The 57671-nt window shown below is 31.2% G+C and carries 50 protein-coding genes, 1 other RNA gene and 2 pseudogenes (1 of these 53 cut by a window edge); 30 read left to right on the top strand and 23 right to left on the bottom strand.

Annotation, left to right across the window (positions count from 1 at the left end):
• Positions 1–20: 20 nt before the first annotated feature.
• The 3 genes from AC0L3M_RS03025 to AC0L3M_RS03015 form a co-directional block, all read right to left on the bottom strand.
• On the bottom strand, positions 21–659 hold the full coding sequence (locus AC0L3M_RS03025; RefSeq protein ID WP_145001523.1) for a porin family protein: 639 nt from the start codon (positions 657–659) through the stop codon (positions 21–23).
• 199 nt (positions 660–858) lie between these two features.
• Positions 859–1275, bottom strand: coding sequence for a type II 3-dehydroquinate dehydratase (gene aroQ, locus AC0L3M_RS03020; protein WP_028283145.1), 417 nt, complete (start codon positions 1273–1275; stop codon positions 859–861).
• Positions 1276–1362: 87 nt separating this feature from the next.
• Positions 1363–2001, bottom strand: coding sequence for an outer membrane beta-barrel protein (locus AC0L3M_RS03015; RefSeq protein WP_191099886.1), 639 nt, complete (start codon positions 1999–2001; stop codon positions 1363–1365).
• Positions 2002–2369: 368 nt separating this feature from the next.
• On the opposite strand from AC0L3M_RS03015, the gene xerA reads away from it, so the two are divergent.
• The 4 genes and pseudogenes from xerA to AC0L3M_RS02995 all read left to right on the top strand — a co-directional run bounded on the left by xerA (position 2370) and on the right by AC0L3M_RS02995 (position 5843).
• A complete protein-coding gene (gene xerA / locus AC0L3M_RS03010) occupies positions 2370–3266 on the top strand; it encodes a site-specific tyrosine recombinase/integron integrase (RefSeq protein WP_473431787.1) in 897 nt (298 codons plus the stop codon).
• A gap of 216 nt (positions 3267–3482) precedes the next feature.
• Positions 3483–3731, top strand: a pseudogene (locus AC0L3M_RS03005) (PAS domain-containing protein); the annotation flags it as partial.
• Between the two features lie 144 nt (positions 3732–3875).
• Positions 3876–4511, top strand: coding sequence for a sensor histidine kinase (locus AC0L3M_RS03000; protein ID WP_473431786.1), 636 nt, complete (start codon positions 3876–3878; stop codon positions 4509–4511).
• Positions 4512–4676: 165 nt separating this feature from the next.
• A complete protein-coding gene (locus tag AC0L3M_RS02995; protein ID WP_473431785.1) occupies positions 4677–5843 on the top strand; it encodes a sensor histidine kinase in 1167 nt (388 codons plus the stop codon).
• A 2-nt stretch (positions 5844–5845) separates the two neighbouring features.
• On the opposite strand, the gene rny is transcribed toward AC0L3M_RS02995, so the two are convergent.
• The 4 genes from rny to AC0L3M_RS02975 all read right to left on the bottom strand — a co-directional run bounded on the left by rny (position 5846) and on the right by AC0L3M_RS02975 (position 8254).
• Positions 5846–7417: a ribonuclease Y gene (rny, locus tag AC0L3M_RS02990; protein WP_145001517.1), complete on the bottom strand. Its 1572-nt coding sequence runs from the start codon at positions 7415–7417 to the stop codon at positions 5846–5848.
• Between the two features lie 51 nt (positions 7418–7468).
• A non-coding RNA gene (gene ssrS / locus AC0L3M_RS02985) (6S RNA) lies at positions 7469–7595 on the bottom strand.
• A gap of 59 nt (positions 7596–7654) precedes the next feature.
• Complete coding sequence (locus tag AC0L3M_RS02980; protein ID WP_145001516.1) at positions 7655–7948, bottom strand: cell division protein ZapA; 294 nt, start codon at positions 7946–7948, stop codon at positions 7655–7657.
• 15 nt (positions 7949–7963) lie between these two features.
• Positions 7964–8254 (bottom strand): hypothetical protein, encoded by a 291-nt coding sequence (locus AC0L3M_RS02975; protein WP_145001515.1) that lies wholly within the window; start codon positions 8252–8254, stop codon positions 7964–7966.
• 175 nt (positions 8255–8429) lie between these two features.
• Here AC0L3M_RS02975 and AC0L3M_RS02970 point away from each other — a divergent pair, with 175 nt between their 5' ends.
• The 5 genes from AC0L3M_RS02970 (at position 8430) to AC0L3M_RS02950 (ending at position 15676) form a co-directional block, all read left to right on the top strand.
• Positions 8430–10142, top strand: a complete 1713-nt coding sequence (locus AC0L3M_RS02970) for a M23 family metallopeptidase (protein ID WP_473431784.1) — start codon at positions 8430–8432, stop codon at positions 10140–10142.
• The gene (locus tag AC0L3M_RS02965; protein WP_473431783.1) at positions 10129–12594 is read left to right on the top strand and encodes a TonB-dependent receptor; all 2466 of its coding nucleotides are present in this window, start codon (positions 10129–10131) and stop codon (positions 12592–12594) included. Before AC0L3M_RS02970 ends, AC0L3M_RS02965 begins: the two co-directional genes overlap by 14 nt.
• Before the next feature lie 49 nt (positions 12595–12643).
• On the top strand, positions 12644–13495 hold the full coding sequence (locus AC0L3M_RS02960; RefSeq protein WP_473431782.1) for a hypothetical protein: 852 nt from the start codon (positions 12644–12646) through the stop codon (positions 13493–13495).
• 202 nt (positions 13496–13697) lie between these two features.
• Positions 13698–15191, top strand: coding sequence for a hypothetical protein (locus tag AC0L3M_RS02955; RefSeq protein WP_473431781.1), 1494 nt, complete (start codon positions 13698–13700; stop codon positions 15189–15191).
• Positions 15192–15289: 98 nt separating this feature from the next.
• The gene (locus AC0L3M_RS02950; RefSeq protein ID WP_473431780.1) at positions 15290–15676 is read left to right on the top strand and encodes a DUF2306 domain-containing protein; all 387 of its coding nucleotides are present in this window, start codon (positions 15290–15292) and stop codon (positions 15674–15676) included.
• A gap of 51 nt (positions 15677–15727) precedes the next feature.
• On the opposite strand, the gene AC0L3M_RS02945 is transcribed toward AC0L3M_RS02950, so the two are convergent.
• The gene (locus tag AC0L3M_RS02945) at positions 15728–16519 is read right to left on the bottom strand and encodes an alpha/beta fold hydrolase (RefSeq protein ID WP_473431779.1); all 792 of its coding nucleotides are present in this window, start codon (positions 16517–16519) and stop codon (positions 15728–15730) included.
• A 38-nt stretch (positions 16520–16557) separates the two neighbouring features.
• Complete coding sequence (locus AC0L3M_RS02940; RefSeq protein ID WP_473431778.1) at positions 16558–17697, bottom strand: cysteine desulfurase family protein; 1140 nt, start codon at positions 17695–17697, stop codon at positions 16558–16560.
• 112 nt (positions 17698–17809) lie between these two features.
• Between AC0L3M_RS02940 and AC0L3M_RS02935 the strand changes: the two genes are divergently transcribed.
• Both AC0L3M_RS02935 and AC0L3M_RS02930 read left to right on the top strand, forming a co-directional pair.
• Positions 17810–18166 (top strand): hypothetical protein, encoded by a 357-nt coding sequence (locus AC0L3M_RS02935; RefSeq protein ID WP_473431777.1) that lies wholly within the window; start codon positions 17810–17812, stop codon positions 18164–18166.
• A complete protein-coding gene (locus AC0L3M_RS02930) occupies positions 18142–18765 on the top strand; it encodes a hypothetical protein (RefSeq protein WP_473431776.1) in 624 nt (207 codons plus the stop codon). Before AC0L3M_RS02935 ends, AC0L3M_RS02930 begins: the two co-directional genes overlap by 25 nt.
• Here AC0L3M_RS02930 and AC0L3M_RS02925 read toward each other — a convergent pair.
• A complete protein-coding gene (locus AC0L3M_RS02925) occupies positions 18762–19322 on the bottom strand; it encodes a Smr/MutS family protein (RefSeq protein WP_473431775.1) in 561 nt (186 codons plus the stop codon). The genes AC0L3M_RS02930 and AC0L3M_RS02925 overlap by 4 nt on opposite strands.
• Positions 19322–19531 carry a hypothetical protein gene (locus tag AC0L3M_RS02920; protein ID WP_292948986.1) on the bottom strand — a complete coding sequence of 70 codons (210 nt, stop codon included), beginning with the start codon at positions 19529–19531 and terminating at the stop codon, positions 19322–19324. The genes AC0L3M_RS02925 and AC0L3M_RS02920 overlap by 1 nt, the downstream gene beginning before the upstream one ends.
• 208 nt (positions 19532–19739) lie before the next feature.
• On the opposite strand from AC0L3M_RS02920, the gene AC0L3M_RS02915 reads away from it, so the two are divergent.
• Positions 19740–21536 (top strand): T9SS type A sorting domain-containing protein, encoded by a 1797-nt coding sequence (locus AC0L3M_RS02915; RefSeq protein ID WP_473431774.1) that lies wholly within the window; start codon positions 19740–19742, stop codon positions 21534–21536.
• 69 nt (positions 21537–21605) lie between these two features.
• Here AC0L3M_RS02915 and rocD read toward each other — a convergent pair whose 3' ends face one another.
• A complete protein-coding gene (gene rocD, locus AC0L3M_RS02910) occupies positions 21606–22886 on the bottom strand; it encodes an ornithine--oxo-acid transaminase (protein WP_145001503.1) in 1281 nt (426 codons plus the stop codon).
• Between the two features lie 185 nt (positions 22887–23071).
• On the opposite strand from rocD, the gene rlmD reads away from it, so the two are divergent.
• The 3 genes from rlmD to AC0L3M_RS02895 are packed head-to-tail and all read left to right on the top strand — an operon-like array spanning position 23072 to position 25736.
• Positions 23072–24484, top strand: coding sequence for a 23S rRNA (uracil(1939)-C(5))-methyltransferase RlmD (rlmD, locus tag AC0L3M_RS02905; protein WP_292948994.1), 1413 nt, complete (start codon positions 23072–23074; stop codon positions 24482–24484).
• Between the two features lie 12 nt (positions 24485–24496).
• Complete coding sequence (locus AC0L3M_RS02900) at positions 24497–25015, top strand: DUF6452 family protein (RefSeq protein WP_473431773.1); 519 nt, start codon at positions 24497–24499, stop codon at positions 25013–25015.
• On the top strand, positions 24981–25736 hold the full coding sequence (locus AC0L3M_RS02895; RefSeq protein WP_473431772.1) for a DUF6048 family protein: 756 nt from the start codon (positions 24981–24983) through the stop codon (positions 25734–25736). Before AC0L3M_RS02900 ends, AC0L3M_RS02895 begins: the two co-directional genes overlap by 35 nt.
• Here AC0L3M_RS02895 and AC0L3M_RS02890 read toward each other — a convergent pair whose 3' ends face one another.
• Positions 25737–27371 carry a sulfatase-like hydrolase/transferase gene (locus tag AC0L3M_RS02890; RefSeq protein WP_473431771.1) on the bottom strand — a complete coding sequence of 545 codons (1635 nt, stop codon included), beginning with the start codon at positions 27369–27371 and terminating at the stop codon, positions 25737–25739. It lies immediately after the preceding gene.
• A complete protein-coding gene (locus AC0L3M_RS02885) occupies positions 27371–28534 on the bottom strand; it encodes a THUMP domain-containing class I SAM-dependent RNA methyltransferase (RefSeq protein WP_292949006.1) in 1164 nt (387 codons plus the stop codon). Before AC0L3M_RS02885 ends, AC0L3M_RS02890 begins: the two co-directional genes overlap by 1 nt.
• A 169-nt stretch (positions 28535–28703) precedes the next feature.
• Here AC0L3M_RS02885 and AC0L3M_RS02880 point away from each other — a divergent pair, with 169 nt between their 5' ends.
• From AC0L3M_RS02880 to AC0L3M_RS02870, 3 genes and pseudogenes are all read left to right on the top strand, one after another.
• Positions 28704–29435 carry a class I SAM-dependent methyltransferase gene (locus AC0L3M_RS02880; RefSeq protein ID WP_473431770.1) on the top strand — a complete coding sequence of 244 codons (732 nt, stop codon included), beginning with the start codon at positions 28704–28706 and terminating at the stop codon, positions 29433–29435.
• Between the two features lie 8 nt (positions 29436–29443).
• A pseudogene (locus AC0L3M_RS02875) lies at positions 29444–30114 on the top strand (ZIP family metal transporter).
• Positions 30115–30189: 75 nt separating this feature from the next.
• Positions 30190–30618 (top strand): DUF4268 domain-containing protein, encoded by a 429-nt coding sequence (locus tag AC0L3M_RS02870; RefSeq protein ID WP_473431769.1) that lies wholly within the window; start codon positions 30190–30192, stop codon positions 30616–30618.
• Here AC0L3M_RS02870 and AC0L3M_RS02865 read toward each other — a convergent pair.
• On the bottom strand, positions 30615–30893 hold the full coding sequence (locus AC0L3M_RS02865) for a DUF983 domain-containing protein (protein WP_473431768.1): 279 nt from the start codon (positions 30891–30893) through the stop codon (positions 30615–30617). The genes AC0L3M_RS02870 and AC0L3M_RS02865 overlap by 4 nt on opposite strands.
• Positions 30894–31089: 196 nt before the next feature.
• Between AC0L3M_RS02865 and AC0L3M_RS02860 the strand changes: the two genes are divergently transcribed.
• Positions 31090–31959, top strand: a complete 870-nt coding sequence (locus AC0L3M_RS02860) for an AraC family transcriptional regulator (RefSeq protein ID WP_473431767.1) — start codon at positions 31090–31092, stop codon at positions 31957–31959.
• Positions 31960–31989: 30 nt separating this feature from the next.
• Here AC0L3M_RS02860 and trhA read toward each other — a convergent pair whose 3' ends face one another.
• Together trhA and AC0L3M_RS02850 are read right to left on the bottom strand one after the other, a co-directional pair.
• A complete protein-coding gene (trhA, locus tag AC0L3M_RS02855) occupies positions 31990–32616 on the bottom strand; it encodes a PAQR family membrane homeostasis protein TrhA (RefSeq protein ID WP_292949025.1) in 627 nt (208 codons plus the stop codon).
• A gap of 10 nt (positions 32617–32626) precedes the next feature.
• The gene (locus AC0L3M_RS02850; RefSeq protein ID WP_341588217.1) at positions 32627–33298 is read right to left on the bottom strand and encodes a DUF4294 domain-containing protein; all 672 of its coding nucleotides are present in this window, start codon (positions 33296–33298) and stop codon (positions 32627–32629) included.
• Between the two features lie 120 nt (positions 33299–33418).
• Here AC0L3M_RS02850 and AC0L3M_RS02845 point away from each other — a divergent pair, with 120 nt between their 5' ends.
• From AC0L3M_RS02845 to AC0L3M_RS02820, 6 genes are all read left to right on the top strand, one after another.
• Positions 33419–34507, top strand: a complete 1089-nt coding sequence (locus AC0L3M_RS02845; protein WP_145001490.1) for a M42 family metallopeptidase — start codon at positions 33419–33421, stop codon at positions 34505–34507.
• A gap of 79 nt (positions 34508–34586) precedes the next feature.
• Positions 34587–35138, top strand: coding sequence for an NUDIX hydrolase (locus tag AC0L3M_RS02840; RefSeq protein WP_473431766.1), 552 nt, complete (start codon positions 34587–34589; stop codon positions 35136–35138).
• Positions 35139–35147: 9 nt separating this feature from the next.
• The gene (locus AC0L3M_RS02835) at positions 35148–35822 is read left to right on the top strand and encodes a PrsW family intramembrane metalloprotease (RefSeq protein ID WP_473431765.1); all 675 of its coding nucleotides are present in this window, start codon (positions 35148–35150) and stop codon (positions 35820–35822) included.
• Positions 35823–35903: 81 nt separating this feature from the next.
• Positions 35904–36389 (top strand): acyl-CoA carboxylase biotin carboxyl carrier protein subunit, encoded by a 486-nt coding sequence (locus AC0L3M_RS02830; RefSeq protein ID WP_473431764.1) that lies wholly within the window; start codon positions 35904–35906, stop codon positions 36387–36389.
• A 1-nt stretch (position 36390) separates the two neighbouring features.
• Positions 36391–37833, top strand: a complete 1443-nt coding sequence (accC, locus tag AC0L3M_RS02825; RefSeq protein ID WP_473431763.1) for an acetyl-CoA carboxylase biotin carboxylase subunit — start codon at positions 36391–36393, stop codon at positions 37831–37833.
• Between the two features lie 51 nt (positions 37834–37884).
• On the top strand, positions 37885–39426 hold the full coding sequence (locus AC0L3M_RS02820; RefSeq protein WP_473431762.1) for an acyl-CoA carboxylase subunit beta: 1542 nt from the start codon (positions 37885–37887) through the stop codon (positions 39424–39426).
• A 93-nt stretch (positions 39427–39519) separates the two neighbouring features.
• Here AC0L3M_RS02820 and AC0L3M_RS02815 read toward each other — a convergent pair whose 3' ends face one another.
• The 3 genes from AC0L3M_RS02815 to AC0L3M_RS02805 all read right to left on the bottom strand — a co-directional run bounded on the left by AC0L3M_RS02815 (position 39520) and on the right by AC0L3M_RS02805 (position 47040).
• A complete protein-coding gene (locus AC0L3M_RS02815) occupies positions 39520–42093 on the bottom strand; it encodes a T9SS type A sorting domain-containing protein (RefSeq protein WP_473431761.1) in 2574 nt (857 codons plus the stop codon).
• Positions 42094–42251: 158 nt separating this feature from the next.
• Positions 42252–45305 (bottom strand): T9SS type A sorting domain-containing protein, encoded by a 3054-nt coding sequence (locus AC0L3M_RS02810; RefSeq protein WP_473431760.1) that lies wholly within the window; start codon positions 45303–45305, stop codon positions 42252–42254.
• A 124-nt stretch (positions 45306–45429) separates the two neighbouring features.
• Complete coding sequence (locus tag AC0L3M_RS02805; protein ID WP_473431759.1) at positions 45430–47040, bottom strand: helix-turn-helix transcriptional regulator; 1611 nt, start codon at positions 47038–47040, stop codon at positions 45430–45432.
• A 346-nt stretch (positions 47041–47386) separates the two neighbouring features.
• Between AC0L3M_RS02805 and AC0L3M_RS02800 the strand changes: the two genes are divergently transcribed.
• From AC0L3M_RS02800 to AC0L3M_RS02790, 3 genes are all read left to right on the top strand, one after another.
• Entirely contained in the window at positions 47387–48217 is an 831-nt protein-coding gene (locus tag AC0L3M_RS02800; RefSeq protein WP_473431758.1) for a serine hydrolase, read from the top strand.
• Between the two features lie 99 nt (positions 48218–48316).
• Positions 48317–48571 carry a hypothetical protein gene (locus AC0L3M_RS02795; RefSeq protein WP_473431757.1) on the top strand — a complete coding sequence of 85 codons (255 nt, stop codon included), beginning with the start codon at positions 48317–48319 and terminating at the stop codon, positions 48569–48571.
• Positions 48572–48750: 179 nt separating this feature from the next.
• Positions 48751–51159: an Npt1/Npt2 family nucleotide transporter gene (locus tag AC0L3M_RS02790; protein ID WP_473431756.1), complete on the top strand. Its 2409-nt coding sequence runs from the start codon at positions 48751–48753 to the stop codon at positions 51157–51159.
• Here AC0L3M_RS02790 and AC0L3M_RS02785 read toward each other — a convergent pair.
• Together AC0L3M_RS02785 and AC0L3M_RS02780 are read right to left on the bottom strand one after the other, a co-directional pair.
• Positions 51149–52408 carry a serine hydrolase gene (locus AC0L3M_RS02785; RefSeq protein WP_473431755.1) on the bottom strand — a complete coding sequence of 420 codons (1260 nt, stop codon included), beginning with the start codon at positions 52406–52408 and terminating at the stop codon, positions 51149–51151. The genes AC0L3M_RS02790 and AC0L3M_RS02785 overlap by 11 nt on opposite strands.
• A complete protein-coding gene (locus tag AC0L3M_RS02780; protein WP_473431754.1) occupies positions 52409–55315 on the bottom strand; it encodes a PEP/pyruvate-binding domain-containing protein in 2907 nt (968 codons plus the stop codon).
• Between the two features lie 179 nt (positions 55316–55494).
• Here AC0L3M_RS02780 and AC0L3M_RS02775 point away from each other — a divergent pair, with 179 nt between their 5' ends.
• Positions 55495–56706 (top strand): multidrug effflux MFS transporter, encoded by a 1212-nt coding sequence (locus AC0L3M_RS02775; RefSeq protein ID WP_473431753.1) that lies wholly within the window; start codon positions 55495–55497, stop codon positions 56704–56706.
• Between the two features lie 6 nt (positions 56707–56712).
• On the opposite strand, the gene AC0L3M_RS02770 is transcribed toward AC0L3M_RS02775, so the two are convergent.
• Positions 56713–57345, bottom strand: coding sequence for a MarC family NAAT transporter (locus AC0L3M_RS02770; protein WP_292949072.1), 633 nt, complete (start codon positions 57343–57345; stop codon positions 56713–56715).
• Between the two features lie 276 nt (positions 57346–57621).
• On the opposite strand from AC0L3M_RS02770, the gene AC0L3M_RS02765 reads away from it, so the two are divergent.
• A protein-coding gene (locus AC0L3M_RS02765; RefSeq protein WP_473431752.1) for a PhoX family protein crosses the window boundary here: on the top strand, positions 57622–57671 show its start. It continues 1447 nt past the right edge of the window; the window shows 50 of its 1497 coding nt (coding positions 1–50); its start codon is at positions 57622–57624; its stop codon lies off the right edge, out of view.

Below are 57671 nucleotides of genomic sequence, written 5' to 3'. Positions count from 1 at the left end.
TTTATATAGGTTGTATAAGATTAAAACATAAATCCAATACCAAATTGCCAAACGTTATTTTTTGCATCGACACCTTCAAATGGTGTACCATCTTCAAAAATATCTGTTACACCTAAGTTATAACGTCCACTTAAGAAAAAGCCATTATCAAACTTATAAGCTGCACCTAAGGCGATACTTGTATCAAAATCTTTTACGTATGAGTCATCAGAATCAATTTCGATATCTCCACCATCACTGTTTGGTTGGTAATCAAACTCTTCGTGGATTTTAAATCCAAATTGTGGTCCAGCCTCTACACTAAGTCCTTTAACAATATATGCTTTTAACAATAATGGTACTTGAATGTAATCTAATTGATACTCGATATTTTCATCAGTATCCACTATATTATCTTGGTCAATCTCTCTAACATCAAATCCTTGACCAGAATACAATACCTCTGGCTGGAATGATAATCTTTCAGTTAATGGGATTTCTGCAACTAAACCAGCATTAAAGCTAGTTCTAGAATCTAAATCACCTAAATCATCTCCACTAATTGTTGATGAGTTTAATCCACCTTTTATACCTAATTGGACTTCTCTTGAATCTGATTGTGCATTTACCAATGCTAATCCAGAAACAAATAGTGCTGTACTTAAAATTAATTTTTTCATTGTATATTTTTTAAGGTTAATACATCAAAATTACGAACTGCATCTAAGTACAGATGTTCTGTTAACAACGTTTAACAGCAATATGGCTGTATTTAACAGTATTTAATAGAAACCTTATTTTATACTAAAAAATTAAATTTATTTTAAGAGTTATGCTTTTAAAAGTTAAGTAAAACCTAAATTATTAACGCGCTTTATATTACAAAAAACTTTGAATGGCTAATTCATAGCTTTGCAATCCAAAACCAAGAATAATCCCTTTTGCATTTGGAGACACGTAGGATTGGTGTCTAAACTCTTCCCTACCAAAGGTGTTAGAAATATGCACTTCGACCACAGGAGTCTCAATAGCTTTTACAGCATCACCAATACCAATAGAGGTATGTGTGTAAGCTGCAGCATTTAAAATTATACCATCATAACTAAAACCAACCTCTTGCAATTTATCAATTAATTCGCCTTCAATATTAGATTGAAAATGCTGTATGGTCGCAGATGGATATTTAGATTGAATTTGATCCAAAAATTCGGTAAAAGATAAGCTACCATATATGTTTGGTTCACGTTTACCTAATAGATTAAGATTAGGTCCATTTATTATAATTAGTTTTTTCATAAAGTAAAAATACAAAAGTTATGGCATAAAAAAACCGAAGCGATTAAGCTTCGGTTTAATATTTTGGTAATTATAATTTCTTATAATTTAGAACTTCCAAGTTAAACCAAACTGAGCTGTTTGGAAAAAGTTGTTAAATACGTTTAAGTTACCGTTAAAAGAAGTTACTGATTCTGCTCCATCAACATCTGCTTTATCAGATCTGTACGATAAAACATCAGTTAAAGCAAAGTTAATTGCAATGTTTTCATTTACAAAATAGTTTAAACCTAAACCTAAGTTAGCACCAATTCCATTAGTTTTGAAATCATCAACATCAACACCAGGAACTTCTACTTCTGTTTTAGCAGAATCAAAACCTACACCAAACTCACCATAAGTTTTAAAACGCTTCCCTAACTCTAAGAAATAGTAACGTGCAAATACACCAGCTCCAATAGTAGTCGTTTTAGTTTCAGTATCTGCAATTCCGTCAGTTTCTTTGTCTGTGTCTAACATTAATTGAACACCAACTGCTAAATCATCAGATAAAAAGTAACCAACTTTTGGGTTGAATTCAAATGCAGAAGTTTCTATTTCTGTATTCTTATCATTTTCAGAATTAAAACCTAAGTTTCCTTCTACAATTACATCACCTTCTGTAAATCCGAAAGTTTGTTCTTCTTGTGCGTTAACACTTGTAAATCCTAATACTGCGATTGCAGCTGTAAATAATAATTTTTTCATAATTAAATTTAAATTTTAAATTATTTGAGCCGACAAAATTAGGAGCAATAAAGAGTTTAAACAAGTAAAATAACACAAAAGAAACACGGTTATTAACAACTATTTATAAATCAAATCATTAAAAATAAAATTTAACGTTTTATTTTGATAAAACTCGCCTTAGGCCTTGCTAACAAAAAGATTAGCCTAATAAAAAAAGCTAATTATTGTTAAATAAATACGCCATATTACAGCATTAAAATCACTTTATTAACAATTTTATAAACAATATTATTAGTCGCTAATTATTAATATTTAATACTCAGTCATTTACAATAAAATAATATTTTTATAGCGCATGATTAATAAATTAATACCTTTAAACCATTATGAAATGGCACCAAGCATTAGAGGATTATACCATGTATTTAAAAATAGAAAGAGGACTTTCTGTTAATTCTGTTAATAGTTATTTATTAGACGTAAAAAAACTTATTAAATATTTAGAAGCTAACACAATTAGCCACTCACCTATTACTATAGATAACGCTATAATAAAAGCCTTTATTTATGATGCTGCCAAAAATTTAAATCCAAGGTCACAGTCTAGATTAATATCTGGTTTAAAAGGCTTTTTTAATTATTTAATTTTTGAAGATTACAGAAAAGATAATCCGTTAGATACCATAGACTCACCCAGAATTGGACGTAAATTGCCTGATACGTTAAGTGAGAATGATATTAATAATTTAATTAGCGCAATTGACTTAACACATCCACAAGGTCAACGCAATAAGGCTATATTAGAGGTTTTATACAGTTGTGGTTTACGTGTTAGTGAACTTACTAATTTAAAAATTTCTGATTTATTTTTTGATGAAGGGTTTTTAAAAATTACTGGTAAAGGTGACAAGCAACGTTTTGTGCCAATATTGGAGGACACTCAAAAATATATTTTGATTTATAAAAACCAAATTAGAAATCATTTAACCATAAATCCTGACCATCAAGATATTTTGTTTTTAAATAGAAGAGGAAAACAATTAACTAGAGCTATGATTTTTACGATAATAAAAGATTTAGCAAAAAAGATTAAGTTGGATAAAACTATTTCTCCGCATACATTTAGACATTCATTTGCAACACATTTACTTGAAAATGGTGCAGATTTAAGAGCAATACAATTAATGCTTGGTCATGAAAGCATTACTACCACAGAGATTTACACACATTTAGACCGATCGCATTTAACAACTGTGATAAATAATTTTCACCCAAGGAAATAAAAAAAATTATAAATATGTTGCTAAAAATCAGTATTTTAACATATATTTGTGTTGTTGATTAAAGCAAATTGACTGAATCCCTAAATAACTAACTATTTAATAAACACTACTTTATGTCAGAGTTAATTAAGGGTATTCTAAACAATCAAAATTCTTTTCAAATTAGAAATGAGAACTGGGAATCTACATTAGAAATATCTAAGGTAGGTATTTGGGATTTTTGCGCGTCCAGTCAATCCGTTTTTTTCTAAACCATCTAAAGCCATTATTGGCTTTGAAAACGACGACACATTTGGGCAAAATATAAACGATTGGAATGATCGTGTACATCCTGAAGATAAAGAACAATACCATAAGGATTTTCAAGAGCACATTAATGGAATAAAACCCTATTACGAAAACAAACATAGGGTAAAGCATAAAGATGGATCTTATAGATGGGTTTTAGATCGTGGTAAAGTTATCGAAAAAAATAAGCAAGGAGAAGCTTCTAGATTTATTGGAACACATGTAGATATTACGAAATATGCTTTAAATGAATTAAAAGTACAGGAAACTTTAGATTTAGTAGTTAAGCAAAATAGTAAACTGCAAAACTTTGCTCACATTGTGACTCATAATCTGAAGCAACATGCAGGGAATTTTGAAAGCCTTTTAGACTTTTATAAAGAAGCACAAACTGTGTCTGAAAAAGACCAAATGATGGAGTATTTAATTACATTATCTAAATCTTTATCTAAAACTATAAGTAATTTAAACGAAATAGTTACTGTACAATCCAAGCAAAAAACAGATACTGAAAAGCTATGTATTAATACTGAAATTAATACCGTTTTAACGGACTTAAATTATCATATATCAGAAAACCACGCACTAATACATAATAATACAGCTTCAGACTGTTTTTTAAATTTTAATACCTCTTATTTTCATAGTATTATACAAAACTTAATATTAAATGCTATAAAGTACAAGCATCCACAACGTCATCCAGAAATACATATAAGTAGCACATGCACGGAACAGACTATTGAAATACAAATTACAGATAATGGCTGTGGTATAGATTTAAAAAAGTTTGGTAAGGATATCTTTGGATTATATAAGACGTTTCATAAAAACCATGACTCTGAAGGTGTGGGATTATATTTAGTAAAAAATCAAATTGAAGCTTTTGGTGGAACAATCACTGTAGAAAGTACTGTAAATTTAGGAACCACGTTTACTATAACGCTACCTAATTAACAAGAATAATCTTCATAAACAAAAAATAGAATTGTATTTAATCGATGATATTGGTGTTTAATCTAAAAAAAATGCATTTTATCGATATAATTATTTATTTCAACTAAGTAACTTATAACCAATCATAATTTTAGATATTTGTTTGCACGCCAAATACTGTTTAAAATGAAGATTAATGAAAATGCTAAAAATGAAGATTCAACTTTTGAGGAGTTGAAATGGAAATTTGCCTTACAAAATTCAGGTATAGGACTTTGGGACTGGAATTCTAAAACAAGTAAAGTTTTTTACTCAAAAGAATCCAAACAAATTATAGGTTTTAATGAAGACGAAATAAGCTCTGAAGCTTCAGAGTGGGATAAACGTGTGCATAGAGATGATATTGATGATTACTATGAAGACTTCAATAATCATATAAATGGAGACAATCCAGAATATAAAAACATCCACAGAATACTGCACAAAGACAATACCTATAGATGGATTTTGGACCAAGGTAAAATTATTGAGTATGATGATAATGGTAAACCAGTGAGAATAATTGGAACACACACTGATATTACCAAACAAAAAGAAACGGAACGCTCCTTAAAAAAATCTATAGATTTAATAACAGTACAAAACAATAGACTGCAAAGTTTTGCGCATATAGTCTCTCATAATTTAAAAGAATACGCTAGCAATTTTGAAAGCATTATCACATTTCATGATGAAGCAGACTCTGAAGCGGAAAAGCAAGAGATGTTTAGACACTTAAGGACTGTGTCTAAGGCGTTATCTAAAACATTACTTAACCTACGTCATATTGTAAGCGTACAATCTAAAAAGCACGTAAAGGGCAGTGTAATATCTGTTGGTCGTGAGGTAAATTTAGCAATAAACGATTTATCATATCTGATAGCCGAAAGTAGTACTATTCTGTACAATAATGTCGAGCATGATTGCAATATTTGTTTTAGTTCCTCCTACTTCCAAAGTATTATGCACAACTTAATTACTAATGCAATAAAGTATAAACATCCTGATCGTAAACCTGAAATAACAATATCATCTAATTGCACAAAAGACAATTTGGAGTTAACTATTACTGATAATGGTTTAGGATTAGATTTAGATAGATATGGTAACGAGGTTTTTGGATTATATAAAACGTTTCATAAAAACAAAGATGCTGAAGGTGTTGGCTTATATTTAATTAAAAGTCAATTAGAAGCTTTTGGAGGTACAGTAACCATAAACAGTACTAAAGATGTAGGATCTACATTTAATATTATTATACCAAAGCAAAAAAAATCCAGCTATAAGCTGGATTTTTTATTTAAACTATATTAAAACTACTTAGCAATATTAACTGCTCTAGTTTCTCTGATTACTGTAACTTTTACTTGTCCTGGATATGTCATATCAGTTTGTATTTTTTGAGAAATACTAAAAGACAAGTCTGCAGCATTTTGGTCGCTTACTTTTTCGCTTTCAACAATTACACGTAATTCTCTACCAGCTTGTATAGCGTATGCTTTTTTAACACCATTAAATCCAAAAGCTATTTCTTCTAAATCTTTTAAACGTTGGATATAACTATCTAAAACTTGACGTCTTGCTCCTGGTCTTGCTCCTGAAATAGCATCACAAACTTGGATTATAGGAGATAATAAAGATTTCATCTCTATTTCATCGTGATGGGCTCCAATAGCATTACAAACCTCTTCTTTTTCGCCATATTTTTCTGCCCATTGCATACCTAAAATAGCGTGTGGTGTTTCCATATCTGCTTCTGCATCTGGCACTTTACCAATATCGTGTAATAATCCTGCACGTTTAGCCAATTTAGGATTTAAACCTAATTCTGCTGCCATAACACCACACAATTTAGCTACTTCACGCGAGTGTTGTAATAAATTTTGTCCGTATGAAGAACGGTATTTCATACGACCTACCATTTTAATTAATTCTGGATGCAATCCATGAATACCTAAATCGATAACTGTACGCTTACCTACTTCAATAATTTCTTGCTCTATTTGCTTAGTTGTTTTTTGAACAACTTCTTCTATACGTGCTGGATGTATACGACCATCTGTTACTAATTTATGTAATGATAAACGTGCTACTTCTCTTCTAACCGAATCAAAACATGATAAAATAATTGCTTCTGGTGTATCATCTACAATAATCTCTACTCCTGTTGCAGCTTCTATTGCACGTATATTACGACCTTCACGACCAATAATACGTCCTTTTACATCGTCGCTTTCAATATTAAATACAGATACGCAATTGTCTACAGCTTCTTCTGTACCTATACGTTGAATGGTATTAATAATAATTTTTTTAGCGTCTTGTTGAGCAGTCAATTTAGCTTCTTCCATCTTGTCTTGTACGTAAGACATAGCTTCACTTTTTGCTTCACCTTTTAAAGACTCTACTAATTGTGATTTAGCTTCTTCTGCAGATAAACTAGAGATAACTTCTAATTGCTCTACTTGACTTTTATGTAGTCTATCTAACTCTTCTTGTTTTTTTTCTAAAACATCAAGTCTATGGTTATAATCTTTTACTTTTTCTTCTATGTCTGTATTTAGTTTTTTGTTTTTTGATAACTCACTAGATACTTGAGACTCTTTATCTCTGATACGTTTTTCTGTATCAGCCATTTTTTTATCACGCGATAAGATTACCTTTTCGTGTTCTGCTTTTAATTCTAAAAATTTTTCTTTTGCTTGAAGTATTTTGTCTTTTTTGATACCTTCTCCTTCAACATTTGCTTCTTTTAAAATGCTAGCTGCCGATTTTTTAGCGCCTTTAATAAGTTTAGAAGCGTTGTTTTTTTCAAGCACTTTAGCAATTATAAAACCTACTATGGCTCCAATAGCAAGACCTGCTATAATTAAAATTGTATTATCCATTTTTGATTGTTTATGTATATAAAAAAAGCCTACACTAATTTAGTTTTGTATAAACTCCTTAAAAACAAGTTTAGGGCTAACAAGCTGATCAAGGATCTGCCCAAACAGTGATAAATCACTATTAGCAGCATGCTTTTACAACTTAAAACTCACCCTTTTTAAAGAATTAACGTTGAGTTTATCAAAAAAATAATTAATGTAGGCAGTAACCTAATATTGTTATGTTATAAGAACGTATTATAAACTAAGATGCGATTGCAACATGTCATTTAAAGCTTCTAACTTATCCTGAACATGCTCTTCCACATGGTTTTTATCTAAGGCTTTCTGTTCTACTTGACTAGCAAATTGTAAAGCGCACATGGCTAAAACATCTTGCTTATCTCGCACAGAGTAGCTTTGCTCAAATTTGGTAATCATAGCCTCTATCTTCTTTGCTGCTAAACGCAGTCCTTCTTCTTGACTAGGTACAATAGTTAATGGGTAGACTCTATTTGCAATAGATAACTTTATTTTAAGCGTGTCTGCCATAAAAACTATATAATATTAACTAGAAAGTTGGCTTATACAATGGTCAATCTCTCTAATTAATGTGTTTATTTTGAGCTTTGTTTCTCGTTTATCGTTGTCACTGCCTAGTATGGTATTAGCCATTTTTAAAGTGTCATACTTTTCTTGCCAACTCTTTAATTCTAAATCCTTAGCAACTATCTTAGATTGTGATTGTTCTAAAGCTTCTTTAAGCTTTGCGTTTTCTAGTTTTAAAACTTGTTGCCTTGATAAGACCTTTCTAATTTTATTTTCTAGCGCATCAACAATGGTTTCAATCTTACTCATTAACTAATACTATACTTATCTTACAAAGTTAATCAAACCTTAACACTTTGCAATTAATTTTTCATAAATTTTTATTATATCTTAAATTTAACTCATTATCAATTAAATGGCTTAGTCTTTGATTTTACTTTGGTAATTAAAACCTAATTTATATTTTAGCAGTAACCATTTATTTATGCGACACATACTTTTATTACTCGTTTTTTTAACAACATCGTCTATTGCACAAAACATTTATCCACAGGATTACTTTAGGTCTCCTTTGGATATAGAGTTGGTCTTATCAGGGACATTTGCTGAGCTTAGAAGCAATCATTTTCATTCTGGATTAGATATTAAAACTAAACAACGAGAAGGTTTAAGTGTCTATGCTGCTGCTAGTGGTTATATAAGCAGAATTAAAATTTCGCATTACGGTTATGGTAAAGCTATTTATATTACACATCCTAATGGTTATGTTACTGTCCATGGACATTTACAACGTTTTTCTGACAAGGTTGAAGCCTATGTAAAAAAGCATCAATATGAAAAGGAAAGTTTTGAAATAGAATTATTTCCTGACATGAACGATCTAATAGTAACTAAAGGCGAAGTCTTTGCTTATTCTGGAAATACAGGTGGTTCTGGTGGACCACACCTTCATTTTGAAATTAGAGATAATCAAGAACGACCTATTAATCCTTTACTATTTGGATTAAAAGTTAAGGACAGTAAAAAGCCTATCGTAAAAAGCATGTATGCTTATCCAATAAATGATTTATCACATGTTAATGGTAGTAATTTAAAACAAAAACTGCGTGTAATTCCTCAAAAAAATGGAGATTATAAAGTAGAAGATTTAACTGCTTACGGAAAAATAGGCTTTGCTGTTAACACCATAGATCAACAAGATTTGGCTGCTAATAAAAATGGTGTTTACAAAATTGAAACCTTTTATAATGGAGCACAAAATTTTACAATTGATTTTAGAAAATTTTCTTTTGACGAAACTAAGCATCTAAATAGATTAATAGATTACACACATTATAAAGATGAAAAAGAGCGTCTTCAAAAATTATTTTTAGACACTAATAACCCGTTAAGCTTATACAAAGACAAGATTGACGATGGGTATTTAGTTATTTACGATACCGTTTCTAACGTTTATAAAGTTAAAATCTCAGATTTTGAAGGCAACGAAACTAATATTGATATAAATATTAAAGGTGAGGATAAACAACCAAATGATGTTTCTAAAAACTTTACGTCTCCTTATTACATCAAATCAGGTGAAGCAAACGTTTTAGAAAACCAAAATATAAAAGTAGAATTTCCTAGGGAGACCTTTTATGACGATTTTTTTATAGATTTTAGAGTTAATGGTGATACTTTAAAATTACACGAAAACAACCTAGCGTCTAAAAAATATTTTACCATAAGCTACGATGTAAGTAATTACAACCCTGAAGATTTAAAACAAGTTTACATTGCCAGATTAGTTGGATGGAATAATTTTTTAAGCTACTCCTCTACCCAAAGAAAAGATAATACCCTTTTTACTAGAACTAAAAATTTAGGAACTTACTGTTTAGCTAGAGATACTGTTAACCCAACAATAACACCTATTAGTTTTAAAGATGGTCAATGGTTAAGTAAATACCGTTTTTTAAAAGTTAAAATTGACGACAAACATACAGGTATATCCAACTATAGAGCAACCTTAAATGGTCAGTGGATTTTAATGGAATATGATTACAAAAAGAAAACCTTAACATACGATTTTAATGATAAAGTCGTTACAGACACTAAAAACAATTTAAAAATTATTGTAACAGATAATGTAGGAAATAGCAGTACATTTGAAGCAAGCTTTTTAGAAAATAACACACCTACCCTTGGACAAACCTAACTATACCATTAGACTACTAACTTTTTTATTCCCTTTATTTTGTTTAGCGCAAACAGGAACTATAAAAGGCGTCATTTTAAACGAATTTAATCAGCCTATTGATGCTGTTAATATTAAAAGTGATGACAATGGAGTGCAAACCAATGACAATGGTTTTTTCGATATTAAAATTCCTGCAAATAAAAATGTGAAAATTATATTTTCTCACGTTTCGCATAAAAATATCATTGCCACCTTCAATTTAAAAAATGGTGAAACATTAGAGTTTAATCCCGTTTTAAAAGAAAATGTAGAGCAAATAGAAACGGTCGTTATTAGTGGAAAAAGACGAAAGGATGTGGAAGGTATTGTAAATATTGATCCAGCCACCTTAAAAAAAATACCTGGTGCTCAAGCAGGTGTAGAAAATTTACTTAAAACATTACCAGGTGTTAGTAGTAATAATGAGCTAAGCACACAATACTCGGTTAGAGGTGGGAATTATGACGAAAACTTAATTTATGTAAACGGAATTGAAGTGTACAGACCTTTTTTAATAAGATCTGGACAACAAGAAGGCTTAAGTTTTGTTAACTCGGATTTAGTACAAAATGTAGATTTTTCGGCAGGTGGATTCCAAGCTAAATATGGAGACAAATTATCGTCTGTACTAGATATTACTTATCGTAAACCAACAGACAACACAGTAGCAATTGACGCCAGTTTATTAGGTGCAAGTGTCGCTTTAGAAAACGTTAGCAAAGATTCAAAATTTACAAGTATCGTTGGATTACGTTACAGAGATAATAGCTTATTGGTAAATGCTAAAGAAACCGAAACTAATTTTAATCCAACCTTTGCAGACGTACAAAGTTATTTAACTTACCAATTTACAGACAAGTTAGAAGTTAGCTTTTTAGGTAATGCATCACTTAATAAATACAATTATATTCCATTAACTAGACAAACTAACTTTGGGACCTTAGATAATCCTCAAGCCTTAATTGTGCAATATCAAGGTCAAGAAAAGGATAGATACCAAACGCTTTTTGGTGCTTTAAGTGCTAATTACGATGTAAATGACGATTTATCTGTAGCCTTAGTAACCTCTACATATCATACTACTGAAGAAGAATATTTTGACATTTTAGCGCAATATGCTTTAGGAGAAGTTAATAGTAATATTGGTGACGAAAATTTAGGTGAAGTAGAATTTGCAGAAGGTATTGGTAGCCAATTAAATCATGGTCGTAACGATTTAGATGCATTAATTACTAATGTTGAAGCTAAAGGAACCTATACTAAAAATGAAAACGAATTTAAATTTTCGATTAAATATACTAACGAAGATATTAGAGATCGATTAGTAGAATGGGAAGTAATCGATTCGGCAGGATTTTCAATAAATCCACCAAGTTCTGACGCTTTTAATGACCAACCATACTCTCCATATGAAGGTCCACTAGAAGCTTACCAAAATGTTAGAGCCAGAAACAATACAACCATAAGTAGATTACAAGCTTATGTGCAATGGAGTAAAAGATCCACCATTGGAGAACATGATGTTTGGTACAACGCTGGTGTTAGAAGTCATAGTTGGACTGTTAACGACCAAGGGACCAATCAAGACGTATCACAATCTGTTTTTAGTCCTCGTGCGCAATTTGCAATAAAACCAAATTGGGACAAAGACATGTTATTTAGACTAAGTGGTGGTTTGTACTATCAGCCTCCTTTTTACAGAGAGTTACGTGATCAAAACGGAGTTGTACAACCTAACGTTAAAGCTCAAAAATCTGTACATTTAGTATTAGGTAACGATTACAGCTTTAAAATGTGGGACAGACCCTTTAAATTAACTAGTGAGGCGTATTATAAAAAACTTACAGACGTTAATCCATATACCTTAGAAAACGTGCGTATTAGATATCGTGCTACAAATAATGCTGAAGCCTATGCTTATGGATTAGATTTAAGACTAAATGGCGAGTTTGTTCCTGGTACGGAAAGTTGGTTTAGTTTTGGGTATCTAAAAACAGAAGAAAATATTAACGACAGAGGTTATATTGCTAGACCAACAGATCAGCGTCTTAAATTTGCTGCATTGTTTCAGGATTATGTACCAAATATACCTAGCATGAAAATGTATTTAAACTTAGTTTATAATACAGGATTACCAGGTGGATCGCCAAGTTATGCAGATCCTTATGTGTTTCAAAATAGATTACCAGACTACAAACGTGCAGATATTGGATTTCAGTTTGTGTTAGTAGATAAAGACAAGCAATTTGATAGTGGTTGGAAAAAACCATTTAAAGATTTGTCTTTTGGATTTGAAATTTTTAATGTCTTTAATGTTCAAAATTCCATCACTAATACTTGGGTAAGGGATGTGTATAGCAAACGTCAATACGCTATACCAAACTATTTAACACCACGTGTTTTTAATGTAAGAACCACGATGCGTTTTTAAAATGAAAGGTTGCTTCGTTTTAATCATTTGGCTTTGTAGCTCCTTTTGTATGTCTCAAAACAAATTAGCACAACAAACAATTGACCAATTAAACGAACAATTAAAAATTTATGAAACCCTTTCGCCTCATGGCGATTTGTATTCATTTAAAGATTTAAAACTATCCAAAACTGATATTAAGTCATTTGAAAACACAGATGATGCTATAAACGATTCCTTGCAACCCTATGCTGCTATTGAAACTATTCAGCATAAAATATTAACCTTGGTAAACATTGTTTTTATTTTGAAATCTAATGAAGATTTTGATTTAACAAACAAATTATACAATGAAATCAATTATATAAAAAGTGACGATAATAAGCTGCATAATTTAGTATTATATGCCAAAACTGGAGGCTCTTATCAATCCAGAATATCTGTTATATATTATAAACAAAACACCGAATACCAGAAAGTTTACGATACTTACACAGATGAAGGTGATAGCGCTCTATTTAAACCTGATGGCTATGATAACATACAGACACTAACCACTAACACTCAGGTAAAATATTTGTTACAAGGAAGTGTCAAAACATGTGGCATGTGTTTTTATAATTACATAACCCTTTTGCATCTTGAAAACGATGTATTTACAGTAGATTTTGAATACACAACAGATTCTAGATCGTACGATACTATACTAGATTATGACAATAACAATCAAACCATAACTGTACATTATCAAACAGATGATTTAAGTGGTCCTGAATGTTTTTGCGAACAAAATAACGAGGAAAACATTGCGGTTTTGGATGAGAATCTTAACTTAGAAAAAGAATGTAAATGCCTATTTAAATTTAATGGTGATACTTTTATTTTAAATGAACAGAGTGAAACCGTTTTAAAAAGAAATTAAAAATAGATACCATGAAAACCGTATTACTACTTTTATCAATACTAGTCTCTAGTTACAGTTTAGCTCAGGATAAAAACACACATTACTATACATTTAATTTAGAAAAGGAAGTAACAATAGAAGAGTTTAAAAATATATATTCTACATATGACACATATCAGAATGTTGTTGAAATAAAAAAAATGATAGTTCTATTATTAAAATGTTTCATCCTAGAAAACAATTTGATGTATTAGATCCCATAGTTTTAGATTCCTTAAAAGGGTATTTAAACTATCTAACTAATAAAAAAAACGAGTTTAAAGATTATATTGTTATTAACTACTTTTCGGGAAACGAACCTTTTAGAGAGTTTCCTACTGAATCAAATCATTATGTAGAAGATTATAATTACATAAAAAAAATAAATAAACTATTAAATTGTAATCAGTTTGCTATTTATAAAGAAAGAAAAAACATAAAAAATCTTAGGAATAAAAAACTCTGGATAAAAGATGATTTAGGTGTTATTAAAAACTTGTTTTTTTATTATCAAATCCCTTATGGAAGCTTTGTAATAATACGATCCGATGGTAGCTATATATCTTTACATGGAGAACACACCGCAGAATCAGTTTACAAAATTGCTGAAGAAATAAAAAAAGACATTAAAAAAGTAGAACATTACACTTATGACTTTAAACAGAAAATAGAACCTTCTGAATTTGACAGCCTTTTAAGTTACAACAATAATAGTATTAGAAATTTTGAATTGAATTTTGAAAGCGATAGCATTTTTTATAAAATGGCACATCCTGCAAGGCGTTATGGTGTATTAAAAAAACACCAACTAGACTCGGTTAAAAATTATATTAATAAAATCTCAAAAACTCAAAATTCCTTTAAAGATTATATTGTTATAAATTATAACTCTGGTGATGCTCCAAATAAAGATTTAAGTAGCGAAAGCAGAGCTTATATATATAAACCTTATTATCAAAAACAACTTAATACAATTATCGATTGCAATCAATTTTGGGTCTATAAAGATGATAAAAACATTAAATACCGCAATAAAAAAAATATAAATTGGATTAAAGACGACGCTTCTGTTTTTAAAAACCTGTTTTTTAAATACCAATTTCCTTATGGTAGTTTTGTAATCATTAAATCTGACGGTAGATATATAGTTAACTATGGTGAATACAGTCCAGATATGGTTTTTAAATTAGCCAAAGAAGTTTCTGGTCAAACTAGTAATCAAACAACTGACGCATCAAACCTATCCATAATTGATATATTTAAAGCTAATCAAAACTTTACGATTACTAAACCAAAAGATTGGTTCGAGGTGTTTCACCATGGTTATGTTGGTTATACTCCAATACAACCAAATGATAATCATTTTAAAACCATTGTGTCTGTTTTTCAATATAACTTAAATACAAAACCCATTTCCTTTAAGGCTTTTGTCGATAAGCAAATTAAAGATTATAAGCGTAATTTAAATATTTATAACTCGACCTTAAAAGAAACAAATAACCATTTAGGAATTACTTATTTCCATGAGTATAAAACTGATACTCATCAAGTCATTGAAGTGTTTTTTAAAAACAACGAAAATTATTATCATTACAAATACTCCGCATTAAATAATAGCTTTAAAAAACACAAAGCAGATGCTTTGTTAATGCTTGATAGTATTAGTTTTAAATAACAAATTACAGTCTAGCCTTAAAAAGTTACAATTGAGTAAGTACTATTATTCTACAAATAGTATTGGTAGTACATTTGAGATATACAAAACCAAAAACCATGTCTTACACTACTTTAATGTACCTTCATTTAGCAACTATACTTCCTGCTTTTATTTTAGGAACAGTTAGTTTTATTTTTAAAAAAGGAACTAACACTCATAAAATAATAGGCAGAATCTACATGCTACTAATGCTAATTACAGCTATTATAACTTTGTTTATGCCTGCTGTTGTTGGTTCTAGATTTTTAAACCATTTTGGATGGATACACCTGTTTAGTTTTTTAACAATTTACACTGTTCCAACAGCTTATATAGCCATTAAAAAAGGAAATGTTAAACGTCATAAAATTAAAATGATAGGACTATATGTAGGTGCAATACTTATTGCTGGAACGTTTACGTTTATGCCTGGTCGCTATATGCATAGCTTATTATTTGGATAAAATTAAGAAGAAGTATTAATGATGCTTGTTACAAATGAAGCTTGCAAACAATTAAATAGCTTCTACCCTATTTTTGATAAAATCTAAACTTGTTTTATTAAATAGTAAAGGTTGCTCGACATTTACCACATGACCACATTTTTCTACTACATATAATATGGAAGTCGAATGTTGACTTACAATATTTTTTATTGAAGGTAAAAACAAATGATCCTCTGCTCCCATAACATAAAGTGTAGGTATTTTAATATCCTTTGCTCTAAAAAAGCGTAATAATGGATTTAACTCAGAGGTTAATTTAAACCACCTGACAAATTCCTTTTGGTATAGTTTTTTTGCTTCGTTAACAAAAAGTAATCTTGACTTTTTATGATTTTTTCTTGGCATAATAATAAAAGCAAACAGTCTATATAAGTACATATATGGCACTACACTTTTAAAGATAACACCTACTTTAATAAGTATTTGAGATCTAAAATCAAGTTTCATTATGGCACCACCCATAATCATACTTTTAACTCTAGCTGGATGCTTTTCGGCTATGTTTCTAATCAATATTGTCCCTAAAGATATACCAACAAAATGCGAGCTTTCAATTTTTAAAAAATCTATAACTTCAACAATATCATTAGTAATAGAATCAAAAGTATATTTAGTATTAAAGGCATCTTTTAACTTAGGCTTACTATTACCATGACCTCGTAAATCCAGAATAAGCACATTAAATTCGGCTTTAAAATCTCGTATTTGCTTATACCATATAGAGCTGCTTCCTCCTGCTCCATGAACAAAAGTGACCCATTCATTAGAATGAGAATGTAAATATGTTGAGTAGTTTAGCAATTATTTTTTTGAATTGTAAAAATACAATATAATTATTCTTAAATAAATTCTTTTAACACCTCAATAACATAATCTATTTCTTCTTTTGTATTGTATTTACTAAAAGAGAATCTTATTGAAGGTTTTTGCATGTCCTCATCACATAAAATCTGTGATAATACATGACTACCTTTTGCACTTCCACTTTGACAGGCACTACCTTTAGAACAGGCAATACCTTTTAAATCTAGTTGAAACAATAATATTGGTCCTTTTTCTGGAGCTATTGGTAAACAAACATTTAAAACAGTATAAGTGCTTTTATCAAAATCCGCACTGCTTCCGTTAAATGATACTCCAGAAAAGTTTAAAACTAACTTTTCAATAAAGTATTTTTTTAGGTCAGTAATATAGGCTCTTTCTTCTTCTAAATTCTCATAAGACAATTTTAAAGCTTCTTCTAAACCAACAATATTGTGTACAGCTTCTGTACCTGCACGATAACCACGTTCTTGCTCTCCTCCAAAAATTAAAGGTTTTAATCCAGAGTTTTTTCTTATAAATGCAAAACCAACACCTTTTGGTCCATGAAACTTATGTCCACTAACTGCCATAAAATCTATTGCTAACTCTTGTAAATCTAACTTGTAATGACCAACAGATTGTACAGTGTCACTATGGAACATGGCATTATTAGCTTTGCATAATTTACTAACTTTATCCATATCTAGTATATTACCAACCTCGTTATTAACGTGCATAAGACTAACTAAAGTCTTATGGGATGATTGTAATAAACTTTCTAGATGATTATAATCCACATGACCATGATTATCTAAATCTACATAATCAACACTAATACCATATTCTTTTTCCAATTGTTGTACTGTATACAACACTGCGTGATGCTCAATCCTAGAAGTAACAATTTTTTTAACACCTAAATCTCTAACAGCACTTAATAAGGCTAAATTATCTGCTTCTGTACCTCCTGATGTAAAAACAATCTCTGATGCAGACACATTTAAATATTTAGCAACCGTCTTTCTAGCTTGCTCAATCATTGCTTTGGCAGAACGTCCAAAACTATGTGTCGAGGAAGCATTACCATAACATTGTTGCATGACTTGCGTCATTTTTTCTATTATTTCTGGTCTTAACTGCGTTGTGGCAGCACTATCAAAATATACTGGTTTCATTGAGAATTTTGCTATTAATGGGCACAAAAATAGTTTAAATAAAATTAATTGCCTTAAGCAGCGTTATAAGTTTGACAATTCTATTATTTTTGTCTTTCAAAATTAAATTATAATGCGTAAAATTTCTGTTTTATTTACCTTGTTTTTAAGCTTTTTATCATGTGATGATGGAGATATTATAACTACTGAGTTAGAATTTGGAGACACCTTTCAAACTTGTGGTGATTTAGTACTTTACAAAGTAAAAACGGATCCTAACGAAACCTTATCCATACAACTTACAGAACCTGGTTTTACAATTGCAGATTTAATTGAAACCGAAGCCGATCCAGACAATGCTATGTTACTTAATTTAGTAGCGGAACAAACTACTGATTTTAGTATTGCTAATTTGTTTAAATTTAGAAGTTATACTAGCAATCCCACCAACTTTTTTGTAACGATGTGCCTCCAAGTGGGATACAAATAACTGAAGAGTTTACAGCTAGTAGTGGTAGTGCCTATTTTACAATGGAATTATTAGAGGATGATAATGATGGTATTCCTGCAGCATTAGAAGATTTAAATGGTAACGGAAACCTTTATGATGATGATACAGATGGTGACGGTTTACCTAACTTTTTAGATGCAGATGATGATGGAGACAACGTCTTAACAATTAGCGAAGGGGTTAATTATGTTGAAGGTATGACGTTAGCCGAATTAAATTTAAGTGCTACAAATACAGATTTAGATTTACCTAATGGAGATAGCATCCCTAACTATTTAGATAATGATGATGATGGTGATGGTGTACCGACTAGAAATGAAGAAATTAATTCTTTTGATAATAATCCAACTAATGATGTTTCAGGTAGTAGCACAGTTGCAGATTATTTAAATCCTGATTACACCAACGATAATGCACCAACATCGTTTAGAAGTCATACTATAACACAAACATTTACTATAACTTTAATTTTAGAAGGTGTTGAGTTTCCTACAATATTATATGAAGAAACTGTTTTTGGAACTTTAGAGGACTCATCTTTATCAACTACAAGAACCTTAACACCACCATTTATTTAATTTGTATTTGGGTTTTGTAAGATATATACTTCTGTCGCACCTAAACCATACTTTTTATAATCGGCTTCATAGAACTTTACGTTATCGTATCTGCTAAATAGGGTTTCTAATTCCATTTTTAAAACACCTTCTCCAACACCATGAATAAATACAATTTTTTGGATGCGTTTTCTTATCGCAAATTCTAATTGTTGTCTTGCAGTATCTAACTGTATTGACAGTTTGTCGTAGCTAGTCATGCCTCTTTCGTTATCCACTAAATGGTGCAAATGCAAATCTACTTCCATGGTAGGTTGATAACGCTCTTTAGCTTTAACTTTAGTGGTAGAGTGACGCTTTTTCTCAGTTTTTTCTGATAAAACTTCGTTAATGGAAGCCGAGTCAAAAATATTATCTCTCAACGTAGATGATTTAATTTTCACTAACTCTGATGCATTAAAATCTAAATCAAAACCTTCATTGGTTTCAATAGTAATAACATCTCCTTTTATTAAGGTTACAATTCCAGATAAAACATCATCCAAAACATCTACTGTATCTCCTATTTTAAATTTCATTATTTTTCGTCACTTGGTTCCGTTTCAACAAACGATTCTTTTTCCCTTTTACTAGGTATGGTAGCTTGAACTTTAAAAAGACCAAACATCAAAACAATAATTCCAACAATTAACACCAGAATATTTTGTTCCTCGTTCGCATTAGCATATATCGCTACTACAGCACCAATTACAATTAAAAAGTAATATATTTTAGGCGATTTAAACATAGTTTAGTATTCAAGTTATATGTCGCAAATTTAAACTTTTATTTATTTCTTGATAAAAAAAACAGTCTAAAAACTAACTGATTTATTAAAAAAGACAGAAAAAAACCAAACCTTTAAAAACCTGATAATGAACAAATAACAATGTTAAATTAATCTATATTATAACAATAGTTTAACTTAAATCTTTAGCTTTGTCAAAAAATAGAATATGAAACCTACTTTCTACCTATTAATACTAACTTTATTCGGCCAACAATCCTTTGCGCAGCTTACGGTTAGAAACGATTCGTACATTTTTGGAAATGACGTAGTAATATATGTCGAGGATGATATTAATTTAAAAGAAGCAAACTCCAACCTATATTTACGTAATGAAGCACAAATAATACAAGGTGCTGGTAATACTGGTAATTCTGGCTTAGGTAGACTTAGTGTTTATCAAGAAGGTACTGTAAATAATTACGCTTATAATTATTGGTCCTCTCCTGTCGGAAATGTTGCTACAAATAGCACTGGAAACACTCCTTTTATACCCAATCAAAACATTTTTGATATTGTAGATTTAACCAACAGTAACTTAGCAGGTTACAGCACCTCTGGTTATAATGGTACAAGTAGTCCTTTAAATATAGAAAGTTATTGGCTTTGGAAATATAATCCAGGAGCTGCCTATAGCGACTGGGATTTTGTAGGTCAATCAGGAACTGTAAATGCTGGATATGGTTTTTCCATGAAAGGAACCATAGGCTCAACTGCTGCTGCTGGTCAGCAATATGATTTTAGAGGTAAACCTAACGAAGGAGAAATTAATACAGCTGTTGTTTTAGGACAAGAAACCTTAATTGGCAACCCTTATCCATCTGCTTTAGATGCTCGTGCTTTTATACATGACGCAAATAATACGCCTTTATTAGACTCTGGTACACTTTATTTTTGGGAACAAGACCAAACGATAAGCTCTCATATTTTAGAGGCTTACAGAGGTGGATATGGGTCATTTACCATAACCGCTTCCGGAACTGTTGGATCTTATGTACCTCCAACCTTTAACGCTTACAATTCTGACGGAACATTAAATACTACAGGTACTTCGTCAACATCAGGAAAACAAGTCAGACGCTATATACCAATTGGACAAGGTTTTATGGTAAAAGGTGCAGCTACTGGATCACTTTTAACCTCTGATAGTCATCGTGTTTTTTACAGAGAATCTGCAACCAACAGTGAGTTTTATAGAACCTCAGCTCAAAATCAAACAAATAATGAAGACCAAGTATACGAAATCCAGTACGATAGTAATGGATTACAAATACTACCTTCTGATTATAAAAGATTTAGATTAAATATTGATTTTAACAATCTTTATACTAGACAGTTACTACATAACTTTCATGAAACTGCAACACCTAATTTTGATTATGGTTTGGAAAGTAAGGTGTTTTCTGCGTTAAATACTGATGCCAATTGGATACAAAATGAAGAGGCTTACAATACTAAAGCAGATAACTTTGAAGTTGAATTGACTATACCTATAGGTCTTAAACTAGATAATCAACAATTAATTAGGTTTAGAATATTTGATATTCAAAATTTTGAAAGTTCACAACCTATTTTTTTACATGATAAAGTACAAAATCTTTATGTTAACCTAAAAGCGCAAGACTTTGAAGTAAACTTACCACAAGGAAACTATAATGAACGTTTTGAGATTGTTTTTCAAGAAGCACAAACATTATCTAACCAAACATTTGATGAAGCTTCGTTTGTAATTCTTCAAGAAAATAATTTAAATCAACTAATTATTAAAAACCCTAATGCTATTGCATTAAAATCAGTTAAACTTTTTGATATTACTGGAAAACAGCTTTTTAACAAAGTAGATATGGAAACCAAAACAAGAGTTACTTTTTCTACCAAAAACTTAAGTGATGGTGTTTATGTTACTAAAATTGAAACTAAAGATGGAAGTACTATTAGTAAAAAAGTAATCATCTCTAATAAATAGATTAAAATATTATAATAAACAAAAAAGACTGTCAATGACAGTCTTTTTTTATTTCAAATAGTACTAAAATTACTTTTCAAATTGTTTTAAAGTACTTGTAATAATACTAACACAATCTAATAATTGCGCTTTAGTCATTACTAAAGGTGGAGCAAATCTAATGATGTTTCCGTGTGTTGGTTTAGCTAATAAACCATTATCACGTAAAGCAATACAAATGTTCCATGCAGTGTCACTATCTTCTGTATCGTTAATTAAAATAGCATTAAGCAACCCTTTACCTCTAACCGAGTTTACAATGTTTGAAGTCTCAATAAATTTAGATAATTCAGCTCTAAATAATTCTCCTAAATCAAAAGCGTTTTGTGCTAATTTTTCGTCTTTAATAACCTCTAAAGCTGCAGTACCAATTGCTGCTGCAACAGGATTACCTCCAAATGTACTTCCATGGTTACCAGGTTTGATAACATTCATTACATTATCATTTGCTAATACAGCACTTACAGGATATGCACCACCAGATAACGCTTTTCCTAAAATTAAAATATCTGCTTTTACTTCTGGTGTTCCAGAACAATGTTTGTCTGCGCAAGTACAGTTACCACAAGTTGCTAATAAACGTCCTGTTCTAGCAATACCTGTTTGCACTTCATCTGCTATAAATAAAACGTTATGTTTTTCACATAATGCTTTTGCTTTTGCTAAATACCCTTCACTTGGTACATAAACTCCAGCTTCACCTTGGATTGGCTCAACCAAGAAACCTGCAACATTTTTGTTACTTGTTAATACATCTTCTAAAGCTTGAAGATTATCGTATTCAATTTTAATAAATCCATTAGTATAAGGTCCAAAGTTTTTACGTGCTACAGGATCGTTAGAAAACGATATAATTGTAGTCGTACGACCATGAAAGTTATTTTCGCAAACAACAATTTCAGCTTCATTTTCGTCAATTCCTTTAACTTCATAAGCCCATTTTCTACATAGTTTTAAAGCTGTCTCAACTGCTTCGGCACCTGTATTCATTGGTAATAACTTATCGTAATTAAATGTTTCTGTTGCAAATTTTTCAAATTTACCTAACATGTCGTTATAAAAAGCACGTGATGTTAACGTCAATGTTTGTGCTTGTTTAACCATTGCTCCTACTATTTTTGGATGACAATGTCCTTGATTAACTGCAGAGTATGCAGATAAAAAATCATAATATTTTTTTCCTTCTACGTCCCAAACATATACACCTTCACCTTTGCTTAATACAACTGGTAATGGATGGTAATTGTGTGCTCCGTATTTGTTTTCTAAGTCCATCGCTTCTTGCGACGTTAATTGGTTTAAAACAGCCATTTTTTTTATTATTTAAAAAGTTATAAAGTAGCCATTCCTTCTGTACCTTTATCCTTTCGAAAGCTCGAAAATTCAGCGTGGGAGAGAAATCATCCCTAAGAAGTTGCAAATTAATAAATATAACTTGCTAATTAAAATTATTGTGTGTAGTTTTTTACTAATAAAAAAGAAAGTACTTTTGCCACATGGCTAGAAAAAATACAAGAAAACAAATATTTACCAATGTCGAGGTAATTGATGCAGCTGCAAAAGGTAAAACTGTAGCAAAAGCACCTGATGGACGCGTTATATTTTTACCTAATGCAGTACCAGGAGATATTGTCGATGTACAAACATTTAAAAAACGTAAGGCTTATTTTGAAGGTAAGGCTACCGTGTTTCATAAACTTAGTGATAAACGTACTACTCCAGAATGTCAACATTTTGGTGTTTGTGGTGGTTGTAAGTGGCAAGACATGGGTTATGAGCATCAATTGTTTTACAAACAAAAAGAAGTTACCAATAACTTAACAAGGATTGGTCACTTAGATTTACCTGAAGTAACACCTATTTTAGGTTCTGCTGAGCAGTATTTTTATAGAAACAAAATGGAGTTTTCATTTAGTGATTCTAGGTGGTTAACTTTAGAAGAAGTACAGTCAGATAACGATTTAGGCGATAGAAATGCCTTAGGTTTTCATATTCCAGGAATGTGGGACAAAATATTAGACATTAAAAAATGTCATTTACAAGCAGATCCTTCTAATGCTATTAGAAATGCGGTAAGAGATTTTTCGATTAAAAATGATTTAGAATTTTTTAATACTAGAAATCAAACTGGATTGCTTCGTACCATGATGATTCGTACATCCTCAACTAAGGATATTATGGTTGTTATTCAGTTTTTTAAAGAAGATAAAGCTAAACGTGAACTATTATTAGATTATGTAGCTAGCACATTTCCTGAAATCACTTCATTGCAATATATTATTAACGAAAAAGCTAATGATACTATTTACGATCAAGATGTAATCTGCTATAAAGGGGAAGACCATATTTTTGAAGAAATGGAAGGTTTAACATTTAAAATTAATGCTAAATCTTTTTACCAAACTAATTCTAATCAAGCATTTGAATTATATAAATTAACTCGTGAATTTGCCGATTTAAATGGAGACGAACTAGTGTACGATTTATATACAGGTACTGGTACCATTGCACAATTTGTGTCTAAAAAAGCAAAAAAAGTAGTTGGTGTAGAGGCTGTTCCAGATGCTATTAGTGCTGCAAAAGAAAATGCTAAACGCAATAATATTACAAATTGCGAGTTTTTTGTAGGAGACATGAAAAACGTATTTAATCAAGAGTTTATTAATACACATGGTCAACCTGACGTGATTATAACAGATCCACCAAGAGATGGTATGCATAAGGATGTTGTACAGCAAATATTAAACATAGCACCTAAAAAGGTGGTTTACGTAAGTTGTAATAGTGCAACACAAGCAAGAGATTTGGCTTTAATGAAAGCGCAATACGTAATAACTAAAGTGCAAGCAGTAGATATGTTTCCGCAAACTCATCATGTTGAAAATATTGTACTTTTAGAAAAGAAATAGCTTTTTAAGTTTATGAAAAAAATAAAATTAATTCTACTTACTATTTGTTGCATAAGTCTTTTGACTTGCGAACGTGACGATTTGTGTCCAGAAACCACACCTACAACCCCTAGTCTAATTATTGGCTTTTTTAATAATGCTTTGCCAGAAAACCCAAAAACTGTAAATAATTTATATGTAATTGGTCTAGATAATGACAATGTATTACCTGGTTATAATGTTGTAGATGAAGACGAATTAATTTTACCGCTTAGAACTGACCAAAATAGCACAACCTATACTTTAATTAGTGATACCGTTTTAGATACGGATGGTAATGTTACCTCTGGTAATAGTGATACCGTTACAATAACTTATGAAACTGAAGATGTTTACGTCTCTAGAGCATGTGGTTATAAAACCATATTTAATAACGTAATAGTAGCTATAGATGGTGGAACAGACGGAAATTGGATAATACTTGCGCAACCAGAAAACGATAATTTAACAATTGAAGATGAAACAACAACACACTATTACTTTAACCATTAGTCTTTTATTGTGCATATGTTTCTCACTGCAAGCACAAGAGGAAGATTTTACTATTAAAAAAGATACAGTCAAGTTAAAATACGGTTTAAGAATAGGAACTGACGCTAGTAAATTAATTAGAACCGCTTTAGATGATGATTATTCTGGATTTGAACTAAACGCGGACTACAGACTTACTAGAGATTGGTTTTTAGCTGGAGAAATTGGTACTGAGGAAAAAATCACATCTAATGATTATTTAAGCGTTACTGCTAAAGGTAGTTACTTTAAAGCAGGTGTTGATTATAATATGCATAACAACTGGGATGGTTTAGACAACATGATTTATACAGGGTTTAGACTTGGTGCAAGTACATTTAGTCAAACCAGAAATAATTACACCATTTATAACACTGATCAATATTGGCAACCTCAATTTTCTAGTACAGAAACAGAGGAATACAGTGGACTGTCTGCCATATGGTTTGAATTGATTATAGGTATTAAAGCTGAAGTTTTAAACAACTTGTATTTTGGAATAAATGCACAACTAAAAGGTATGATAACACAAGATCAACCTGTTGGTTTTGAAAATTTATTTGTTCCAGGTTTTAATAAAACGTTTGATTCTGGTCGTATTGGTGTTGGATATGGCTACAGTGTATCCTATTTAATACCTTTATTTAAAAAAAATAAATCCAAAACTGTAAAAAACGAAGACGAGGAAAAGGAAATAGAATAATTAATTTTCTAGTGTTTTCAGTCTTAAATCATAATCTTCATTATCCCTGATTAATCTCGGTTTTCTAAAAAAACGGTCACTAAAAATACTTTTAGTACTATCCATTTGATTAAATTTTATTTTAGCCAAATCAGCAAAGCTATAGATAAAATCTTCCAAATTATAAGCACGCTTTGTAAAGTTATTATATTGCTTGGTTGGATTAAAATCTAATTTATATTCATCAGATAACCATGCTATAAATGGCACTTCATACATTGGCCTAGTTGCTTGGTATTCATTATGACCAATAAAATCTATAGTATCAAATAACTCATCTCCATGATCAGAAAAGTAAAGGACAAAACTATTTGTGTTTTGCTGCCTAACTTTATCAATAACTGAATTAACTATATTATCATTATATCTAATCGCATTATCGTATTCATTAATTAATTTAAATGCTTTGTCATGCTTAAATTTTGTATTTAAACTATTATCCTTAAAGTAACTATACGATTCAGGAAAACGACTAGAATAACGACCATGCGTACCAATTAGATGCAGGAATATTATTTTTTGCTTATTAGGCTTTTTTAATACTTTATCTAATATTGGCAAAAGCGCTTCATCATAAATAATGTCATCAGAATTATCCGTAGCAACAAAATATTTTTCATTGGCTGCATTAGCAATAATTGACGAGATACGCTCATGCAAACCTACTGGTCTTTGATTAGAAATCCAATAGGTGTCATATCCTGCAGCATTTGCCAATTGCACAATAGATGTATTATTTTTTTTATTAGGTGCTTGCATATCAGAAAGTGTCAATATCTTATCCAAAGACATTACTGTGTGTACATGAGGAGAAATAACACTATCAAAAACAATTAGCTGGTCTCTAATTTTAGATAATTTAGGGTTGGTTGGTCGGTTATAACCATACAATTGCATATGCCAATTTGAAGTCGCCTCTCCAATAATTACAACATGTGTTTGTGCTGTTGTGTCAATTTTGGTCACATTAACATAGTTAGAAACAGGCTTAGCTAAATCTGTTTTTAAATCTTTACGTAAACTAATAAACTCAGAATAACTTGCAATACTTGTTACGACAATGTTTTCAGCATCAAAACGCTTGTCTATAGCATAACTAGAAGCGACAACAGTACTAATAGCTAAAACACTTATATATCTAAATCTTCCAGAAATAATAGTTTTATTTAATAACAATTTAGCCAATATAGGTACAATTATTAAAAATAGAATGGCTAGACCAAATACAAATCCATCAAAATAATTTGATAAAAAATCAGAACTTTCAGTCGTGTCTGTTTCAAAAATTACAAAAAGTGCAGAAGCACTGATTTTTACACCATAATTGTGATAAAAACTAAGCTTTACAAATACTAAAAGCGCCAATAGCGTTAAAAAGATTAGACTTAAAAATTGTCTAATTTTATTACCACTAAATATAACTGTAATACTAAAAACAATAAGCGTCAAAAACCCAAACCCAATAACTTCTTTTACATAAATAAGACTTTCAGGTATTACAAAAAAACCTAATAAAATCAGTCCAAAGTAAGGGATGCTAATAATACTTGCTAACTTAAATAGCGATGTGATATTTTTAGTTATTTCATTTGCCATTAGTCTTTATCCATGTACTTTCCTTTTTTACTACCTGCGTAAATTTCGTATTTAACTAATCGCGAGTCTAGCATTGCATTCATTAAATGAATTTTTCTAGACGGTCGTAATCCAACATGTTTTAAGGCGTCTAAATTTGAAGTAATAAACCAAGCATTGGTATTAGGATAATTTTGTTTTAAAGTATCTCCAATATTTTTATAAAAACTTTCCATTTCTATATCTAAACGTTCTCCATAAGGCGGATTAAATACCATATGCAGTTTAGCCTCTCCTCCCCTTTGGGTCTTAAAAAAGTCCTCGTGTTGTATGGTTATAAAATCTTCTAAATGTGCATTTGCAATGTTTTCTTTAGCTTTAGCTACTGCACTTGGAGACTTATCGTAACCAATTATTTTATGATGAAAATCTCTAGTTTTTTTAATTAACGATTCCTCTATTTTTTCAAATAAATCAACATCCCAATCGTTCCAACGCTCAAAAGCAAACTCTTTTCGCATTAAATTTGGTGGTATGTTACATGCAATCATCGCTGCTTCGGCTAAAATGGTACCACTACCACACATAGGATCTATTAAATCTGATTGTCCATCCCAACCTGACAACATAATAATTCCTGCTGCTAAAACTTCGTTAATTGGTGCAATGTTAGTTGCTAATTTGTAACCACGTTTGTGTAGGGAATCTCCAGAAGAATCTAACGAGATATTACATTGTTCTCTATCTATATGAACATTAATTTTGACATCCGGAAATTTTAGATCTACACTTGGACGCTCACCTGTATCGTCTCTAAACCTATCTACAATAGCATCTTTAGTTTTTTGAGCAATATATAACGAGTGTGTAAAAACGGTCGAGTTTATTGTTGCATCTACTGCTAAAGTACCTGTAGGCTTTAAATAAGGCGTCCAGTCCATTTTGTAAACTTGATCGTATAAATCTTGCTCAGTTTTTATCCTAAAGCTATGTATTGGTTTTAATATTTTAGTGGCTGTACGTAAAGCTAAATTTGCTTTATACATAAACCCTTTGTCACCAGAAAAACTAACATTACGCACACCTATTTTAATGTTCTGTGCGCCAAGTTGTCTAAGCTCTTTTGATAGTAACTCTTCAAAGCCAAATAAAGTTTTGGCAACCATATTGAAATTTTCTTCCATTCTTTTCGTCTATTACCTTGCAAAAATACTCTATTTTTGTCGGAAATATAACCTTTATAAATAAATGGGTTAAGGATGGAGCAATTTGTTTGAGCTCCTCGCAGAGAGCGAGTTGCGAGAGCCTGTTAAACTGGAGCTTAAGCGGAAGTTTAAACCCCAAAAATAATATATGAATAAAAACGAAAATAAATGGTACGCATCTTGGTTTGATAGTCCATTTTACCACATACTTTACAAGGACAGAGATCATACTGAAGCTGAGGCTTTTATGTCCAATTTAACGGATTATTTGAATATTCCGGAACAAGGAAAAATTTTAGATTTGGCTTGCGGAAAAGGTCGTCATGCTGTGTATTTAAACTCCATTGGCTACAATGTTACAGGTGCAGATTTGTCTGAAAACAGTATCAATTACGCCAAACAATTTGAAAACGATAGCTTGCACTTTAAAGTACATAATATGTGTCAGCCTTTTGGCGAAACTTTTGATGCTGTCTTTAACTTATTTACCAGTTTTGGATATTTTGAAAACGAATCTGATAATTTAGCAACGATAAAAGCGATTAAAGCTAATTTAAACGATTTTGGTTTTGGTGTTATTGACTTTATGAATACCGAATATATTATTGAAAACTTAGTACCTGAGAATACTAAAACGGTTGAAGGGATTGACTTTTTACAAAAGAGACGTGTAGAAAATGGTTACATAATTAAAGACATTAGCTTTAGCTTTGAAGGTGAACACTACCAATTTCAAGAACGTGTCAAAGCGTTTAGTCTAGCAGATTTTGAAGCGTTATTTGAGCAAGCTGGTGTATATTTACTAGATGTTTTTGGAGATTATAAGCTTAGTAAGTTTCATAAAAAAACGTCCGAACGTTTAATCATGATTTTTAAATAATTAAGGACATGAAAAATTTTTTATTACCAATTATCGCTGTTGTTTTAGGCTTTTTAATTGTCCTAATTTTTAAACCAAAACATAACCGTAATCTTAAATTACTACTAGCGTTTAGTGGTTCTTTTTTATTATCTATAACTGTATTTCATTTTTTACCAGAAGTTTATAATAGTCAAGGCAAGCCTATTGGTTTGTTTATTATGATTGGTATTTTGTTGCAAATAATTTTAGAATTTTTCTCTAAAGGTGCAGAGCATGGTCATGTGCATATTAATAAAAACAGTGTAGAGTTTCCGTGGTTATTATTTATTAGTTTAAGTATCCATAGTGTTTTAGAAGGCATTCCTATGGAAGCTCATGAGCATTTAATTTACGGAATTATTATCCACAAATTGCCTGTTGCTATTATATTATCAACCTTTTTTTAGCGTCAAATTTAAGTCGAAATAAAATTATTTTATTTTTATTATTGTTTGCTTTAATGACGCCTTTAGGTGTGTTTTTATCAACACAATTTCAGTTTTTTGAAAACTATTATTACGAAGTTTCTGCCTTAGTTATTGGTATATTTTTACATATTAGTACTACCATTTTATTTGAAAGTAGCGAAGGTCATAAATTTAATTTAGCCAAACTAAGTACCATTATTTTGGGTATTGTCATTGCCTATTTAATTTAAAATAAAAGACGTTTTCTGTTTTATAAATTTTGAAATCATATCAAAAAAGATTTCATCCAATAATGTATTAAAATTATGTTTTCTAAAGAAGAATCCAGACAAATTAAAGAACTATTTTGGACCAGTTTTGGGAAGTCATTTCCTAGAAAATGGATTTTATATAATACTAAACTAAAAGGCTTAAGCTTAAAGTTTTATTTTGATAATAAAAAAGCCTTGATAGCGCTTGACTTAGAAGACGACTTAGAAAACCGCATTAATTATTGGGAAAAACTAGTGGCTTTAAAGTCTATTTTAATGGACGATTACTTACCTGACGCTATTTATGATGAAGAATTTTTGTTAGATAATGGTAAAGAAATATCACGTATTTATGTGCCTTTAGGTCACAAAGTATCTATCCATAATAAAAACACATGGCAGGAAGTTATGGTGTTTTTTAATACACATATGTCGCTTCTAGAAGCTTTTTTTGAAGAATATAAGGATGTTATTGAAGGTTAGTCCACCTTGTTAATTGTACTTTCTAAAGGTTTTTTATAAAATATATGAACCCAAATAGCTCTAGACATTTTATAATTTAAGGTGCTTACTAATAACGTGATTAAGACTATTATTAAAAAGACTTTTAATGGCGAAAAGTCTATTAGGTGCCAGAATACTACTAAACTTATAATCATTTGTCCTACAGCAAGTGCGTAACTAACAAACATAGCTCCAAAGAAAAAACCTGGTTCTTTTTCAAATTTAAAATCACATACTTCACACCTAGTATTCATTTCAGGAATTTTAAAAAACAATATATTACCACGAGTGCTAAACATTTTTCCTTTTTTACAATTAGGACATTTACATTGTATTACATTTAAAACGGTATTCATAAAACTAACTTATTTATAGTGCAAAATTAAGTATATGGTATATATTTAAACCTATAATAAAAACGCTATTTTTTGTACTTTTAAGACATTTTATATGAAAATTCCTGTTTTAAAAATAAATCAGTTTAAGAAAATCAAGACTTTTAATGACCTGTATGTTAATGATTTTTTAAATCACATACAGATAAACAAAGACTTGATAACAAAACCACATAGTCATAATTTTTATTTGTGTGTCTTATTTACCAAAGGAACAGGAACGCATGAAATTGATTTTAATAGTTATACCATTTCACCTGGTAAGGTGTTTTTTTTAAAACCAGGTCAAACACACGCTTGGAAGTTTGACACTAATCCGGAAGGTTATATCTTTTTTCATACACAGGATTTTTATGATCTTAATTTTTTAAGTCATGCATTGGAAAATTTTCCATTTTATTACTCCTATCAAAATCCGCCAACACTAAAATTAGACGCAATGCAGACTTTGGATTTAAACACTAAATTTGAGGTATTGTACAATGAGTATTCTAACAATAATCTGTTAAAAGAATTAAAACTAATTACTATAATTAGTAGTATTTATATTGATTTAACTAGAGCATACACCGCAAATGTAAAACATGAAAACTTAATAACATCTAGCTATTCCAAAATTTTAGAGCAGCTAGAAATCTTAATTAATCAATATTTTTACACGCAAAAATTACCTAATTTTTATGCTAATAAACTAAACATTACAACTAAACATCTTAACCGAGTAGTCAAGCAAACCTTAAATAAAACCACTAGTCAATTAATTTCTGAGAGGATATTATTGGAAGCCAAACGACTAATTGTACACTCTAAAAGTAACTTAACTGAAATAGCAGATACTTTAGAATTTTCTGATTACGCTTATTTTTCTAAATTTTTTAAGTCTAAAACTGGCATAACACCTATGGCTTTTAAAAAGCAATACTAAGTTAAATTACATGTTTTAAACATTACAAGTTTAAATGACGTAAAATAACACCATAAAAAAGTGGCAGATAGCTCCTGCTAACACAAATAAATGCCAGATTACATGATTATAAGGTATTTTTTCGATAGCATAAAAAACAATTCCTACGGTATAAGATAATCCTCCAGCCATAAGTAATACAATACCATTAGCATCCATTAAACTAGATAGTGTTGAAAAATCAAAAACCACTAACCAACCCATTACTAAGTACAGTAAAGTTGAAAAAGTATTAAAGCGTCCAGTAAAAAACAATTTTAATACCACTCCAAAAGCAGCGATTCCCCAAACAATATAAAACAGCATCCAACCTAAACTTTGCTCTAAAGTAATTAGCAAAACAGGTGTGTAAGTTCCTGCTATTAGTAAATAAATACTAACATGATCTACAATTCTAAAATAGTGTTTCTTTTTTTCGTCAGTAATAATATGATATAAAGTTGATGCTGTAAATAGGATTATTATGGATAGTCCATAAACCACGACACTAAATAAACTAAATTCGGTTTTCTTGGTTTCAAAAACAATTAATAATACTAAAGCTACAATCCCAAAAACAGCACCAATACCATGTGTCAGTGCGTTTAGCTTTTCTTCAAAAGGAGTTTGTTTTCGCATTTTATAAATTTTATTCTGTTTTTGACCATTTATTATTCAACTTAAAATATTCAAAATCTAAAGGTGATTTTACTAATTTTAATTGACCATTTTGCCAAGCGCGTATTAATATATCTTCAATTAAATAATCCTCTTCTACATTTTCTGGGTCATACTCGCGTTTTAATGAGATATTAAATAAATAAGCAGTACTATTAAACCAAAAAGCTCTCCAACCGCTACGTAATTCTTTAATTAAATCAAAAGTCGTTTTACCAGTTTGTCTATGTATTAGTTTTACTAAAATTTGACCTTCTGTTCGTGTTAATTTTTTAAGCTCTTCAGAAAACTCTTCTTCAATATATTTTTGAACTTTTTTAGCATACTTTTTCTTATCACGTTTTCTATCTAAAGACTGCAATCTTGTATTTAAAGCATTTAACCTATCTGCTGCTAACTTAGCGTAAGGATAGACTTTTAAAGTTTTGCGACCTAAAATAAGGTAACGTCTTCTGTCTTCTTTAGATTTAAATGAAAGCTTATCCAAAATCATTACTTCATCTAAATAAATAGATTTTTGGGGTATTGAATCGCCTTCTATTATAATATACTCAACTTCTGTTGAGTCTTGCTCTATAATATTATCTTCTTGTCCAACAAGAAAAGTAGGTATGCATAATAATATAAAAAGGATGTATTTCATAAATAAATAACTACTAAAACTATTCCAAAACGGAAACTTATACTGTAAAATTAAGAATTAACGTATTGCTAACTATTAAATAAGTGTGAATATTGTTATTTTAGACAAAAATTAAATTAAATGGCAACAAAAAGCATACTAAACAAAAAGTCTATGGACTTTTTAGAAACATATTTAAACAATGCATCACCAACTGGCTACGAATGGGATGGTCAAAAAATATGGATGGATTACCTAAAACCTTATGTAGACACGTTTTTTACAGACACCTACGGAACTGCTGTTGGAGTTATAAATCCTGATGCAAAATTTAAAGTGGTAATTGAAGGTCATGCTGACGAAATCTCTTGGTACGTTAACTATATTTCTGATAATGGATTAATTTATGTAGTAAGAAATGGTGGTAGTGATCATCAAATCGCACCTAGTAAAATTGTTAATATTCATACTAAAAATGGTATTGTAAAAGGTGTTTTTGGATGGCCTGCAATACATACACGTAATAAAGCTAAGGAAGAAGCTCCAAAACCAAACAACATTACAATAGACGTTGGTGCAAAAGATAAAGAGGAGGTAGAAAAAATGGGCGTGCATGTTGGCTGTGTTATTACCTATCCAGATGAGTTTCATATTTTAAATGGAGACAAATTTGTTTGTCGTGCTTTAGATAACCGTATGGGAGGTTTTATGATAGCTGAAGTCGCGCGTTTACTTAAAGAAAACAAGAAAACGTTACCATTTGGACTTTACATTACTAACTCTGTTCAAGAAGAAATTGGTTTACGTGGTGCACAAATGATTACAGAAACTATCAAGCCAAACGTAGCAATAGTAACAGATGTAACACATGATACTACAACACCAATGATTGACATGAAAGTACAAGGTCATGTAGAAATTGGTAAAGGTCCTGTTGTTGCTTACGCACCTGCTGTACAACAAAAATTACGTGATTTAATTACAGACACTGCAGATGATAATAAAATACCATTCCAACGTGCTGCTTTAAGCAGAGCTACTGGAACTGATACTGATGCGTTTGCATATAGTAATGGTGGTGTTGCGTCTGCATTAATATCGTTACCATTACGCTACATGCATACTACTGTAGAAATGGTACATCAAGATGATGTAGAAAACGTAATTAAATTAATTTATGAAACATTACTTAAAATTGAAGATGGCGAAACATTTTCTTATTTTAAATAATAGCTTAGTCAAACTTGGCTAATAAGCAACTAATAATTAAGCCTCTTTATTAAAAGAGGCTTTTTTAATCGTATAAAGTATGGATGAGTTAATAGATATAGTCACCAAAAATGGTAAACCCACAGGCCAATCTGCTTTAAAAAGTGAGATTCATAGCAAAGGGCTTTACCACAATACAGCACACATTTGGTTTTATACTAACCAAGGTCAACTACTATTAGCGCAACGTGCTGCGTCAAAAGCAATCTATCCCTTACTTTGGGATGTATCTGTTGCTGGCCACATTGATGCAGGAGAATCTATTGAGAAAGGCGCCATTAGAGAAATTAAGGAAGAAATTGGATTACAAATAAAACCTACTGATTTACAAAAAATTGGTGTTTTTGAGTGCTTTCAAAATTACCCTAACGGAATGAAAGATTACGAGTTTCATCATACATATATAACCCCTTTAACAGTGCCAATATCTAAACTAAAACCGCAGTTAGAAGAAGTTGAAGCACTTAAGCTAGTCACTATTTCTCAGTTTAAATCGCTTCTAGAAAATAGTAAAGCAAATGGTCATTTTGTTGCAAGCAATAAAGATTATTATGTACTCGTGCTAAATCAAATTTCTGAAAAAATATTATAATTTAGACCTATGCAATTACTATTAATGGCTTTAGCGCCAATTGTTATTATCATATTTTACATTTATCTTAAAGATAAATACGAGAAAGAACCTAAACGCTTATTAATAATTTCGTTTTTATTAGGTGCTATTGTTAGTATCATTATTACTACACTACTCTATTCTGTTTTTAATATACTTGTGCCATTAGAAGACAAACTAAGTGTTTGGGAACAGTTTAAACAAGCCTTTTTTGTGGTTGGTTTTTCTGAAGAATTAAGTAAGTTTTTAATCGTTTTACTTTTTGCGCAACGCCATAAAGAGTTTAACGAACCCTTTGACGGTATTGTATACGCTGTCATGGTATCTATGGGATTTGCAGCAACCGAAAACATAATGTACGTCATGCAAAGTGGACCAGCAACAGCAATTGCCAGAGCTTTTACTGCAGTGCCTGCTCACGCTACTTTTGGTATTTTAATGGGTTATTTTATGGGTAAAGCAAAATTTGCACCTAACAAACTATACTTAAACTTATTAGGCTTATTTTTTGCTATTTTATTTCATGGTGCCTACGACTTTTTCTTATTTATAGACTTTGTACCTGGTATTTGGGTTGGTGCTTTTGTATCGCTAGCAATTGGGATTTTTCTTTCTAGAAAAGCTATTAAATACCATCAAAATAGCTCTGTATTTAAAACTTAAACCCAATTTTTTATTTTTAAAGTTTAAATTTTACTAAAACGTTATAGTTACTTATCTTTATGGTTCATAATTTTAGACAAAATGAGCCAAAAATTTAATGTAAAAACAAATGGTCTTAATCAATTTGAAATAGACTCTGATGTTATAAAAAGCATTGATTCTGTTGAAGTTAAACAGAATACATTTCATCTTTTAGACAACAACAAACCTTTTAAAGTCGAAATCACAGACAGCGATTTTCTAAAAAAAGCGTACACCGTAAAAGTTAACAACAACCTATATACAGTCCAAATAGAAGACCAGTTAGATGCTTTAATAAAAGCAATGGGATTTGAAGTTGGTGCTTCCAAAGTTATTGATAACATAAAAGCGCCAATGCCAGGATTAATATTGGATATTATGGTTAAACCAGGAGACAAAGTTACTGTAGATACACCATTACTTATCCTTGAAGCCATGAAAATGGAAAACAGCATTGTATCACCTAGAGATGGTGTCATAAAATCTGTTACCGGAACAAAAGGAAGTACTGTGGATAAAGGTGAATTGTTAATTGAATTTGAATAACATGAAAAAAATACTAGTCGCCAATCGTGGCGAAATCGCAATAAGAGTCATGAGTACAGCCCAAAAAATGGGAATTAAAACCGTAGCAGTCTACTCTACTGCAGATCGTAATGCACCTCACGTAAAATTTGCTGACGAAGCTATTTTAATCGGAGAAGCACCATCTAATCAATCGTATTTATTAGGCGATAAAATTATAGAAGTTGCCAAAAGTTTAAACGTGGATGGTATACATCCTGGTTATGGTTTTTTAAGTGAAAATGCTGACTTTGCAGAGCTTTGCGAAAAAAATAACATCACTTTTATTGGTCCAAAATCGCATGCTATTAGAGTCATGGGTAGTAAACTTGCTGCTAAAGATGCTGTTAAAGGTTACGATATACCTATGGTGCCTGGAACTGATCAAGCTATTACAGACATTCCTGAAGCTAAAAAAATAGCCAAGACTATTGGTTTTCCTATTCTAATAAAAGCGTCTGCTGGAGGTGGCGGAAAAGGAATGCGTGTGGTAGAAAAAGAAGACGAATTTGAATCTCAAATGAATCGCGCTATCAGTGAAGCTGTTAATGCTTTTGGTGATGGTTCTGTTTTTATTGAAAAATATGTAGGATCTCCTCGTCATATCGAAATTCAAGTCATGGCAGATACGCATGGTAATGTAATTCATCTTTTTGAGCGCGAATGTAGTATACAACGTCGTCACCAAAAAGTAGTCGAAGAAGCACCTAGTGTAGTTTTAACGCCAGAATTAAGAGAAGAAATGGGACAAGCTGCTATTAAAGTAGCAAAGGCATGTGATTATGTTGGTGCTGGAACAGTCGAGTTTTTATTAGATGAAAACAAGAATTTCTATTTCCTTGAAATGAACACAAGACTTCAAGTAGAACATCCTGTTTCAGAAATTATAGCAGGTGTTGACTTAGTAGAATTACAAATAAAAGTGGCTCGTGGCGAAGCATTAGACATACAACAATCCGACTTAAAAATTAACGGTCACGCTTTAGAATTGCGTATTTACGCTGAAGATCCTTTAAACGATTTTTTACCTAGCGTTGGGCATTTAGACGTGTATAAACTTCCGGAAGGAAAAGGAATTAGAGTTGATAATGGTTTTGAACAAGGGATGGATATTCCTATCTATTACGACCCAATGTTGGCTAAGCTAATTACATACGGTAAAACACGTGAAGAAGCCATGCAATTAATGCGTCAAGCTATAGCGAATTACGATGTTAAAGGTATTGAAACGACGTTGCCATTTGGTACGTTTGTGTTTAATCACGACGCTTTTAAATCGGGTGATTTTGATACACATTTTGTTAAAAAGTACTATTCTCCAGAAGCTTTAAAACAAGATACAGAACACGAAGCTAAATTAGCTGCTCTTTTTGCTGTAAAACAGTATCTGGAAGATCAAAAGCAATTAAGACTACCAACTAATTAGATAAATACATAACGTATAGCGTTTACAATTATACGTGATTAAAATAGAGATATGGAATCTAAAATAAAAACCTTAAACGAAAAACTTGAGCTATCCAAATTAGGAGGTGGTCAAGCAAGAATAGATAAACAACACCAAAAGAAAAAATTAACAGCCCGAGAACGTGTTACTTATTTAATGGACGAAGGTTCATTTGAAGAAATTGGTGCATTAGTAACACACAGAACTGTTGATTTTGGAATGCAAAACCAAAAATTTTATGGTGATGGTGTTATTACAGGTTACGGAACAATAAACGGAAGATTAGTGTATGTTTTTGCACAAGATTTTACAGTATTTGGAGGTGCTTTGTCTGAAACACATGCCGAGAAAATTTGTAAAATTATGGACTTAGCACTTAAAGTTGGCGCACCTTTTATTGGCCTTAACGACTCTGGAGGTGCACGTATCCAAGAAGGTGTAAAATCCTTAGGTGGATATGCTGATATTTTTCATAGAAATGTAAAAGCATCTGGTGTCATTCCACAACTATCTGCAATTATGGGACCATGTGCTGGAGGTGCTGTTTACAGTCCTGCAATGACAGATTTTACTATGATGGTAGAAGACACCAGTTACATGTTTGTAACTGGTCCAAACGTTGTTAAAACAGTAACAAACGAAGAAGTGACTAGTGAGGAACTTGGTGGTGCAAGTACGCACTCAACTAAATCTGGTGTAGCCCACGTCACATCATCAAATGATATCGAATGTCTTGAAGATGTTAAACGTTTACTTAGTTATTTACCACAAAGTAACTTAAAAAAACCAAAAGATTTACCGTTTGAGTTAGGTGAAGAAATTAGAGACGAACTAAAAACAATTATTCCTTTAAATGCCAACAAACCATATGACATGCATAATGTTATAAAAGGTATAATTGATGCAGATAGCTTTTTTGAAATTCATAAAGATTTTGCTGAAAATATTATTGTTGGTTTTGCAAGAATTGGAGGAAAAAGCGTTGGTATTGTAGCCAACCAACCATTATTTTTAGCAGGTGTATTAGATGTAAATAGTTCGCGTAAAGCAGCACGTTTTACTCGTTTTTGTGATGCGTTTAATATTCCGTTATTAGTTTTAGTGGATGTTCCAGGATTTTTACCAGGAACAGATCAAGAATGGAACGGAATTATTGTACATGGTGCAAAACTATTATACGCTTTAAGCGAAGCTACAGTACCTAAAGTAACTGTAATTACAAGAAAAGCTTATGGTGGTGCTTATGATGTGATGAATTCTAAACACATTGGAGCAGACCTTAATTACGCTTGGCCAAGTGCTGAGATTGCAGTTATGGGAGCTAAAGGTGCCAGCGAAATTATTTTTAGAAAAGAAATAAAAGAATCAGACAATCCTGAAGAAAAACTTTTAGAAAAAGAAGCCGAATATGCAGAGTTGTTTGCTAACCCTTATAAAGCTGCAGAACGTGGTTTTATAGATGAAGTTATTCTTCCTGAAAACACAAGACGTAAATTAATTAAAGCGTTTAAAATGCTGGAACACAAAGAAGAAGTATTACCAAACAGAAAACATGGTAATATTCCTTTATAGAAAAAAATAATACATAAAGAAAGCATAAAAAAAGAGCCTCAATTGAGGCTCTTTTTAGTTTCCCTAAAAAAATTAGAGATTACTAGCTATACTCTATTCAATAATCACTTTTTGAGAAGATACTGTTGTACCATCGGTCATTCTTACTACATAAATCCCTGATGCTATTGTGCTAACATCTAAAGTATTTAATCCTGTTGTTAAGCTTCCTTTTTTGACTAAACCTCCAATCACATTGTACATTTGGTACTCATAATTACTATTAGCAGTGTTTAATTTAATATTTAAAAGACCTGCATTTACTGGATTTGGATACACTACAGGTGCAGCTTCATTAGATAATTGTACTTCTTCTACACCTAAGGTTTCATTAAAAATACTAATTTCCCAAAGTCCTCTTCCATATGTTCCAACTACCAATTTATCTTGTGTGTAGTTAATTTCTAAATCATTAATAACCACATTTGGCAACCCTTCGCCTAACTTAGACCAATCTTCCGTTCCTGTTTTAAAATACACGCCAATTTCGGTTCCTAAAAATAAAATCTCTTGACCTTGATTTTGTTTTAAAACCACTTGTTTTGCAACTATGTTTGGTAATCCTGCTGAAATATTAGTCCAAGTCGATCCACCATCGATAGATTTAAAAACCTTTGATCCGTCTACATAACCATTTACTGTTGCATATAAAATATTAGTATTGTTTTGATTTAATGAAACAGAATTCATTTTAGCACTAGCTTCAGGTTGATTAACTGTGGTCCATGTACTTCCATCATTATTAGATTTTCTAGCTGAAGTTTCGCCAATAACAATTAAATTATTTCCAAAAGTTTCTATATACTCTATAGCTCCTGCTCCAGAGTTTAAGTTAGTCCAAGTGTCTCCTTTATTAGCCGATTTATAAACATCTGCAAAACCACCATATAATATTGAAGAATTTGTGGAGTGCATTTTTAGCGTCCAAACAAAAGGAGCTCCTGCTGTTGGTGTTGTTAAACTTGTTCCCCAAACATCTCCTAAAAAGCCATTATTTGCTCTTGTTAACCCACCATTTTGTGACCCTAAATATCTAATTTGAGGATTTGTATAATCTACAGCTGTACAAGTACCATCTCCTGCACCTGCTGTTACCCATGTTGGTACACCTCCAACTAACTCTAAACTGTATCCATCATTATCTTGGTTTCCCATAATCATGTTATCTGATGTGGTTTGTGGTGTTATTGCTACTGAATATAACTGCGTTACTATTACTCCGTTTGACTTATATTCTACCGTAGGCTTTTCATCTGCAATATTGCTATAGGTTACAAAATTTAAACCACCATCGTTTACATTCCAAAAAGAATAGCCTTCATCTAAAGGTCCGATCTCATGTATGTCTGCATGTCCATAAGAACCTGCAGAACTATTATCAGACCATGAATTGTTTAAAGTTACATACCACGTATTACCTAGGTCATCAGAATTTATTCCATCCACTACTCCACTAATAATCAATCCATCTTTTACAGTTAAACATTGGTTATAAGAACCTTGCGTATTATATCCTACTGCTGGCACACCAATAGTAGTTAATACTGGTGAAGCTAAAGTGGTATTATAAGTAGAAATCTGTCCATTTTCGCTTTGTACATAAAATACACCTAATTGATCTGATGTAATAGCATGACGTTGACTATTGTTACCTTCTGATATTAAAACACTCCATGTACTTCCATTATTTGAAGAGAAAAACAATCCTCCCCAACTATCCGAACACATAATATTATTACCATTTCTATGAAACTTACCTATTACAGCATCGTCATAATTATGAGTATAAACATTGGTCCAAGTGATACCTCCATCTGTTGTTTTTTTAATGTGTTTATTAGTTCCAACAATTACTGTATTTGCATCAATAACTATTAAATTAGAGGTTGACTCTTGTTGGTCTAAACTAAATGTCAAATTTGTTGGTTGATAGGTTTCGCCAAAATCCGTTGATTTATAAATCCCAATTGATTTAATATGCTTAGCGTCATAATCTCCTGTAGAAATGTATATAGTTCCAGGATTATTAATATCTGTAGCACTACTTTTAACATCAGTAACACCAATACCTGCTAAATGATCTAATTTAGGCGTCCATGATGTACCATTATCTGTAGATTTCCAAACACCACCAACTGGAGCACTTACAAACAATACGTTTTGATTTGGGTCTGTAGCGTGTTTATATCTTAAAAAATTAGTTAACCTTCCAAGCTGCGGATAATTAGGATAACCATTAGCATCTGGGACTTGTTGTGGTCCAATATTAGTCCAGGTTTGACCAGTATTTAAAGATCTGCTATTTTGATTAAATACATTTGTGTTGTTTTCTACTTTTCCATTGGCATCAATAATACCTGCATTATAATACCCTGAGAAAGCGTTAGGGAAATTACCGTCAATATCTACTCTATCTTTCCAAAAATAAGCCCAACGTTCAAATTGTTTATGCTTTTTAATTTCGGTTTTAGATGCCTTTTTATTGAATGCTCCCAATTCCTCTCGGACTTGTTTAATAATTTGATAATAATTGCTCCCTTTTATATAAGGTGTCGATTTATAGTCTATAGATTGAGCATAGGATACAATCGTGAAGACCAATACTAAAAACGTAATTGTTTTTTTCATGTTTTTCTATTTAATGGTTAGAACAACACAAATATGCTATATCCTTTATATAGTTGCGCTAAGAAAGACTACGCAATAACTACGCAGTTCTATTTTAAACAAAAAAATCCCCAAAAGCAGCTGCTCTTGAGGATTCCTAACATAGTTAATTATTGCTATTATTTAACTATCAACTTATATGTAAATATTCCGTTTTGGTTATTGATTCTAACAAAATAAAATCCCGTTTGATACTGCGAAATATCAATTTTATAATTTTCGATTAGGTTAAGATTCTTTTTAAAGAACATTAATTTTCCTAGAGCATTAAATACTCTAACATCTACTGTTTCATTTGAATTAGACACCAAATTAAACGTTTGTGATGCTGGATTAGGATACATTTTTATACCAGATGTTTCTGTTGGGCTTTCTGATATTCCTAATGTTGTAATATCATATCTAGGCGTGCGCCAAACACCACGACCATAGGTAGCTGTATATAATTTATTGTCTGCATAATTAATTTCTAACTCGCTAATTTTTACATTAGGTAGATTATTAATAAAAGGTTTCCATGAGTTACTTGTTGTATTATCAATGTAATACACACCATAATCCATACCTAAATATAATCCGTCGTTACCATTGTTATCCCATACTAATGCTAAAGCACTAAAATCTGGTAAATCAAATTTGTAAGAGGTCCATGTTGTACCTCCATTGTCTGTAACATATACCTTTTCTGTACCTACCGTTGCTATTGCAACTTTATTAGGATTAGTTGGATGTATAGCTATAGAATTGATATAGTCTCCAGAGTAACTAGTTACTTCCGTCCAAGTACCTGATCCTGTTGTTGTTTTATAAAGCTTATTTAAATAAGCAGCATACATTGTATTTGGTGTGGACTCTGAAATTTTAAGATGGTTTAATTTAGAAGTAAAAACCTGAGAAATAGCGGTCCAATTTAAGCCACCATCTAAAGATTTATATACTTGATCGTAACCAGCATAAATAACGTTTACAGCAATTGGATCTTGCTCAAAAGGTGTAATCCAATTTCCTGTTTTATTATCAGGAATAGTGATTGCTGCTAATGTTTGACCACCATCAATAGATTTATTCAAGCTTCCATCTTGAGCTGTACCATAAATAATTTGACTGTTAGTTTTGTCTACAAAACCTTCCATACCATCTCCACCAATCCAATCTCTCCAAACACCTGTTGAAGTTAATGTAGCACTTCCATTATCTTGAGCACCTCCTGTAACTACCACAGGACTAGTTTGGCTAATTCCAAAAGCGTAAAACTGTCTAATCCCTAATCCTGCTGTTATATCTGTAAAATAGGTTGTACTTATTGGTCCTGCACTGTTTGTAGCTTTAAAAACACCTCCATCAGTTGTTGTATACAATGTACTTCCAACAAACGTCAGTAAATCGACATCTGCATGAGAATAACCTAAATTATTTGATTGCGTATCAGAAATATTCCAATTTGTTGTTGGATTAAAGGTAACACCACCATCTAAAGATCGCCAAGTATTAACACCTGCAATATGCACTTCGTTAGCATTAGTATGACTTACTGCAATATCCATATCTCTTGGTGCTTGACCACTTGTTGCATCACTTAAATCTGTCGCCACAAGATTATAGCCAAAATAATTTTTACCAGAATGCTCTAATGTTGTAAACGTATTTCCGCTGTTAGAAGATTTATATAATGCCTTAAAATAAGCTCCTGACGTCCCACTTGCCTCTACCATATAAACAACAGATGGATCAGCATTTGTAACTGCAAGCATTTTTGCTCCTACACTAAATACATTAGGTGTTGCAGACTCAAAGCCATCACTAAACACCGTTCCTAAATTGGAAGCTTCCACCTTAATGTCATCTAATGTAACGCCTCCACCTCCTGCGGTTGTAACAGCTCCTTCAAAAGCAATATGATAATCGGCAGAAGTATTTGGTAAACTTAAAGTAATATCAAACCATGCTTCTTGAGCGGTTGTGTAACTAGCTAACTCAATCCAAGAACTTGCAGAGGTTGTTTTGTAATACACTTTTAAAGCATCAACATCTCCAAAATAATCCGGTTGCGCATATGAGAATTTTAAAACTGGATTAGTTGCTGTCCCAAGGTTTAAAGCTGGTATCACTAATTTAGTCTTATTACCAGTAGCTCCAGATGTACCTTTTTCAAACAGTCCTAATCCAGAACCTGTTTTTGGCGTAATTAACGTGACACCAAAATGTTGCGAACCCTGATTTATGGATTTCCAATTTAAAGTCCCATTTACATACTCAGTGTCATAATTAGGTACGCCTGTTGGTGCTTCAACTTTGGTAAAAGTTACACCTCCATCTGTAGATTTAAATAAAAAGACTCCAGAAGCATAAATTGTATTAGAATCAAAGGGTTTAAACTCGAAATCATAACCTCTAGAATCTGCTTCAGGATGAATTAATGACCAAGAACTACCAGAGTTAGTAGACTTAAAAAGCCCACCATGCTCAATACTACAGTACATTTTTGAAGGTGTAGTTGGATCAATCAAAATTCGGTTTACTTCTCCACTGCCTATTGCACTAGCTACTAAATTCCAGGTTGCTCCAGCATCTGTAGATTTGAAGATTGTTCCGTTATCTGATCCCCAAAAATAAGTTGAAGGGTCTGATGGATGCATAGCTAAGGCATAAACCTTCATGTTAGAAAAATTATCGCATAAAGGCGTCCAATTGGTTCCTCCATCTATTGTTTTCCAAACACCTCCTGTTTCGGCTCCTACAATAATATGGTTTTGATTACCTGTTTCAAAAGCTATAGAAGTAATTCTACCTGTTCCAGGATTCCAACCTGAAGTTGCATTCCAAGAATATGGCCCTAATTGCTCCCAGTTTCCGTTGTCAGAAGATGCGCTTCTGCTGTTAATTGCTTTTTGATTAATATAATTATTATAACGCTCTAATTCATTATAATAAAATTTATTAGATCTTAAAACTCCATTTTGTTTAATGGATCTTAAAGCTTGATATTCCCAACGTTTATATTGTTTGTAACCAGTACCTCTTCCTTTACCTTTATTTTCAAAATGGGCTTGAGCTGCTATCTGGATTTCTTGGACTGTATAAGTTCCTTTATTAATCATTTCACTATAATCACTAGATTGCGAAAACAATGATCCCGTTGATAATAGTAATAAAATTAGGTAGATTTTTTTCATTAGTATTTTAGAGTTATAATTTATATATCTACAAATAACTAAAGGCTAATTGCATTAATAAAATTATAAACTACGCATTAACTACGCACATCATAAAAAAACTAAAAATCAAGGTTTTACTAGGTTAAAGTGCACTGATTTTAGAATCCTTAAACGTGTCATTTAAGTAATCTATTAGGGTGAGTGTGCTGTCTAATTCCTCAATTTTTTTGGAAATACGATAGCGTTTACTTTCTACAGCACGAGTAGAGGTATTTAAAAAAGCTGCGATTTCTTTATTTTTAAAACCTAAAAACAAATAATAACAGATGATGATTTCGGAATCATTTAAATTAGAATGCATCGCTTTTATTTGAGTAAAAAACTCGATATTAACATCATTAATTAGCTCTAAATAATTTTCTTCTTTTGCTAAAAATGTTGAAGATTGATGGTGTATGTTTTTATATAATGCTTTAGTTTTTTCTTTTTGTTCAGAAGAATTATCTATAGAAGAAATGGTTCTCAACTCACGTTTAAGTTCAGTAATATAATCCTCTAAACCTCTAACTTTAACTTTCAGTTTTTCATGATTGGTTTGCATAAACTGATATTCGTCTTTGCGTTTAGTAAACTCGATAATCTTCAGTTTAATTTTCTTGTAGCGTAATACTATAAAAGTACCAAACACAATTATAGCACCAATAAGTATTGCAATCCATATTCTATTTGTATTTCTTTTTTTGGTAACCTCTAGCAATGCTTCATCAGTATTAACCAACGCATTATTTAATTCTAAACTTGCGTTAGATGCTTCTTGTAATAACTGGTCGTTAAATACACTTAAAGAATCTAAATAGTTATTTTTAGCAACGTCGTTACCCAATTGTCCATAATAGTCAGCATATAGTTTAAAATACTCTTTAACATCATAACTATTCATTGATTGACGCAATTTATTAGATGCCTCAAGATAGAACGCTACGGAATCCATTGCTTTTTGTTTGAACTGAATGTGTGCAAAACAATTATTAATTGTTACTATATGTGATTTGTACAATGCACTTGCTATTGTACTATCATTTTCTAAATTTTTAAGTAAATTAAAATAATAATGTGCTGTATTTAAATTATCTAAATGTGCGTAATTAGAGGTCAACATAAATAAGGCATACATGTAATAATATTGATCCTCTATAATATTTTTATATTGCTGTAAATTAGACAATAATAAGGCGTTACTTTTGGTGTAATCACCTTGATCAAAAGGAATGTAAGCGTACATTTGACTTACTTCTGCTAAGCCATTTGCATTATTAGTTTTAGTATAAAATGATTTAGCATCTTCTAGATATTTAAATGCAGTAGAGTCCTTATTAATTAGGTACGAGTTATAAAAAAGCTCAACAGATACCATGCCTGCAATATCGTAATCCTTCTCTAATTTAGCATGTTTTAAAGCTAAAGCAAAATTTTGAAACTGCTTGATAGGTTCTTCATTTTTATCATTTAAAAGTCCCTTTAATTGATAATAATATGCTAACCGTCCTGTAATATTAGAAGTAATTGGATTAGGAATACTATCTAAAAACTGAGCTGATATTTTTGGGTCGACATCTAAATATGTTTGTGCAGAGTCTAATAAACTATAATAATTTTGCTGCTTTTTAGATTGACCAATTGCAAAACCACAAAATAGAATTAACGTTATAAATAAAGTAAAAAAAGAATTAATTCTGAACTGCTTAAAAATCATTAAAATCTAACTTTGATGTCGTGTTTCAAACAAATTTAAGTAAATTAAAATTCATAAAAAATGGATTGATTACTTTAAAAGAAATATTTAAAATTTAAGTCTTGTAAAGATTATTTTTCACCTTAAATTATAATAAATTAACTAAATAATTATAGTAGTTATCAGACAAGTACTGCAAATGCTGATAAATATAAAAATGCTCAATATTAAAAATTAACACTTTAACTACTAGTTATTTATATACATTTGCTATATTATACTTACTGCGTTATTTTAAGATGAAAACAAAACTTTTTTTCTTGCCTTAGTTACTTTACTAGTAACCAATAGTTTTGCTCAAGATGAGTTGCCTTTACCTACAAGTGATGGCAGAATTGCATTACTGACTTCTTTGGTTGATAATAATCTTCAAAAAACATTAGAAAAAGAAATTAATTCTAATCCGTTATGGAAAACCTTAATTAATCAGAAAAAAATGGCAATTGGTTTAGTGGACTTAAGAGACACTAATAATGTAAAATTTGCACGACTTAATGGCAACCACATGATGTATGCTGCAAGTTTACCAAAAATTGCTGTTTTACTTGCTGCAATGGATGCTATTGATAAAAAAGAACTAATAGAAACTAAAGATATTAGAAAGGATATGCGACTAATGATTAGCAAATCCAACAATCAAGCAACAACCAGAATGATTGATCGCTTAGGATACGACAAGATTGAAGCGGTTATGAGAAGCCCAAAATATAAGTTTTATGACGAAAACTTTGGAGGTGGTCTTTGGGTTGGAAAACGTTATGGTGGTGGCGGAAATACTAACAGAGAGCCTTTAAAAAACCTTAGTCATGCTGCTACAGTTACACAAGTATGCAGATATTATTACTTACTAGCCAATGGTAAATTAGTAAACAGAAAACGATCTAAACAAATGTTAGATATTATGGAAAACCCAGAGTTACACCATAAATTTGTAAACACTTTAGATAAAATTGCTCCTGAAGCTAGAATATTTAGAAAATCTGGCTCATGGAAAAATTACCATTCAGACTCTGTTTTAGTTTGGGGAAAAGACGACAATAGACGCTATATTTTAGTCGCTTTAATCGAAGATTCGGCTGGAGAGCAAATTATTAGAGACTTAATTAAACCTATTGAAAAAGTTTTAAGAACACAATAGTCTACCCTTAAATTAGATAAATTATTGCCTATATAAAACATAAAAAGCAATACCTTTATAGTGTTATTTGACAATAATTTTTGACCTATAAACACCATCTTGAAAATCAAACTTCCTATTAATAAAAAGCTTAAAACTTTTATTTTAAAAGCATTTGATATTAAAGAAGAAGAGTTAAATAAAACGCTCCTACTTCAACTCAATATCTTTATTTTAATAACAACATTGTTGGTTATTAAGCCTACAATAAATTCGCTGTTTTTATCAGAGCTTACCTCTAGCGCTTTACCTTTAGGTTACGTACTAACAGCGTTAATGGCTATAATTGGATCTTTTTTTATACCAAAGCTTTAGAAAAATACACTTTAAATATCATAATTGATAGGACGTTAATAGCCTCTATTACCTCATTAATAGCGTTTGGTATTTTACTAAAATTTAATGTCATTTCAGGCGTTTTCTTATACATTCCGTATGTATGGGTCGCTATTTACGGATTACTTACTGCGTCTCAATTTTGGTTATTAGCTAATGTGGTTTACAATGTTAGAGAAGCTAAACGTGTGTTTGGATTTATTGGTGCAGGTGCTATTGCTGGTGGTATTTTTGGAGGTTACCTTACTTCCTTTTTAACTAAAATTTTATACACAGAAGACTTACTTTTTATAGCTGCAATACTAGTTTCAATATGTGTACCATTATCTAGATATATTTGGAAAAATGAGGTTAAAAGTTTAAACGAGTTTCAGTTATCTATAAAAAATGAGACGAATACTAAATCACCTTTTAAACTAATAAGACAATCCAAATTATTAAGCTTAATTGCATTAGTCATTGGGATGAGTGTTTTAATTGCCAAGTTAATTGATTATCAATATAGTGATTATGCCTCTAGATTTATAGCTACGGAAGATGAGTTAACGTCCTTTTTTGGTTTTTGGTTTTCTACATTAAGTGTTATTTCATTATTAATTCAACTGTTTTTAACCAAACGCATTGTTGGTACTTTTGGTGTTGGCAAATCCCTTTTATGGCTTCCTGCTGGTATTTTAATAGGCTCTATTTTACTACTTTTTATTCCGGAGTTATGGGTTATTGTATTTATAAAAGTAGTGGATGGTAGTTTAAAACAGTCTGTAAACAAAGCCTCTACAGAGTTGTTGTCCATACCTATTCCAATGGATATAAAAAAGAAAACTAAAACCTTTACAGATGTTGTTGTGGATAGTATAGCTACAGGAATAGCAGGTTTTATTTTAATATTTTTTATTAACGGTTTAGATATTTCATCGACATCTATTAGTATTATTATTATCGTCTTGATTATTATATGGTTGGTTTTAATCTATTTTTTAAGACAGCAATATGTCATCGCATTTAAACAACTTTTAGATAACGCTGAAGTCAAAAAAAGTAAAGTCCATAAAGAGGAACTTAAAGTCACCTCAATCATTGGTTCCGTTTTACGCGTTTTAAATACTGGTAAAGAAAACCAAATAATTAACATGCTTGAAAAAACACTTGAAGTTAAAGACGAACGTTTTTTTACTGCCATTAAAACACTATTAAACCACGACTCTCCTAAAGTAAAAGCCTTAGCTATTGATAATTTATATTTTTTGAAAACGGAAAATTTATCAACACAAATTGAAGCTATGATTTATGACGATAACCAGCAAGTTACAACGTCTGCCTTTAGATATCTTTTAAAAAATTATAAGCAAAATACAATCGTTTTATTTGAAAACCATATAAATAGTACAGACAATACCATTGCTAATGCAGCTTTAGTAGGCTTATCTTTGGAGTTAAGAAACAACCAACTATTACAAAATCGTTTTAACTTAGAACAAAAAATAGAATCTGCTTTAAATAAATATTTAGAACTTACTGATGCCAATTTAAAAAACAATACTATTAAATCTGTTTTAGAAAGTATTGGTAACGCAAAAATCAGTACCTACTACAATGTGCTTAAAACGCAACTACTTTCCAAAGATTTAGATGTTGTAAAGACTGCAATAATCAGTGCATCCAAAACTTTAGATCCTGAATTTATTGACCATATTATTTCGCATTTATCAATAAAAGAAACCAGACAAATTGCTGTAGACGCCTTGTTTTTTTATAACGATCCTGTTATAGACGTCCTATATCAAAAGGTTATAAAAGAAACAATAGATTTTGAAGATGCTGCTTATGTAATATTGGTTATTGAAAAGTTTAAATCACAAAAAGCCATTAACACATTAATGTTGCTAACTGGTGATACAGAACATACAGTTAAAATTGAGGCAATTGAAGCCTTAAAACGATTAAAATGGAAGTATCCACATCTAAAAATTAAAGATCGCTTTATAGTGGATAAAATTTTAGACGAATGTCAATTATATCAAAATACATTAGCTGTTATACACACTCAAATTGTGTTACAATATAAAATGAAATCGGTAACCATGGAGTCTAAAGATGAAAACGAAGCCAGAAACGGACTTATTCATTTGCTAGAACAACGATTGGATAGACAACTGCAACGTATTTTTAGGTTTTTAGGCATTAAATATCCTCCAAATGATGTTGACCCTATCTTAAACACCATCATGCATGGTAAAGAAGAGCAGCGCATTCATGCAATCGAGTTTTTAGATAATATTCTAAACAGTCAGCTTAAAAAAGAATTAATTCCGGTTGCCGAATCTGTATTACTAGATTCTAATCAAGAAGAAAAATTAAAAAAATTAAACCTTAAAGTTTTTAGCGAAATTGAATGTTATAACGAGCTTTTAAAACGAAAAGACGTAAAACTAAAATTTGCTGTTTTATATCTTATTGAAAAATCAAATAACACCAACTTTAAACCGCTATTAGAATTGGTGTTAATTAATGAAACTAATAAAAAAATCAGAGCAAAAACCGAAAGTCTTTTAGGCCTTACTTCCTGATTAATTTATCAATATTTGCTGCTAAAGTCATGTGGTCCGTTGCCGAGTTTTTACGTAATACATTAGTCATTAATACAACCATATAAGTTGTGTTATCAGGATGCTCTACAATTGCTACAGAGTTCATAAAATTTTGAATATTACCCATATACTTTCCACAAACCTGTCCATTACTTCTATCACATTTATATAAACTTCCAGATTTAAAATAGACTGCTGCTTCCTTTAAAGCAGGTGCTTGTGCATATCTAATGCGTCTGTCTGTCATGTACATCAAACGTTTCATCTCTAGACTAGACTGCTCATCAATAACATTACCTTGCTCTAATTGCACTAAAAATTTCATAACACCAAATGGCGTTCCAATACTTCCTCCTTTATCACCAACGTAAGTATTTGCTCCTCTAGTAAAAAAACTTCCTAAACGCCATTCGTCTGCAGTTATTCCAAGGTTTCGTAACGGTAAATTTACTACATCGTTACCAAGGTCTGTTAGCACCTTTTTTTCTGTGGTTTTAAAATAAGTTAAGGCATCTGCTTCAGTTAATTCTGGATATTTTTCGCCAAAAGCTTGCATTAATAACACTTCGCGCCAAACAATACTTGCTGCTCCATTATTACTAACAGATAACATATGGTCAGCCCACTCAAATAACGAAAACTCGTCACTAGCTATAACCTGACGTTTTACTAATTTTTTGGTTTCAATGTTATAAATAGGTATAGTATGCTCATCTGTTAAGCCCCAAACTCCTGCTTTAAATACTTTAGTTTTTAATAACGCGATACGCTTTTCAAAATTATCAGGATAAATTTTTGATAATTGATCAAATAAACCTAGTAAAACCGCAAGCTTACCTACACTTCCTGGTTGGTAACCTGCTGTTTCATTACGATGCGCGTATTTAATATTATTTAAGTCTGTAATATCCATTACGGTTAACGAGTAGCTTTTATCTAAACCTCTAAATAAATTACTAATCTCTTTTTGAAAAGCTTCATTATCTTTAAAAAAACAATGCAAACTATCTGCTGCTTTTTCTTTTAACTTTAATTTAATATCCAAATAAGATTTAAACGCACCTTCAGGTAAGGTTTGTTTCTCAACTATTTCGCCACTTTTAATTAATTCTAAACGTTTTAAACGCTTAATACCTGTGTACTCATATCCATCAATTGGATATAACGTTGCTGTTGTAAAAGCAGAACATATTAGTACTAAAACTAGAACAATTAATACTTTTTTCATTTATATTTTTTTTGAAAGCGCGATCGCTTTATTAGTGTTTACTGTTGGTGTAATGGATTGTAAATACGTAGAACTTAACGCTTTTTTATTTTCTACAAAAGGTCTAATTTGAAACAACCAGAGTTTGTCATCCTTAAAGCCTAATTCAACATCATATGCGCCTTGATAGTCTACATCTGTAGCACTTGGCATAGTTTGTCTAATAGTTTTAGCTAGCGCTTTAATATCTGCCATATTTTGAGTGTTTAAAATAGGCTGCTCAAAGGTTGCAGACTGTTTAAGCGTGCCACCTGTGGTTGGTAAACTATTGTAATAACGCTCTCGCGAAGGTGCTAAAAATTGATAACCACCAGCATCCTTTAGTAAATAGGTTTCAGACGATTGTCCATCTACAGCTCCACCTGCTCCTCTACTAAAAGCAATAGTTAAATCTTGATCGTTTCCAGACGTTAATCCTTTTGTTATTAGCACTCCAGAGTAATCAACATCCACACTAGGAATTACTAAAATTGATGGAAATACATTTTCTGGATTTAATAAATATTTTTGTCTCCATTTAAAACTACGCTCTGTGTAAGGTGATGCCCAAACATCTTTAATACCCTCTAATATTTTGGATTTATCAACCACATTAAACAGTGTTAGGTTTAATCCTGCTCCTGTAAACTCTTTTAAATCTTCCATATTAGTATCACTTCTTAAAAACACAGGAATGGCACCTAAATCTTGTCCTAAAACAGTTTTAAAATCATTTTCCATTTGGGTTATAAACTCGGTTTTTAAAGGCATTTTTTTAATAGCAGCACGTAATGTTTCTAATTGTCTTAACTGGTAGTGTTCAATTTCTTCTTCTGCAATACCTTTAGATTCCATAGCAATTGCTTCTTTAAACATTGCTTCTAAAAACTGCCAGTAAGTTTTACTTTGGTCTGGCATATCTTGATCCATATGATCTCTAAATATTCCAAACGGAATTACTAAACCTTCTACAACTTGATCTGGAAACATTTTTTTTAATTGTCCTAAATTAGCTGCTTTTGGACCACAAATCTTACCAGAATTACTTGCATCAACATTTCGCAGATTTAAAACGTTATGCTCATTTAAAATAATGGTTTCAACAGGGACTTCTATTTTTTCATCACGACGTTCTTTTTTAGCAAATAAAGCACGTTCTTCTTCAGACATGTCTTGTTCAACTTTAATAATTACATTGCCTTTATTAGATACTGCATAAAACACTTTTTGACCGCTAAAAGCAATTAAATCCTCTAGATTTTGATCAGATAAAGCGGTATTTGGTATGCCTAAATTACGTGCTAATAATTGTACATGAGACACCATATTACCTTCAGATACTGTTGCAATTCCGGCAACAGGTTTTAAATCTGCTGGTGGACGCTGGAAAATATATATTTTATTTGAAGACACCTCAATATCATCAGGAGATCCTGCTATTACTACTAACTCACCAAACGCATAACCTGGATTTAAACCACGTATTGTACTTTGGTTTGGAATACTTAATACTTTATTTGTCAATGCAGACTCGTTGGCTATAAAATCACCTAATTCTCCAACCGCTTTCCCTAAATGCAAAGCAATGGATCCTCTAATTTTATCATCAATAAAACCGTATGCTAATGGCTCAAAAGCAGTATAGGTGTTTACGGTTTCTTGATAAGTTGCTTTAACCATTCCAGAACTCCATTCCACCAAACTTCTTCCGTTTTGTAAAACAGTGGTTAATTCGCCTAAAGTAGTATCGTTTGTTGTGTTGCCAGATAATGTTAGATTTAGCGCTTCCCACTCATGCTGTTCTATATAACCAGTTGCAGCAGTTGCCATACCTAAATAGCATATTTTATCCACTAATTGTGCTACGGTTTGTGGTTGCCAAAGAGGTGCATTTTTAAAAATTATCTCCTCTAATTTTAACGATATATCTAGTAATTGTAAACGTGCCAAAGGACGTTTTTCCTCCAAAACAGAAGTTTTTAAAAGCGTTAATAACTCTGCTGTATTTTGGATTAAATCCGAAGTACTACTTGTTTCATGCTGTACAGATACATAATCCTTAAATGCTTTACCAAAAGTAGTCTCTTTTAACAAGGTCGCCTTTTGCAATAAAGCAGTTAAATCTATGGGTTTAAAAAAGGTGGTCATTGTAACTATTAAATCGTCAAGCATCTTGATTTGATTAACAGACAGTTTTGTTACATGTTTTGCCCTAAAAGCTTTCACTTTTTCAATATCATTAATTTCTGGTTGTGCATGGATTTTTACACGTAAATCCATAAATGGTAAATAAGCATCAGATAGCACTTTGGATTGACTACGCATTAATTGCGCTAAATTATCGTCTCCATTATGCGGAATATCCTTTAAGGATTGTCTAACTAAAAAGTAATTTTGTTGTATAACATCGTCTTTTGATAGCAGCCATTTGTAAAAATCAATTCCCCAAGCTTCTTCGTCTTCCGACTGAATGGCACCTCTATAAAATTGACTTTTTCTGTTAATCCAACCATTGTCAACGCCTCTTAAATATTTATCTAATTGGTATTGTTTTAATCTTGAATGGCTAGTTGATGCATCCCAAAACGCTTCAGTTTTAGAAAATGACAAAATTTGACCTAAAAAAATATGATTACTTAAGGCTAATTTTTCGACTTCATCTTTATATCTAGCATGTTGATTTCCTGGTCCAACATTATCTGGACAAGGATCTTTGGGTTGCCTTACGCTACCATCAGTACAAAACCAACGAATATCCTTGTAAGGACCACGTAAATCGTTTTTATACTTAGTAATTTGCTCCTTTATTACATCCGAAGCAATTTGTTGCGCTGATAATTGATTAGAAATTATCACAAAAATCAGGCTAATTATTACACTATTTCTCATTGAAAATCAAAGGTTTGTTACAAGATACAACATACGAATATAACTATTTATTCAATATATAATTGTTTTGCAAAGTTGTTATAAAAGTTTGATAATTATCAAATTAATTGGGTCTATTTTAACACCTATTTCACACTAATAAAACCAATGATAATTCTTTTTTAAACTACTTTTGCAGCATGCAAAAAAATCCACCTGTTAAGTTAGAGTTTATATTACTAATGGCATCTTTAATGTCTATTGTTGCCTTAGCGATTGATGCTATTTTACCAGCAATGTCAGCTATAGGAATCACAGTTAATAGTTTAGACACTAGTAACAACCAATTACTAATCACCATGATTTTTCTAGGTTTAGGATTTGGACAACTATTATTTGGACCTTTATCGGATAGTTTTGGTAGAAAACCCATTGTTTATATTGGTTTTACTGTGTTTGCAATAGGAAGTATAGTTTGTGTATTATCACATAGTTTAGAAATGATGGTTGTTGGTCGTATCATCCAAGGTGTTGGATTAGCAGCTCCAAGAACTATCGCTATTGCTGTTATTAGAGACATGTATAAAGGAGATTATATGGCCAAAATAATGTCGTTTGTTACGACCTTCTTTATTTTGGTTCCTGTAATTGCTCCTGTAATGGGTAAATTTATTTTAAACCATTACGACTGGACAGGAATTTTTTATGTTCAATTAATAATGGCTTTAGTTGTTGCTATTTGGTTTTGGAAGCGTCAGCCTGAAACCTTAAAGCCTGAATATAAAATAAAGTTTACTAGACATGTTTTTATTGATGGTTTAAAAGAATTATTAAAATATAAAGAAACCATAGGATTTACCATTATTTCTGGTTTTATCTCTGGTGCATTTATTGTTTATTTAAGTGCTTCTCAGGTCATTTTTGAAAATCAATATGGTTTAATAGACGAGTTTCCATACATCTTTGCTGGATTGGCATGTGGTGTTGGTTTATCCACTTTTTTAAACGGAAGCTTTGTTATGCGTCTTGGTATGTGGCGTTTATCCTATTTAGCTATCATTGTTTTTAGCGTTAATGCGTTACTGTATGTCTTATTATTTTGGAATGCTACAACTAATCCTGCATTACCAATTATATTAATATTTATGGCTATCCAATTTTTTACCATAGGCTTTATCTTTGGAAATCTACGAGCTATTGCTATGGAGCCAATTGGACATATTGCTGGTATTGGAGCTGCTATAACAGGATTTATATCTACAATAATGGCTGTACCAATTGCAAATTACATTGGTAGTTTTGTTGACACAACAGCGTTACCATTATTTATAGGGTTTACGGTTTTTGGTTTTATGTCTCTAATTTTATTTTTATTTATTAAAAGAACTAGAAAACGAAATATCATTTTATAACCATTACTATATTTTAATTGTTGAAAGTATATCTACTACCGAAGATATTATATACTCCACACCTATAGCTATTACTATAAAACCTATAATTCTAGACAGCGCATTAATCCCAGAAGCTCCCAAAAATTTAACGATTAAATGCGCACTTTTAAGAATGACGTAAATAGTAATGGCTGCTAAAAGCATAGCACCAACTATTGTTAATTTTTCGGAAGTTAAAGTAAACTCCTGATTATAAGTAATTAATAGCGAAATTGTCCCAGGACCAGCTAACATAGGTATTGCTAATGGTGTTAAACTTATTCCATCTCTAGTATGTATATCTTCTTGTACCTTTTTACGTTTCATCCCTTTATGTTCTCTAAATTTTCCGGTCAACAACGCAAAGCCAGAGGATGTAATTATTAATCCTCCTGCTATTTTTAAAGCATTAAGACTTATTCCAAAAAAAGATAAGATATACTGACCTGCAAAAAACGAAAGCAATAAAATAACCAAAACATCTATTGCTGTCCAAAAGGCTGTAACAGAACGTTCTTTTTTACTGTGCTCTCCTGTTAAACCTACAAATACAGGAACGGTTCCTAAAGGATTCATAATTGAAAATAATGCTCCAAATACTGCTAAAAATAATTCCATTGTTTTTTCTGCAAATTCCGTTCTTTTTTGACGTTTAAAAGTTATCGTTAGATTAACTAATCTTAAATAAAACGTAAAACAAAAAAAACACCCAAAACAACTATAAAACACTAAAAAACAATACGTTAGAAAATAAAAAACCTTCACTTAACATAAAGTTTACATAGTAACATTAGCGTAAAGTTTTCTTAAAACTTCAATCATTTTTAGTTAATACTCTTTAAAACTCTTGACCTTAGTTTTGTTCAAAATTAACCACTTAAACAATCAAATACAATGAAATTATTTAAACAACATTTTTTTCAATTATGCATAATTACCAGTCT

Source organism: Olleya sp. KJ81-1 (genome assembly GCF_055808135.1).
Note: the sequence above shows the minus strand (reverse complement) of the source record. Positions and strands in the feature narration are given on the sequence as shown.

Coding starts and splice junctions, on each gene's coding strand:
- AC0L3M_RS02950 (WP_473431780.1), top strand. CDS start 15,290: ATGTCTTACACTACTTTAATGTACCTTCATTTAGCAACTATACTTCCT.
- AC0L3M_RS02850 (WP_341588217.1), bottom strand. CDS start 33,298: ATGAAATACATCCTTTTTATATTATTATGCATACCTACTTTTCTTGTT.
- AC0L3M_RS02940 (WP_473431778.1), bottom strand. CDS start 17,697: ATGAAACCAGTATATTTTGATAGTGCTGCCACAACGCAGTTAAGACCA.
- AC0L3M_RS02920 (WP_292948986.1), bottom strand. CDS start 19,531: ATGTTTAAATCGCCTAAAATATATTACTTTTTAATTGTAATTGGTGCT.
- AC0L3M_RS02935 (WP_473431777.1), top strand. CDS start 17,810: ATGCGTAAAATTTCTGTTTTATTTACCTTGTTTTTAAGCTTTTTATCA.
- AC0L3M_RS02925 (WP_473431775.1), bottom strand. CDS start 19,322: ATGAAATTTAAAATAGGAGATACAGTAGATGTTTTGGATGATGTTTTA.
- AC0L3M_RS02880 (WP_473431770.1), top strand. CDS start 28,704: ATGAATAAAAACGAAAATAAATGGTACGCATCTTGGTTTGATAGTCCA.
- rny (WP_145001517.1), bottom strand. CDS start 7,417: ATGGATAATACAATTTTAATTATAGCAGGTCTTGCTATTGGAGCCATA.
- AC0L3M_RS02865 (WP_473431768.1), bottom strand. CDS start 30,893: ATGAATACTAGGTGTGAAGTATGTGATTTTAAATTTGAAAAAGAACCA.
- AC0L3M_RS02775 (WP_473431753.1), top strand. CDS start 55,495: ATGCAAAAAAATCCACCTGTTAAGTTAGAGTTTATATTACTAATGGCA.
- AC0L3M_RS02980 (WP_145001516.1), bottom strand. CDS start 7,948: ATGGCAGACACGCTTAAAATAAAGTTATCTATTGCAAATAGAGTCTAC.
- AC0L3M_RS02890 (WP_473431771.1), bottom strand. CDS start 27,371: ATGGCAAATGAAATAACTAAAAATATCACATCGCTATTTAAGTTAGCA.
- AC0L3M_RS03015 (WP_191099886.1), bottom strand. CDS start 2,001: ATGAAAAAATTATTATTTACAGCTGCAATCGCAGTATTAGGATTTACA.
- AC0L3M_RS02820 (WP_473431762.1), top strand. CDS start 37,885: ATGGAATCTAAAATAAAAACCTTAAACGAAAAACTTGAGCTATCCAAA.
- AC0L3M_RS02785 (WP_473431755.1), bottom strand. CDS start 52,408: ATGAAAAAAGTATTAATTGTTCTAGTTTTAGTACTAATATGTTCTGCT.
- rlmD (WP_292948994.1), top strand. CDS start 23,072: ATGGCTAGAAAAAATACAAGAAAACAAATATTTACCAATGTCGAGGTA.
- xerA (WP_473431787.1), top strand. CDS start 2,370: ATGAAATGGCACCAAGCATTAGAGGATTATACCATGTATTTAAAAATA.
- AC0L3M_RS03025 (WP_145001523.1), bottom strand. CDS start 659: ATGAAAAAATTAATTTTAAGTACAGCACTATTTGTTTCTGGATTAGCA.
- AC0L3M_RS02780 (WP_473431754.1), bottom strand. CDS start 55,315: ATGAGAAATAGTGTAATAATTAGCCTGATTTTTGTGATAATTTCTAAT.
- AC0L3M_RS02835 (WP_473431765.1), top strand. CDS start 35,148: ATGCAATTACTATTAATGGCTTTAGCGCCAATTGTTATTATCATATTT.
- AC0L3M_RS02900 (WP_473431773.1), top strand. CDS start 24,497: ATGAAAAAAATAAAATTAATTCTACTTACTATTTGTTGCATAAGTCTT.
- AC0L3M_RS02770 (WP_292949072.1), bottom strand. CDS start 57,345: ATGGAATTATTTTTAGCAGTATTTGGAGCATTATTTTCAATTATGAAT.
- AC0L3M_RS02915 (WP_473431774.1), top strand. CDS start 19,740: ATGAAACCTACTTTCTACCTATTAATACTAACTTTATTCGGCCAACAA.
- accC (WP_473431763.1), top strand. CDS start 36,391: ATGAAAAAAATACTAGTCGCCAATCGTGGCGAAATCGCAATAAGAGTC.
- rocD (WP_145001503.1), bottom strand. CDS start 22,886: ATGGCTGTTTTAAACCAATTAACGTCGCAAGAAGCGATGGACTTAGAA.
- AC0L3M_RS02860 (WP_473431767.1), top strand. CDS start 31,090: ATGAAAATTCCTGTTTTAAAAATAAATCAGTTTAAGAAAATCAAGACT.
- aroQ (WP_028283145.1), bottom strand. CDS start 1,275: ATGAAAAAACTAATTATAATAAATGGACCTAATCTTAATCTATTAGGT.
- AC0L3M_RS02840 (WP_473431766.1), top strand. CDS start 34,587: ATGGATGAGTTAATAGATATAGTCACCAAAAATGGTAAACCCACAGGC.
- AC0L3M_RS02810 (WP_473431760.1), bottom strand. CDS start 45,305: ATGAAAAAAATCTACCTAATTTTATTACTATTATCAACGGGATCATTG.
- AC0L3M_RS02955 (WP_473431781.1), top strand. CDS start 13,698: ATGTTTCATCCTAGAAAACAATTTGATGTATTAGATCCCATAGTTTTA.
- AC0L3M_RS02815 (WP_473431761.1), bottom strand. CDS start 42,093: ATGAAAAAAACAATTACGTTTTTAGTATTGGTCTTCACGATTGTATCC.
- AC0L3M_RS02885 (WP_292949006.1), bottom strand. CDS start 28,534: ATGGAAGAAAATTTCAATATGGTTGCCAAAACTTTATTTGGCTTTGAA.
- AC0L3M_RS02830 (WP_473431764.1), top strand. CDS start 35,904: ATGAGCCAAAAATTTAATGTAAAAACAAATGGTCTTAATCAATTTGAA.
- AC0L3M_RS02805 (WP_473431759.1), bottom strand. CDS start 47,040: ATGATTTTTAAGCAGTTCAGAATTAATTCTTTTTTTACTTTATTTATA.
- AC0L3M_RS02845 (WP_145001490.1), top strand. CDS start 33,419: ATGGCAACAAAAAGCATACTAAACAAAAAGTCTATGGACTTTTTAGAA.
- AC0L3M_RS02995 (WP_473431785.1), top strand. CDS start 4,677: ATGAAGATTAATGAAAATGCTAAAAATGAAGATTCAACTTTTGAGGAG.
- AC0L3M_RS02960 (WP_473431782.1), top strand. CDS start 12,644: ATGTCTCAAAACAAATTAGCACAACAAACAATTGACCAATTAAACGAA.
- AC0L3M_RS02970 (WP_473431784.1), top strand. CDS start 8,430: ATGCGACACATACTTTTATTACTCGTTTTTTTAACAACATCGTCTATT.
- AC0L3M_RS02895 (WP_473431772.1), top strand. CDS start 24,981: ATGAAACAACAACACACTATTACTTTAACCATTAGTCTTTTATTGTGC.
- AC0L3M_RS02870 (WP_473431769.1), top strand. CDS start 30,190: ATGTTTTCTAAAGAAGAATCCAGACAAATTAAAGAACTATTTTGGACC.
- AC0L3M_RS02975 (WP_145001515.1), bottom strand. CDS start 8,254: ATGAGTAAGATTGAAACCATTGTTGATGCGCTAGAAAATAAAATTAGA.
- trhA (WP_292949025.1), bottom strand. CDS start 32,616: ATGCGAAAACAAACTCCTTTTGAAGAAAAGCTAAACGCACTGACACAT.